At 64.3% G+C, this 57,671-nt stretch carries 51 protein-coding genes (1 of these 51 only partly in view); 27 read left to right on the top strand and 24 right to left on the bottom strand.

From position 1 onward, the window contains the following. The 3 genes from ABIB91_RS24605 to ABIB91_RS24595 all read right to left on the bottom strand — a co-directional run. Positions 1-394, bottom strand: partial view of a hormone-sensitive lipase gene (locus tag ABIB91_RS24605; RefSeq protein WP_354163409.1) — the beginning only. Its footprint begins 416 nt before the window's first position; 394 of the gene's 810 nt are visible here — the first part of the coding sequence; it begins with the start codon at positions 392-394; its stop codon lies off the left edge, out of view. Between the two features lie 223 nt (positions 395-617). Then, entirely contained in the window at positions 618-1,895 is a 1,278-nt protein-coding gene (locus ABIB91_RS24600) for an ArgE/DapE family deacylase (protein WP_354163411.1), read from the bottom strand. A 54-nt stretch (positions 1,896-1,949) separates the two neighbouring features. Further along, positions 1,950-2,675, bottom strand: a complete 726-nt coding sequence (locus tag ABIB91_RS24595) for a pyridoxamine 5'-phosphate oxidase family protein (RefSeq protein WP_219684782.1) — start codon at positions 2,673-2,675, stop codon at positions 1,950-1,952. A gap of 74 nt (positions 2,676-2,749) precedes the next feature. Between ABIB91_RS24595 and pdxR the strand changes: the two genes are divergently transcribed. Next, positions 2,750-4,222 carry a MocR-like pyridoxine biosynthesis transcription factor PdxR gene (gene pdxR, locus ABIB91_RS24590; RefSeq protein WP_354163414.1) on the top strand — a complete coding sequence of 491 codons (1,473 nt, stop codon included), beginning with the start codon at positions 2,750-2,752 and terminating at the stop codon, positions 4,220-4,222. A gap of 67 nt (positions 4,223-4,289) precedes the next feature. After that, the gene (locus tag ABIB91_RS24585; RefSeq protein WP_027517580.1) at positions 4,290-4,538 is read left to right on the top strand and encodes a DUF6719 family protein; all 249 of its coding nucleotides are present in this window, start codon (positions 4,290-4,292) and stop codon (positions 4,536-4,538) included. Positions 4,539-4,541: 3 nt separating this feature from the next. Here the strand turns inward: ABIB91_RS24585 and ABIB91_RS24580 are convergent, their stop codons facing one another. Together ABIB91_RS24580 and ABIB91_RS24575 are read right to left on the bottom strand one after the other, a co-directional pair. Then, positions 4,542-4,904: a hypothetical protein gene (locus ABIB91_RS24580; RefSeq protein ID WP_007591868.1), complete on the bottom strand. Its 363-nt coding sequence runs from the start codon at positions 4,902-4,904 to the stop codon at positions 4,542-4,544. Between the two features lie 35 nt (positions 4,905-4,939). Further along, positions 4,940-5,104, bottom strand: coding sequence for a hypothetical protein (locus ABIB91_RS24575; protein WP_007591870.1), 165 nt, complete (start codon positions 5,102-5,104; stop codon positions 4,940-4,942). A gap of 419 nt (positions 5,105-5,523) precedes the next feature. On the opposite strand from ABIB91_RS24575, the gene ABIB91_RS24570 reads away from it, so the two are divergent. Then, on the top strand, positions 5,524-5,733 hold the full coding sequence (locus ABIB91_RS24570) for a hypothetical protein (protein WP_354163418.1): 210 nt from the start codon (positions 5,524-5,526) through the stop codon (positions 5,731-5,733). Positions 5,734-5,786: 53 nt separating this feature from the next. On the opposite strand, the gene ABIB91_RS24565 is transcribed toward ABIB91_RS24570, so the two are convergent. After that, positions 5,787-6,335, bottom strand: a complete 549-nt coding sequence (locus ABIB91_RS24565) for a CreA family protein (protein WP_354163420.1) — start codon at positions 6,333-6,335, stop codon at positions 5,787-5,789. Between the two features lie 208 nt (positions 6,336-6,543). Here ABIB91_RS24565 and ABIB91_RS24560 point away from each other — a divergent pair, with 208 nt between their 5' ends. From ABIB91_RS24560 to ABIB91_RS24545, 4 genes are all read left to right on the top strand, one after another. Further along, positions 6,544-8,157, top strand: a complete 1,614-nt coding sequence (locus ABIB91_RS24560) for a L,D-transpeptidase (RefSeq protein ID WP_354163422.1) — start codon at positions 6,544-6,546, stop codon at positions 8,155-8,157. Between the two features lie 92 nt (positions 8,158-8,249). Continuing rightward, positions 8,250-8,819: a glutathione peroxidase gene (locus ABIB91_RS24555; protein ID WP_354163424.1), complete on the top strand. Its 570-nt coding sequence runs from the start codon at positions 8,250-8,252 to the stop codon at positions 8,817-8,819. 165 nt (positions 8,820-8,984) lie between these two features. After that, the gene (locus ABIB91_RS24550) at positions 8,985-10,004 is read left to right on the top strand and encodes a polysaccharide deacetylase family protein (protein ID WP_354163426.1); all 1,020 of its coding nucleotides are present in this window, start codon (positions 8,985-8,987) and stop codon (positions 10,002-10,004) included. A gap of 8 nt (positions 10,005-10,012) precedes the next feature. Further along, positions 10,013-10,564, top strand: a complete 552-nt coding sequence (locus ABIB91_RS24545) for a dihydrofolate reductase family protein (RefSeq protein ID WP_354163428.1) — start codon at positions 10,013-10,015, stop codon at positions 10,562-10,564. 11 nt (positions 10,565-10,575) lie between these two features. Here ABIB91_RS24545 and ABIB91_RS24540 read toward each other — a convergent pair whose 3' ends face one another. Both ABIB91_RS24540 and ABIB91_RS24535 read right to left on the bottom strand, forming a co-directional pair. Further along, positions 10,576-11,028, bottom strand: coding sequence for a DoxX family protein (locus ABIB91_RS24540; RefSeq protein ID WP_007591884.1), 453 nt, complete (start codon positions 11,026-11,028; stop codon positions 10,576-10,578). A 322-nt stretch (positions 11,029-11,350) separates the two neighbouring features. After that, on the bottom strand, positions 11,351-13,660 hold the full coding sequence (locus ABIB91_RS24535) for an NADP-dependent malic enzyme (RefSeq protein WP_354163430.1): 2,310 nt from the start codon (positions 13,658-13,660) through the stop codon (positions 11,351-11,353). 245 nt (positions 13,661-13,905) lie between these two features. On the opposite strand from ABIB91_RS24535, the gene ABIB91_RS24530 reads away from it, so the two are divergent. Then, complete coding sequence (locus ABIB91_RS24530) at positions 13,906-15,882, top strand: aq_1923 C-terminal domain (protein WP_354163432.1); 1,977 nt, start codon at positions 13,906-13,908, stop codon at positions 15,880-15,882. A gap of 157 nt (positions 15,883-16,039) precedes the next feature. Here ABIB91_RS24530 and aspS read toward each other — a convergent pair whose 3' ends face one another. Then, complete coding sequence (gene aspS / locus ABIB91_RS24525) at positions 16,040-17,812, bottom strand: aspartate--tRNA ligase (RefSeq protein WP_354163435.1); 1,773 nt, start codon at positions 17,810-17,812, stop codon at positions 16,040-16,042. Positions 17,813-18,006: 194 nt separating this feature from the next. Here aspS and ABIB91_RS24520 point away from each other — a divergent pair, with 194 nt between their 5' ends. The 5 genes from ABIB91_RS24520 (at position 18,007) to ABIB91_RS24500 (ending at position 23,664) form a co-directional block, all read left to right on the top strand. Then, positions 18,007-19,482, top strand: coding sequence for a protein adenylyltransferase SelO (locus ABIB91_RS24520; protein ID WP_354163437.1), 1,476 nt, complete (start codon positions 18,007-18,009; stop codon positions 19,480-19,482). Between the two features lie 169 nt (positions 19,483-19,651). Further along, a complete protein-coding gene (locus tag ABIB91_RS24515; RefSeq protein ID WP_354163439.1) occupies positions 19,652-20,503 on the top strand; it encodes a phosphodiesterase in 852 nt (283 codons plus the stop codon). A gap of 1 nt (position 20,504) precedes the next feature. Beyond that, the gene (locus tag ABIB91_RS24510; RefSeq protein WP_035992818.1) at positions 20,505-21,455 is read left to right on the top strand and encodes a carbohydrate ABC transporter permease; all 951 of its coding nucleotides are present in this window, start codon (positions 20,505-20,507) and stop codon (positions 21,453-21,455) included. Beyond that, positions 21,452-22,321 (top strand): carbohydrate ABC transporter permease, encoded by an 870-nt coding sequence (locus ABIB91_RS24505; protein WP_354163441.1) that lies wholly within the window; start codon positions 21,452-21,454, stop codon positions 22,319-22,321. The genes ABIB91_RS24510 and ABIB91_RS24505 overlap by 4 nt, the downstream gene beginning before the upstream one ends. A gap of 11 nt (positions 22,322-22,332) precedes the next feature. Next, positions 22,333-23,664, top strand: coding sequence for an ABC transporter substrate-binding protein (locus ABIB91_RS24500; RefSeq protein ID WP_354163443.1), 1,332 nt, complete (start codon positions 22,333-22,335; stop codon positions 23,662-23,664). A 96-nt stretch (positions 23,665-23,760) separates the two neighbouring features. Here ABIB91_RS24500 and ABIB91_RS24495 read toward each other — a convergent pair whose 3' ends face one another. Further along, complete coding sequence (locus ABIB91_RS24495) at positions 23,761-24,750, bottom strand: zinc-dependent alcohol dehydrogenase family protein (RefSeq protein ID WP_354163445.1); 990 nt, start codon at positions 24,748-24,750, stop codon at positions 23,761-23,763. Positions 24,751-24,853: 103 nt separating this feature from the next. Between ABIB91_RS24495 and ABIB91_RS24490 the strand changes: the two genes are divergently transcribed. Both ABIB91_RS24490 and rnd read left to right on the top strand, forming a co-directional pair. Next, positions 24,854-25,753, top strand: a complete 900-nt coding sequence (locus tag ABIB91_RS24490) for a LysR family transcriptional regulator (RefSeq protein WP_354163447.1) — start codon at positions 24,854-24,856, stop codon at positions 25,751-25,753. Positions 25,754-26,126: 373 nt separating this feature from the next. Continuing rightward, the gene (rnd, locus tag ABIB91_RS24485) at positions 26,127-27,278 is read left to right on the top strand and encodes a ribonuclease D (RefSeq protein WP_007591909.1); all 1,152 of its coding nucleotides are present in this window, start codon (positions 26,127-26,129) and stop codon (positions 27,276-27,278) included. A 188-nt stretch (positions 27,279-27,466) separates the two neighbouring features. On the opposite strand, the gene ABIB91_RS24480 is transcribed toward rnd, so the two are convergent. The 5 genes from ABIB91_RS24480 to ABIB91_RS24460 form a co-directional block, all read right to left on the bottom strand. Further along, a complete protein-coding gene (locus ABIB91_RS24480; protein ID WP_007591914.1) occupies positions 27,467-28,849 on the bottom strand; it encodes an aspartate aminotransferase family protein in 1,383 nt (460 codons plus the stop codon). A 158-nt stretch (positions 28,850-29,007) separates the two neighbouring features. After that, entirely contained in the window at positions 29,008-29,178 is a 171-nt protein-coding gene (locus ABIB91_RS24475; protein ID WP_007591915.1) for a hypothetical protein, read from the bottom strand. A gap of 30 nt (positions 29,179-29,208) precedes the next feature. Further along, the gene (locus ABIB91_RS24470; RefSeq protein WP_007591916.1) at positions 29,209-29,772 is read right to left on the bottom strand and encodes an isochorismatase family protein; all 564 of its coding nucleotides are present in this window, start codon (positions 29,770-29,772) and stop codon (positions 29,209-29,211) included. Between the two features lie 25 nt (positions 29,773-29,797). Continuing rightward, positions 29,798-30,418 carry a GNAT family N-acetyltransferase gene (locus tag ABIB91_RS24465; RefSeq protein ID WP_007591919.1) on the bottom strand — a complete coding sequence of 207 codons (621 nt, stop codon included), beginning with the start codon at positions 30,416-30,418 and terminating at the stop codon, positions 29,798-29,800. Then, entirely contained in the window at positions 30,405-31,022 is a 618-nt protein-coding gene (locus ABIB91_RS24460; RefSeq protein WP_354163452.1) for a hypothetical protein, read from the bottom strand. The genes ABIB91_RS24465 and ABIB91_RS24460 overlap by 14 nt, the downstream gene beginning before the upstream one ends. A 71-nt stretch (positions 31,023-31,093) precedes the next feature. Between ABIB91_RS24460 and ABIB91_RS24455 the strand changes: the two genes are divergently transcribed. Further along, positions 31,094-32,134, top strand: a complete 1,041-nt coding sequence (locus ABIB91_RS24455; protein ID WP_354163454.1) for a LysR family transcriptional regulator — start codon at positions 31,094-31,096, stop codon at positions 32,132-32,134. A gap of 79 nt (positions 32,135-32,213) precedes the next feature. On the opposite strand, the gene ABIB91_RS24450 is transcribed toward ABIB91_RS24455, so the two are convergent. After that, complete coding sequence (locus ABIB91_RS24450) at positions 32,214-33,368, bottom strand: autotransporter outer membrane beta-barrel domain-containing protein (RefSeq protein WP_354163456.1); 1,155 nt, start codon at positions 33,366-33,368, stop codon at positions 32,214-32,216. A 377-nt stretch (positions 33,369-33,745) separates the two neighbouring features. On the opposite strand from ABIB91_RS24450, the gene ABIB91_RS24445 reads away from it, so the two are divergent. Beyond that, complete coding sequence (locus tag ABIB91_RS24445; protein ID WP_007591938.1) at positions 33,746-33,952, top strand: cold-shock protein; 207 nt, start codon at positions 33,746-33,748, stop codon at positions 33,950-33,952. Between the two features lie 95 nt (positions 33,953-34,047). Here the strand turns inward: ABIB91_RS24445 and purN are convergent, their stop codons facing one another. After that, positions 34,048-34,701: a phosphoribosylglycinamide formyltransferase gene (purN, locus tag ABIB91_RS24440; protein WP_354163458.1), complete on the bottom strand. Its 654-nt coding sequence runs from the start codon at positions 34,699-34,701 to the stop codon at positions 34,048-34,050. Then, a complete protein-coding gene (gene purM, locus ABIB91_RS24435; RefSeq protein WP_354163460.1) occupies positions 34,701-35,774 on the bottom strand; it encodes a phosphoribosylformylglycinamidine cyclo-ligase in 1,074 nt (357 codons plus the stop codon). The genes purN and purM overlap by 1 nt, the downstream gene beginning before the upstream one ends. A gap of 155 nt (positions 35,775-35,929) precedes the next feature. Between purM and ABIB91_RS24430 the strand changes: the two genes are divergently transcribed. The 7 genes from ABIB91_RS24430 (at position 35,930) to ABIB91_RS24400 (ending at position 45,880) form a co-directional block, all read left to right on the top strand. Beyond that, positions 35,930-36,472: a CDP-alcohol phosphatidyltransferase family protein gene (locus ABIB91_RS24430; RefSeq protein WP_027517558.1), complete on the top strand. Its 543-nt coding sequence runs from the start codon at positions 35,930-35,932 to the stop codon at positions 36,470-36,472. A gap of 116 nt (positions 36,473-36,588) precedes the next feature. Beyond that, positions 36,589-37,266 (top strand): P-loop NTPase family protein, encoded by a 678-nt coding sequence (locus tag ABIB91_RS24425; protein ID WP_354163462.1) that lies wholly within the window; start codon positions 36,589-36,591, stop codon positions 37,264-37,266. 128 nt (positions 37,267-37,394) lie between these two features. Then, a complete protein-coding gene (locus ABIB91_RS24420; RefSeq protein WP_354163917.1) occupies positions 37,395-39,587 on the top strand; it encodes an RNA degradosome polyphosphate kinase in 2,193 nt (730 codons plus the stop codon). Positions 39,588-39,602: 15 nt separating this feature from the next. Next, positions 39,603-41,105 (top strand): exopolyphosphatase, encoded by a 1,503-nt coding sequence (ppx, locus tag ABIB91_RS24415; protein WP_354163464.1) that lies wholly within the window; start codon positions 39,603-39,605, stop codon positions 41,103-41,105. 261 nt (positions 41,106-41,366) lie between these two features. Beyond that, positions 41,367-42,500, top strand: coding sequence for an efflux RND transporter periplasmic adaptor subunit (locus ABIB91_RS24410; RefSeq protein WP_354163466.1), 1,134 nt, complete (start codon positions 41,367-41,369; stop codon positions 42,498-42,500). Beyond that, positions 42,501-45,569 (top strand): efflux RND transporter permease subunit, encoded by a 3,069-nt coding sequence (locus ABIB91_RS24405; protein ID WP_354163468.1) that lies wholly within the window; start codon positions 42,501-42,503, stop codon positions 45,567-45,569. Then, on the top strand, positions 45,569-45,880 hold the full coding sequence (locus ABIB91_RS24400) for a DUF3240 family protein (RefSeq protein WP_354163470.1): 312 nt from the start codon (positions 45,569-45,571) through the stop codon (positions 45,878-45,880). Before ABIB91_RS24405 ends, ABIB91_RS24400 begins: the two co-directional genes overlap by 1 nt. A gap of 6 nt (positions 45,881-45,886) precedes the next feature. On the opposite strand, the gene ABIB91_RS24395 is transcribed toward ABIB91_RS24400, so the two are convergent. Together ABIB91_RS24395 and ndk are read right to left on the bottom strand one after the other, a co-directional pair. After that, entirely contained in the window at positions 45,887-46,747 is an 861-nt protein-coding gene (locus ABIB91_RS24395; protein WP_007591952.1) for a TerC family protein, read from the bottom strand. A gap of 44 nt (positions 46,748-46,791) precedes the next feature. After that, a complete protein-coding gene (ndk, locus tag ABIB91_RS24390; RefSeq protein ID WP_007591953.1) occupies positions 46,792-47,214 on the bottom strand; it encodes a nucleoside-diphosphate kinase in 423 nt (140 codons plus the stop codon). A gap of 310 nt (positions 47,215-47,524) precedes the next feature. Between ndk and ABIB91_RS24385 the strand changes: the two genes are divergently transcribed. From ABIB91_RS24385 to ABIB91_RS24375, 3 genes are all read left to right on the top strand, one after another. Next, positions 47,525-47,782, top strand: coding sequence for a sulfur globule protein precursor (locus tag ABIB91_RS24385; protein ID WP_219683178.1), 258 nt, complete (start codon positions 47,525-47,527; stop codon positions 47,780-47,782). A 219-nt stretch (positions 47,783-48,001) separates the two neighbouring features. After that, positions 48,002-48,175, top strand: a complete 174-nt coding sequence (locus tag ABIB91_RS24380; protein ID WP_007591955.1) for a hypothetical protein — start codon at positions 48,002-48,004, stop codon at positions 48,173-48,175. Between the two features lie 71 nt (positions 48,176-48,246). Then, on the top strand, positions 48,247-50,109 hold the full coding sequence (locus ABIB91_RS24375) for an ABC-F family ATP-binding cassette domain-containing protein (RefSeq protein ID WP_354163474.1): 1,863 nt from the start codon (positions 48,247-48,249) through the stop codon (positions 50,107-50,109). Between the two features lie 156 nt (positions 50,110-50,265). Here ABIB91_RS24375 and ABIB91_RS24370 read toward each other — a convergent pair whose 3' ends face one another. The 4 genes from ABIB91_RS24370 to ABIB91_RS24355 form a co-directional block, all read right to left on the bottom strand. Continuing rightward, positions 50,266-51,720, bottom strand: a complete 1,455-nt coding sequence (locus ABIB91_RS24370; RefSeq protein ID WP_354163476.1) for an HlyD family type I secretion periplasmic adaptor subunit — start codon at positions 51,718-51,720, stop codon at positions 50,266-50,268. Continuing rightward, positions 51,707-53,839, bottom strand: a complete 2,133-nt coding sequence (locus tag ABIB91_RS24365; RefSeq protein WP_354163478.1) for a type I secretion system permease/ATPase — start codon at positions 53,837-53,839, stop codon at positions 51,707-51,709. The genes ABIB91_RS24370 and ABIB91_RS24365 overlap by 14 nt, the downstream gene beginning before the upstream one ends. Positions 53,840-53,868: 29 nt before the next feature. Next, positions 53,869-56,715 carry a beta strand repeat-containing protein gene (locus tag ABIB91_RS24360; protein WP_354163480.1) on the bottom strand — a complete coding sequence of 949 codons (2,847 nt, stop codon included), beginning with the start codon at positions 56,713-56,715 and terminating at the stop codon, positions 53,869-53,871. A 436-nt stretch (positions 56,716-57,151) separates the two neighbouring features. Beyond that, complete coding sequence (locus ABIB91_RS24355) at positions 57,152-57,646, bottom strand: hypothetical protein (protein WP_198288228.1); 495 nt, start codon at positions 57,644-57,646, stop codon at positions 57,152-57,154. Positions 57,647-57,671: the final 25 nt, after the last annotated feature.

Genomic DNA, 57,671 nt, shown 5'->3' with positions numbered 1-57,671 from the left:
GCCGGATCGGCCCCGCGACCAGCGCGGCCGCCTTGGCGATCGCTGCGGTGATTTCCGCCGTAATGTCGGAGATGCGCGCGGCCGGCGTCAGCGTGTAGCTTGGCATTGCCACCGCCCAGCCATGATGGCGCGCGCCTTCGGCGAGATCAGTCCATGTCGATTTGTCGAAGCGCATCCAGTAGCCGCCGTGGACGAACACGACGAGGCCCTTGCTGTCGCCGTCGGGCAAGACGAGGTCGAGGCGCTGGCGCGCGCGGGAGCCATAGGCGATGTCGGCGCGAAACTCCTTCAGCCCGGCGCGATAAGCCGCCGCCCGCTCCGCCCACAGCGCCGGTATCTTGTCCGAGCCCGGGATATGGGCCGAATTGGCGTAAGCGTCATCCCAATCGCGCATCGTGCTTCCTCGACGGACTCAAGGCCTTGTGGACCTGGCGCCAGTCTGCCACCGGCGCGGGCGGCATCCTAGTCTTTAGTTTAAGCTTAAAGGATTTTGGAACGCCGGTGGATTGGGCAGCCCCCGTCATTGCGAGCGCAGCGAAGCAAATCCAGTCTGCCTCCGCGGTGGCAGTCTGGATTGCTTCGTCGCAAGGGCTCCTCGCAATGACGGCGGAAGGCCCCTACCCCTTCTCCACCCCACACCAGTCCGCGATGAACAGCGCCATCGCCTTGGTCGTCTTCTTCAGCGAGTCCAGATCGACAAATTCATTGAAGCCGTGCATCTCGCCGCCACTCGCGCCGAAACACAGGCTCGGGATACCGTGATTGAGGCCGTAGAAGCGGGTGTCGGTGAGCGCGGTGAAGACGAGGTCTTCGATCTGGCCGCCATAAACGGTGCTGAAGGCCTTGCCGAACGCCGCCTCAGGCGCGGCGGCCTCGGTCAGCTCATAGCCTTCCGACAAAAAGCCCGACCATTCGACCTCCGGCGGATTGTTGGCGAGGAAGCGATGGTTGCGCGCGGCAGCAGCAACGCAGGCCATGATCTCCTTCTGGTGATCGGCGATCGACCAGCCCGGCAACACGGCAATCCGGCAATCGACGTCGCACCAGGCCGGCACGCTCGACGCCCAGTCGCCGCCCTTGATGATGCCGGGGTTGAAATTGATGGGATGGTTCAGCGTCTTGAAGTGACGATCGGCTTTCGCACGCTCGTTCCACTCGATCTCGAGTTTTTGCAGCGCCTGGATCAAATGATAGGCCGCCATGATTGCGTTCGCGCCGGAGCCGGCGAAGGCGACATGGGTCGGATGGCCCTTCACGCGCAGGCGGAACCAGATCACGCCCACCTGCGAGCGCACCATCTTGCCACCGGTCGGCTCAGGAATGAAGCAAGCATCCGCACGATAACCGCGTTGAAGCGTCGAGAGCGCGCCGACGCCGGTGCTCTCCTCCTCGATCACGGACTGGAAGTGAATCCGCGCCGTAGGCCTGAGGCCCGCGGCCTTGATCGCATCGAGCGCGGAGAGCGCTGCGATGGTGCCCGACTTCATGTCGCAGGCACCGCGACCGAACATCTTGCCGTCCTTGATGACGGGCGAGAACGGCGGGGTGTCCCACAGTTCCAGCGGCCCGGCCGGCACGACGTCGCAGTGGCCCTGGAGGATCAGCGATTTGCCCGCCTCGGTTTTGGGCCGGTACGTGCCGACCACAGTGCGCGCCTTCGAAAAATCATGCTCGATGGGCCCGAAGCCGCGCAGATCCTTGAGGTCGTCGACATTGATGTGCCAGTCGTCGACCTCGTAGCCGCGCGCGCGCAGGAGGTCGCCGATCATGTCCTGGCATGGCCCCTCCGCACCGCGCGTCGAGGGGATCGCGACGAAATCGCGTGTGGTCGCGAGCTGGGCTTCGAAGCCGGCATCGACGGCATCAAGAATCCTCTGCTGCGTTTCGGCATTCATCAGGCAACTCCGATCGGGCGTTGAGATCATCGATGGAGCGCAAGCTAACCGATTTCAGCCGTTCGGGTACTCTGCAAAATAGGCATCCCGCAATGCATCTTCGAGCAGCCGGCCCTCCGAATAGCCATTCAGCGTCGCCGGCCTGCTCACGCCGTCGAGCAGCCGCGGGCAAGGTTCTGGCGCGCCAATCACCGTGCGCACCGGGATGCGCTCGGCATAGATCGGCAATTCATAGTCCTCCTCGTCGTCGGCGACACCCTTGGCGCGGATTTTCGCAGAGGCTTCCTCGATCTCCATCGCGATGAATGAGGTCGCCTTGATCTCCTGCGTGTTGCTCGCCCGCAGGCTCGCGGTGCGATCGGGGAAGAAGCGGTCGACCATCGCGATCACCGCGCGCTCCTTCTCCTCGGGATCGGTGACGAGATAGGCGGTGCCGAACGCCATCACGGCGCGGTAGTCGGCCGAGTGATTGAACCCACATCGCGCCAGCACCAGGCTGTCGAGATGGGCGACCGTCAGGCACACACGCTCGCCCCGGGTCTGGTTGCGCAGCATGCGGCTGGCGCTCGAGCCGTGCCAATACAGCTTCGTCCCTTCGCGCCAGAAAAAGGTCGGCGTGCAATAGGGTTGGCCGTCGATCGCGTAGGAGACGTGGCAGAGCATCGAGGAATCCAGGATGCGATGAACGGTGTCGTAATCGTAGAAGCCGCGATCGTGACGGCGCTTCACCTGGTTGCGCGCAGATGTCGGATAGGAATTTTGGTTCTCGGTCTGGCTCACGGCCGCTCCTGTCGGATTGGAACACTTCCAGGGCAGTTGTAGCCGCGGATTTGGTCTGCGATAGTGCCAATTCCATGCGAAAAATTCCGACCAATTCTGTCCCCTCGCCGGCCAAGGCCGAGCTGCCGCTCGACCTCGCGGGACCGCACATCACGGCTGGCGCCTCGTCGGCGCACCGGCTGTATCAGGCACTGTGCGAGATGATCGTCGGCGGTCTGGTGAAACCCGGCGAGCCGCTGCCGCCGTCGCGCACGCTGGCCAAACAGACCGGCTTTCGCCGCAATGCCGTCGTCACCGCCTATGAGCGGCTGATCGCCGACGGTTTTGCCGACGCAACCGTCGGCTCCGGCACCTTCGTCGCCGCGCGCATCCCCGCGCGCGCGGCCGAGCCGAAGCGGCCGAAGATCAGCGTCGAAACGCCGGGGCAAGGCGCGTTTTCGCTCGGCTGCACCCATATCGACGCGCGCGCCGTGCAGCGTTTCCGCGCCTTTGTCGGCCGTCGCATGCGCGCCTTCGGCGCGGAGCATCTGCACTATGGCGATCCCCGTGGCAGCCGCGAGCTGCGTGCGGCGATCGCCGATCATCTGTTGTCGGCGCGGGGCCTGCGCTGCGATCCCGATCAGATCATGCTGACGTCAGGCACGCTGCACGCGCTGCGCATCGTGCTGAGCGCGATCCTGAAGCCCAACGACCAGGTCTGGTGCGAGGATCCAGGCTACCCCGCTGCGCGCAAAACCATCGCGCATTGCGGCTATCGCGCCGTGTCCGTTCCCGTCGACGCGCACGGCATGCGGGTCGCCAGAGGCCGCGCAGCGGCGCCGTCCGCGCGCGCAGCCTATGTGACGCCGTCGCACCAGTTTCCGCTGGGTGTGCAGATGTCGATGCCGCGGCGGCTCGAGCTGCTGGACTGGGCCAGGCAAGCCGGCGCCTTCGTGCTGGAAGACGATTACGACAGCGAATTCCGCTACGACGGCGCTCCGCTGATGTCGCTGGCCGGCATCGATCACCTCCAGCGTCTGATCTACATGGGCACGTTCGCCAAGACGTTGTTTCCAGGTCTGCGCATTGGCTATTGCGCCCTGCCCGAGCGCTTGATCGCGGATGTCACCGCCGCGCGGGCCGCCCTCGACCGCTTTCCCGGCACGCTGATGGAGGGCGCGGTGGCCGACATGCTCAATTCCGGCGCCTTCGCAGCGAACCTGAAGCGCGTGCGCAAGCTTTACCGCGAGGCGCGCGACGCGCTGGCTGGGACGCTCGAAGCCGCATCCGACGGCGTGCTGTCGGTGCCGGTCCCATCGCAGGGTCTGCACCTTGTCGCCCGGCTCGATCCCTCGGTCGATCTGCTGGTGGCGGCAGACGCCAAGCAGGCCGCCGGCGCCGAAGGCTGGCTGTTGGCCGACACTTATTCACGCTCACGTCCACTGCCCGGTTTCGTGCTGGGATTTTCCGGCCACGCGATTCCGAATCTCGTGGCATCCGCCGAGCGGCTCGCGCGGGAATCGCGAGCGGCCTTGCGTGCGCGGCGCAAGCCGGCCCGGCGGGCATGACGAACGTTCACTATGAGAATCGGCTGCCGCTCCCTACATTGCGGCATCGATGCCGGGAGCTCACACCATGCTGCTACGCCGCGCGACTTGCCTCTCGCTCCTGATCTTCATCGCACTCGCCGCGACGGCGCGCGCAGGCACGGTCGGACGCGAGCAGGACATCGTCGATCTCAAGCTCGGCCAGCGCGTGCAAGTGGACGACGGAACTTGTCCCGCCGGACAGGTCAAGGAAGTCCGCGGCGCCAAGATGACCGACAAGGGCGTCGCACGGACCAGCACCTGCGTGTCGCGGTTTGGCCCGAAATCGAAGCGATGAGCGCTACTTTGCCGGGTCGAACATGCATTGCAGGGTCGGCTTGGCGATCTTGGTGAAGGTCGGGCCGATTTCGGTCTGCTTTGCGGCCGGCACCCAGTCGGTCTCGATCGTCGGCACCCCGGTCTCGCTGATGCCGCGCAGCAGGGCCTCGCGGAGATCGCGATCCTCGACGACGGCGGCAGCATGATCGTGCAGGCAGCCGCAAACCTCTTCCGGATGCTCCCACCGCCCGAGCATCCGCGGCGCGCATTGCCTCACGAACTCGGTACGGGGATCTGGTAATCTGGAGGGAGAGCGCACCTGCGCCTGAACGGCACTGATCGTCAGAAGGGATATGAACGCCGCGGCGCAGATACGAGCAAGCATGATGGCCTTTATCGGCTGATTTTTCTTGTTGGCGATCAGAAGCGCGCGGCAACCACGATCGGCTGGGGCGCCGGGGTCATGATCGGCGAACCGCTATACTGGAAAGTGCCGATACCGGGGACATTTCCGTCCGGCGAGCCTGCGAACGAGGAGCCGGCGAGCACGAAGGCGAAAGCAAGGATGAGGCTGAGCGTGCGCATGGAGTTCTCTTCCGAATTCGGTGGCCGGCGTGCGCCGTCGTCGTTGTGAGGTTGATAACCATGGGCGGTTTCGCGCGTGATGCGCCAAAGCCGGAAAATGGTTTCATCTCCGTGAGAATTGTTTCGTCCGGTTCGGGCGACGACATATTCGACGGAAAATCTCAATCTTTTCAGATGGGTCGTGCGCCTACCCAATGTGGCCTGGCAGGTTCCGGGCGAGTTCGGATGCGCGCCGGAACGCTGGGCGCCGTCATGATCCCGCCTCACTCCCTTCACATGCGTTTTACGTTTTTCTGCTGAAGAGAAGCCGAACGAAGGCTGGGTGCTGTCGAACCGGCGGCGCTTCGACTGCGACCCAAGCTATCGAGACCGAGGACGCCCGGGTATCGCCGAGCGCGTTCATGCGAGGAACGGCCATCATGACGGCGCAAGATCGCGCAACGACGCGCGATGCAGACCAACGAACGGACCGCCGGGAGCAACGACCTGTTCGCAGCAGCGCCAATTCGCCTGGCGAAATGGCGCTGCAATCGAGCCCCGGCTTTGAGGCCACGCCGCAATCATTCGTGCGGCTGACCGGCTCGCATCTTGCAAAACCGCGCGCCAGCCGCGCTGACATCACCGAGTGAACGCAAGAGCGTCACTGTGAACGCAAACCCCTTACTGAGTGAACGCAAGAGCGTCACTGAGTGAAGAACTCTCCGCACTTCTGGACGTTCGCGTCCGCCGGGCCCCACGGCATGACGGGCACGGTCGAGGTCGAGTTCTTCGGTGAACCCTCGATCAGCCTGTCCGAATAGACCATGTAGACCAGCACGTTGCGCTTGGCGTCACAGCCGCGCACGATCTGCATTTTCTTGAAGAACAGCGACCGTCGCTGGCGGAACATGTCGTCGCCCTGCTCCATCTTGTTCTTGAACTTGATCGGGCCGATCTGACGGCAGGCGAGCGAAATGTCCGAGACCTCCTCGGCAAGGCCCAGCCAGCCCTTGAAGCCGCCCTTCTCCGGCACCGTGAAATGACACGCCACGCCCTCGACTTCAGGATCGTCGAGGCCGTAGGTCGCAAGCTTGTCGTTCGGGCTCATCCATTTGAACACGGTCGAGCGGCGGAAGATCAAATCCGGCTCGTCCGCGGCGAAGGCGGACGCTGCCGGCACGGTCAGCGCCAGAAGGAATAAAGCGAGGCCTTTCAAGCGGATGCTGGAAAGACTGGGGAAACGAGATGACATGAAGTTCTCCGGTAACAAGTCCCAGCAATGTAGGCATGAGGCGACCGATCAGGAAGACAACCGGGAGGCCAACACGGCCGCCGTTTACCGCTCCGTGAGGCTTTTTTGCTACTCTTTGGACAAAATTAGCTGATCGCAGAACCGCCGTGCTGGTGAACGCGTATCCCCTCTGAGAGACTAACATCTGATTTGGATTATGGATTCGATGATGAACAGCGTGAACGGGTCTGGTTTTTCTGCCAAGCCGGCGCGATTTTGGCAGGTCGCCATTTTGACGGCGGCCGGTGCGATCGGCACGGTGAGCCAAGCGGACGCGGCATTTTATTACTGGACGGATTATTCCGACGGGTCCTACGGGCGCCAGGAGCGCCATCCGGAAGTCCCGCGCCAGAAGCCGCAGAAGCGCGGTGCGGCCGGCAAGAAAGACCTTGTTGCCGAAAAAGAAGTGGGCACGAAACCGCAAGGTCCTCTCGTCATCGTCGTCTCGATCGACCGGCAGAAGGTCACGGTCTACGACACCAACGGCGTGTTCGCGGAATCCCCGGTGTCGACGGGCATGAAGGGCCATTCGACGCCGATGGGTGTGTTCAGCGTCATCCAGAAGCACAAATTTCACCACTCCAACATCTATAGCGGCGCGCCGATGCCGTACATGCAGCGGATCACGTGGTCGGGCGTTGCCATGCATGCCGGCGTGCTGCCGGGCTATCCGGCCTCGCATGGCTGCATCCGCATGCCGATGGCGTTCGCTGTGAAGATGTGGAACTGGACCAGGATGGGCGCGCGCGTGATCGTTTCGCCGGGCCAGATGTCGCCGCAGAACTTCTCACATCCGCTGCTTGCCTCGCTGCGCGTGCCGCTGCAACCCGCGGCCAGCCTCGAGCCGCAGACCAATGCCGGCGACAAGGCCGACAAGGTCGCCGCCAATACCGGAGCCGCCGCAGCAAACCCGGCCGAAACGAAGACCGCCAGCGCCGACGGCGTGCTCGAGTTGCGCTCGTCGGTCGGCCACACCGTCATGTCGGACGTGACCACCGGATATGCCCCGGCCCGCGAGGAGGCGGCGGCATCGGCCGACCAGACCGAGACAACGGCAAAGCCCGAGACCAAGACCGCTGAGGCGGCGGACGCGGCCAAGCCCCAGGCCGGAGACGCCGCGCAGCCCGCCAACACTGAAGCGAAGCCTGTCGAGGCCGCGGAGACGCCGAAGTCCGAAACCGCCAAGCCTGAAACGGCCAAGTCCGAACCCGCGAAGACGCCCGATGCACCGGCCGCGGCGCCAGCGCAGGCGGCCACGCCCGACGTCAAGAAGGACGAAACCCGCGTTGCCGATCCGGCGCCCGTGGCGAAACCTGAAGCGCCCAAGCGGGCGGGCCAGATCGCGGTCTTCATCAGCCGCAAGGATTCCAAGCTCTACGTGCGGCAGAACTTTGCGCCACTGTTCGACGTGCCTGTCACGATCGCCGCGAGCGATCGGCCGCTCGGCACGCATGTCTTCACCGCCGAGGTCGACAAGGCCGATTCCAATGCGCTGCATTGGTCGGTGGTGTCCTTGCCAGTGTCCGTCCGCTCTGCCGCGCGGGAAGATGACCGCCGCATGACGGGCCGCCAGCGTGGCGCGGCCGTGATTCCCGTCGCCGCAAAGCCTGTGGTCACGCCGGATAGCCCGTCCGAGGCCCTCGACCGCGTCTCGATCCCGGCCGACACGATCGCGAAGATCAACGAAATGCTGACGTCAGGCGGCTCGATCATCGTCTCCGACCAGGGCATCAACCAGGGCGAGACTGGCGAAGGCACCGATTTCATCGTCCGTCTGTACTAACGCGCTTGATCGCGGCAGATAACGCGGTGTTGACGAGGCCGCTCACAGCGGCGGGGTAACATGCGCCCCGGATCATTTCGGGGGACGCCGTCATGATGAACCGCAGGACCATGCTCATCGCCGCCTTTGCAGGCACGCTGACACCGGCGACGCGTGCACTGGCGGATGGCGGCATGAGCCGAATCTCCGCCTACGCCTTCTCTTTCCCGGCCTTATCAGGCGAAGACATCCGCCTTGCGGCCTTCACCGGCAAGCCACTGCTGGTGGTCAACACCGCTTCGCTCTGCGGTTACACGCCGCAATATGCCGGCCTGCAAGACATCTGGGGCGAGTTTCGCGAACGCGGCCTCACCGTCATTGGCGTACCCTCCAACGACTTCGGCGGACAGGAGCCCGGCGGCACCAGCGAGATCTCGGAAACCGTCCACCACCAATACGGCGTTACCTTCCCGATCGCGGCCAAGGCCGTCGTGGTAGGTGCGAAGGCGCATCCGTTCTACAAATGGGCGGCAGAGGCGCGCCCGCGAGAAGTTCCTCGCTGGAACTTCCACAAATATCTGATCGGCCGTGACGGGTATATCGCCGACGTCTTTGCATCCACGGTCGAGCCGGCCGACACGCGGGTCAAGACGGCGATCGCGAAGGCACTGGCCGACACTTGACGCCACGCGTTCCCAACCCGGTTGGGCACAATTGGGCTAGCGCGCCAAACAGCCGTTGCAATGGCGAGGGCCCACCATCTAGGCTAGGATCGTTAGGGGCAGGATGGTTTTGCCGGAGGCGAAAAGCCGCGGCGGAACAACGGGATCAATCTCGAGGACAACACCATGCGTGTGGCGGCAGGACTGATATTGGCAAGCGCGATGTCTCTGGCGATGACGGGCGCGGCATGGTCGCAGGCCCCGGCTGCAAAGCCCGCTGCCGCGACGCAGGCCGCACCGGCGGCAACACCGGCTGCGGCTGCGCCCGCTGCAGCACCCGCTCCTGCAGCAGCCGCCGCGCCGGCAGGCTTCGTCAATCCTCCCCCGCCTAAACAGGCGCCGCAGCCCGCCCGCGCCGCCTGCAACACACCGGGCGCGCTCGGGGTCGCCCGCACCGTCGAGATCGACACCACGGGTGGTCCCGGCTTCGGCTTCGAGCATTTCAAGGAGCTCGACTTCCTGCGTGACCACGAGGTGGTGCTGACCTTCGACGACGGCCCCTGGCCCAAGAACACGCCCGCGGTGCTGAAGGCGCTCGCCGACGAGTGCACCACCGGCATCTTCTTCTCGATCGGCAAGCACGCGACCTACGAGCCGGAGATCCTCAAGCAGGTCTACGCGGCTGGCCATACCGTGGGCACCCACACCTGGTCCCACGCCAACCTCAACAACAAGAAGCTCACGGAAGCGCAGCGCAAGGAGGAGATCGAGAAGGGCCTTTCCGCGGTGAAATGGGCGCTCGGCGGCATTTCGCCCTCGCCTTTCTTCCGCTTCCCGGCGCTCCAGCATCCGCCGGAGATGGTCACCTATCTCGGCAACCGCAACACGGCGATCTTCTCCTGCGACATCGACTCCTTCGACTTCAAGGCCTCGAAGCCCGAGAAGGTGATCGAGACCGTCATGAAGAAGCTCGACAGCAAGGGCAAGGGCATCATCCTGATGCACGACTTCCAGAAGCACACTGCGGAAGCGCTGCCTGAATTGCTCAAGCGCCTGAAGGCCGGCGGTTACAAGGTGGTGGCGATGCGCGCCAAGTTCCCGGCCTCGACGCTGCCGGAATACGACCAGGAGCTGCTCAAGGACGTCAAGCTGCCGACAGTGAGCAACCGGCCGGTCAACAGCGTCGTGACGACGGTTTCCGAATAGCCGCGCCATTGTCCTTTCGGATCGAAGGCTACGTCATCGTCTCCGCGGACGGCATGCTCGCCGACGCCGACCATGTCATGCCCGACAGCTTGAAGTTCGAAGGCGACAAGCTGTTCTTCGAGCAGGCGCTCGATCGCGCCGCGCTGATCGTGCACGGCCGTCACTCGCACGAGCAGCAGCCGAATTCAGCAAAGCGCAAGCGCCTGATCCTGACCCGCAAGATCAAGGCTCTGACCGTCGATCCCGAGATGCCGAACGCGACCTTGTGGAATCCGGATCACGCCAGCTTCGAGGACGCCTGCGCGTTCGCCAATGTCGCTTCCGGCACCGTCGCAATCATCGGCGGCCCCGTCGTGTTCGACATGTTTATGGATCGCTACGACACGTTCTGGCTGTCGGAAGCCCCGCATCTGCGGCTGCCCGGCGGCAAAGGCTGTTTTGTCGAAGTACCGGGGCGCACGCCTCAGGAGGTGCTGGCCTCACACGGGATGAAGCCGGGCGCGCCGTATCTGCTCGACGCCTCGCATGACGTGACTGTCACGCCGTGGCGCAGGATGTAGTGGTTTGACCGTCACACGTCCCCGTAGGCCGCCTCGGCCGGACGCGTAGCGCGGCCGTAGCCCATGATCATGAACAGCGCGCCGATGATGGACAGGTTCTTGAGCGCGTCGACCAGCATCTTGCCGTTGTCAGGGGGCACCTGGTTCCAGAAGTCGTAGAACAGGAAGGTCGCGACCGCGACATAGATGATCATCAACATCGCGAAGAAGCGCGCGCCGAAATTCAGCGCGATCATCACCCCCGCGATGATCTCGAGCACGCCAACCGCGATCGCCAGCAGCTGCGGCGTGGTCATGGCCGTCGCCGTCTCGATCTGCTTGGCGTAAGGCGCAATCATGTCGGGCACCACGACCTTGGCGGCGATGAAATCAACGGTCGCCTGCATGGCAAACAATCTTGCCGCACCCGTGTAGATGAACAGCACGGCGAACAGGATCCGCCCAAAAGTCACGAACGCTGGCATGATCGGCCTCTTTGCTCAGGCTTTTTGAAACCGGATTTTTGCGAAAGCATCGGGGGATTATGGAGAGTCGTGCGCCGGTTTACAAACGGGGAAATGGACGAATGCGAGTAATTCAAAACTAGCGCCAAGAGCTTCTTCCCCTCTCCCCTTGCGGGAGAGGGTGGCTCGCCGCGAAGCGGCGAGACGGGTGAGGGGTTTCTATCGGCACGGACAACTCTCGATATTTCGTCTCGCGCAGAGAACCCCTCATCCGGCGCTTCGCGCCACCTTCTCCCGCAGGGGGAGAAGGCACGGCACCTGCCGCGCGGCTAGAGCCCCGCCCTTACGTAAACAACGTCGGCTGCTGCCGCGACGCGCGCTCCTGCGCTTCCACCACAGCCACCGCGGTCATGTTGAGGATGCCTCGCGCCGTCACCGACGGGGTGAGGATGTGGGCCGGGCGCGCCGGGCCGATCAGGATCGGGCCGACAGGAAGCGCGTCCGCCAGCGACTTGATCATCTGGTAGGCGACGTTGGCGGTGTCGAGGCCTGGCATGATCATGATGTTGGCTTCGCCCTCGAGGTTCGAGTGCGGCAGCACCATTTTGCGCGCAGCCGCCGAGAGCGCGGTGTCGCCCTGCATCTCGCCGTCGGCCTCGAGTTCCGGATGCTTCTCCTTCAGGAGCTGGGTCGCCCGGCGCATTTTGCGCGAGGATTCCGTGTCGTAGCTGCCGAAATCCGAATGCGAGACGAAGGCGATCTTCGGCTTGATGTTGAAGCGTTGGACGTGGACCGCCGCGAGCGAGGCGATCTCGGCGAGCTCTTCGGCGCTCGGATTGGGCCGCACCTGGGTGTCGGCGATGAAGAAGGCGCCCTTGCTCGTGATCAGCAGCGCCAGCGCCGCATAGTCGCTGATCCCCGGCGTAAACCCGACGATCTCGCGGACATGGCGCAGATGGCTCATGTAGCGGCCCTCGACGCCGCAGAGCATGGCGTCCGCCTCTCCGCGCACCACCGCGAGCGCCGCGATGACGGTGTTGTTGGTGCGCACCACCGTGCGCGCCGCATCCGGCGTCACGCCGCGGCGGCCGGCGACCTCGACATAGGACTGCACGTAGGAGCGGTAGCGCGGATCGTCCTCGGGATTGACGAGGTCGAAGTCCTTGCCGGCCTTGATCGACAGGCCGAAGCGCTTGATGCGCGCCTCGACCACCGACGGGCGTCCGACCAGGATCGGCGTCGCCAGCTTTTCTTCCAGCACCACCTGGGTCGCGCGCAGCACGCGCTCATCCTCGCCTTCGGCGTAGATCACGCGCACCGGCTGGGTCTTGGCCTTGGCGAACATCGGCTTCATGACGAGGCCGGAGCGGAACGCGAAGCGCTCGAGCAGCGCGGTGTACTCATCGAAATTGGTGATGGGCCGGGTCGCAACGCCCGATTCCATCGCGGCCTTCGCCACCGCCGGCGCGATGCGCAGGATCAACCTCGGATCAAAGGGACTCGGGATCAGCGAGCCCGGGCCAAACCCTTGCGTCTCGCCGGTGTCGAAGCCTTGCGCGACCGCATCGGACGGCGCCTCGCGCGCGAGCTGCGCGATGGCCTCCACGGCGGCGTGCTTCATCTCCTCGTTGATGGCGCTGGCGCCGACATCGAGCGCGCCGCGGAAGATGAAGGGAAAGCACAGGACGTTGTTGACCTGGTTCGGATAATCGGAGCGGCCGGTGCAGATCATGGCGTCGGGACGCACCTTGCGCGCCTCCTCCGGCATGATCTCCGGCGTCGGATTCGCGAGCGCCATGATGAGCGGCTTGTCGCCCATCGCCTTGGCCATCTCGGGCTTGAGCACGCCCGGTGCGGAGAGGCCGATGAAGATGTCGGCGCCGCCGATCACGTCGGCCAGCGTGCGCTTGTCGGTCTTCTGCGCATAGACCGCCTTCCAACGGTCCATCGTGGTGTTGCGGCCTTCGTGAACAAGGCCGTCGATGTCGCAGACCCAGATATTCTTGCGCTGAGCGCCCATCGACACCAGCAGGTTCAGTGTCGCGAGCGCGGCGGCCCCTGCCCCCGATGCCACGATCTTGACGTCCGACAGGTTCTTGCCGTTCAGGCGCAGGCCGTTGGTGATCGCGGCGGCGACGATGATCGCGGTGCCATGCTGGTCGTCATGGAAGACCGGGATCTTCATGCGCTCCTTGAGCTGCGCCTCGATCTCGAAGCATTCCGGTCCGCGGATGTCCTCGAGATTGATGCCACCAAAGGTCGGCTCGAGCGCGGCCACGGTCTCGACCACGCGTTCGATGGTGTCGGCCGCGATCTCGATGTCGAACACGTCGATGCCGGCGAATTTCTTGAACAGGACCGCCTTGCCCTCCATCACCGGCTTCGAGGCCAGCGGGCCGATATTGCCGAGGCCGAGCACGGCGGTGCCGTTCGAAACCACGGCGACCAGATTGGAGCGGATCGTCAGCGTCGCCGCTTCCGCCGGGTTCTTGGCGATCTCCATGCAGGCGGCGGCGACGCCGGGCGAATAGGCCAGCGCGAGATCGCGCTGGTTGGCGAGCGGCTTGCTCGCCTGGATCTCGAGCTTTCCGGGGCGCGGCAGCCGATGATAGGCCAGCGCCGCCTGGTGGAGATCATCAGAATAGGACGACATGCGGTGTCTTGCCTCGCGTTACCGGCCTCAAACTACGTTGTCCTGACCGGCCCGCCTTCGGGTGGTATTTCCGGGTCATGGAAACGGGATGAAGCACGCCGGGCGGCCCGGTGGCAACATCCGATTGCGGCCCCATCAACAGGGCGCGCAGTCAAATATCTGATAGCGCTCACTTTCTCTGGACCGCGCGTTGCTTTGCGAATATGGCAGGTTGCGTCCTGCAACGCGAGCAACTGGAGCTGGGAATGAAGCGAATCCTGATCGGCCTGATCGTCGTGGCCGTGATGGCCGCGGGCGGATGGTTTGGCTTCAATCTCTACGTCCAGCATCGCACCACCGCCGAGGTGGAGGCCGCGTTCGAGCAAATCCGCAAGCAAGGCGGCAAGGCTAGCTACGGCAAGATCGCCTTCGATCTGCCCACGCGCACCCTGACGATCGAGGACATCGCCGTTGAGCCGGGCCAGCCGTTGCAACTGCCGGCCAGGATTGCCGGCGTCAAGGCGATCGGCGTGCGCCAGATCGACGACGTGACCTTCTCCGCCGATGCCATCGAGGTCTCGGGGATCGAATTCGCAATCGACAGTTCGGTCGACTCCTCGCAAGTCAAGACCGCCTACAAGATCCCGCAGGCCACGATACGGGATTACGCCGGGGCGATTCGTGCCCAGCCCCTGCCGGCCTCGAACGCCATCACCGAGCTGTATCGATTTGGCCTCGAACAGTTCAGCGGCGTCACGGCGTCGTCGATCGAGGTACCGACGATCACCGTCACCGTCGACGGCAAGCCCGGTACGGCCAATCCAGGCGGCGGCGATTTCGCCTATTCCGGCCTGGTGATGAAAAACCTGAGACGCGGCAAGGTCGAGGCGACCAAAGCGGATCTGTTCACCTCCACCTTCAAGCTGCCCCAGCCGGGCAAGTCCGACAAGCTCACGGTAGAAATGCCGAATTTCGTCATGAACGATTTCGATGCAGGCGGCATGCTCGCCACGCTCGATCCCGAGAAGGCGAATGACGTCAGCTATCATCAGATCTATCGACAGATTTCGTCAGGGCCTTACATCGTCACCCTCGATGGCGTGCGCCTCCAGATCGACGGCTTCGCCATCGATGATGTCGCCGTGCAGCCGTCGAAATTCCGGCTGGCCGAAATATTTGCGGCGCTGCCACGGGATCAAGCGGCCCCGCCGACTCCGGCACAGGCACGCGAGCTGCTGGAGAAGCTCGCCGGAGTCTATGAGGGTCTTCGCATCGGTAAGGGCGAAATCGGCAAGATGTCGGTCGGCACGTCGCAAGGAACGGCCACCGTTAATGCCATCCGATATCGCGACGGCGAGTTCGCGGTCGAAGGCATCGACACGCCGTCTCCGCAGGGACAGTTCAAGATGGAGCGCTTCGCGCTGAAATCCTTCAGCACGGCGAATTTGATGCGCTGGGCAGCGAGCCTCACCACTCCCGGGCGGCCGCCCTCGCCGGATCAGATGCTCGGGCTGTTCGGCGTGCTCGCAGGCGCGGAGATCAAGGGCGTGACGGCGCCGTTCAAGACCACCAAGGAGCTGGTCATGATCGACACACTGAGCCTGGACTGGGGGCAGCTCGTCGGCTCGATCCCGAGCAAGGCGCATGTGGTTGCCAAATTTGTCACGCCGGCCGATCCATCCGATCCAAAACAGCTTCCATTGATTGCCAGCGGGATCGACAAGCTCGCGGTCGACCTCGATCTCGGCGCTGCCTGGACCGAACAGTCCAACAGCTTCGTTCTGACGCCCGCGACGCTCGACATCGGAGGCATCGCAAGAGCGCAATTGCGTATCGCGCTCGGCAACGTACCACGCGAGGTGTTTTCGGCCGATCCCGCCCAGCTCATGGGCCAGGCGGCCCGGATCGAGGCGGGCACGCTCGAATTCTCATTGCGCGACAGCGGCGTCGTCGATCTCGTCGCGGCACAGTTCGCGCGCATGCAGAAGGTCAGCCGCGATACCGCACGCCAGGCGCTCGTCGAGAGCATCAAGGCTAGACGCGAGCAATTTGCTTCCGCCAATCCGGATGCGAACGCGGTCGTGGACGCGATCGCCCGCTTCGTCGAGACGCCGGGCCAGACGCTTTCCATTAAGCTGTCCCCGCGCGCGAAGGCACCGCTGATGCAATTGATGCAGCTCTTGCAAACCGACCCACAGAGCGCGCTTGCGCAGTTCAGGATCGAGGCGTCGACGGGGCTGTAGTTGGATTTCGTGTCCCGGACGCGCTGCAGCGTGTAACGCTGCTGCGCAGAGCCGGGATCCAGAAGCCTGCTGCTCGCTCAGACATGGGCCCCGGCTCAGCTGCGCACCACTGCGTGCTGCGCTGCGTCCGGGGCACGGACATCTTCCCGCGCAAACTTCACTTCTGCGGCAGATTCACCTTCACGTGCAGCTCCCGGAGCTGCTTGGGGCTGGGCTCCGACGGTGCGCCCATCAGGAGGTCCATGGCCTGCTGGTTCATCGGGAACAGCGAGATCTCGCGCAGATTGTTGGTGCCGCACAAGAGCATGACGATGCGGTCGACGCCGGCGGCCATGCCGCCATGCGGCGGCGCGCCGTACTGGAAGGCGCGGTACATGCCGCCGAAGCGATCAACGACTTCCTGCTCGCCGTACCCTGCGATCTCGAACGCCTTCACCATCGCTTCCGGCACGTGGTTGCGGATTCCGCCCGAGGCGATCTCGTAGCCGTTGCAGGTGATGTCGTACTGGAACGCCTTGATGGTCAGCGGATCCTGGCCCTTCAAGGCATCGAGACCGCCCTGCGGCATCGAGAACGGGTTGTGCGAGAAGTCGACCTTCTTGTCCTCCTCGTTGTACTCGTACATCGGGAAGTCGACGATCCAGGCCAGCTCGAACCGCTCCTTGTCGGTGAGGTTCAACTCCTCGCCGACCTTGTTGCGGGCCAACCCTGAAAACTTCCAGAACTTGTCGGGATCGCCGGCGACAAAGAAGGCGGCATCGCCTTCCTTCACGCCGATCTGCGCGCGGATCGCGGCGGTGCGCTCAGCACCGATGTTGTTGGCGAGCGGACCGGCACCCTCGCCGCCCTCGCGCCACATGATGTAGCCAAGGCCCGGCTGTCCCTCGCCCTGCGCCCATGAATTCATGCGGTCGCAGAAGGCGCGCGAGCCGCCACCCGGCGCCGGGATCGCCCACACCTGGTTCTTGGGGTCCTCCAACATCCGCGCGAACACCTTGAAGCCGGAGCCGCGGAAGTGTTCGGAGACGTCCTGCATCTCGATCGGGTTGCGCAGGTCCGGCTTGTCGCTGCCGTATTTGCGCAGCGCCTCGGCGAAAGGAATCCGGCGCCAGCCCTTGGTCACCGGCTTGCCCTTGGCAAATTCCTCGAACACGCCCGTGATGACAGGCTCCATCGCGGCGAAGACATCTTCCTGCGTGACAAAGCTCATCTCGACGTCGAGCTGATAAAACTCGCCCGGCAGGCGGTCGGCGCGCGGGTCCTCGTCGCGGAAACAGGGCGCGATCTGAAAGTAGCGATCGAAGCCCGACATCATCAGGAGCTGCTTGTACTGCTGCGGCGCCTGCGGCAGCGCGTAGAACTTGCCGGGATGGATGCGCGAGGGCACCAGGAAGTCGCGCGCGCCCTCCGGTGAGGACGCGGTCAGGATCGGCGTGTTGAACTCGAAGAAGCCCTGCCCCTCCATCCGCCTGCGCATCGACTTGATGACTTCGACGCGCGTCATGATGTTCTGATGCAGCTTCTCGCGACGCAGGTCGAGGAAGCGATACTTCAGGCGGATGTCCTCGGGATATTCCTGGTCGCCGAACACCGGCAGCGGCAGGTCGCCGGCCGGGCCCAGCACCTCGATCTCGCTGACATAGATCTCGATCTTGCCGGTCGGCAGATCGTCATTGTCGGTGCCTTCGGGGCGGCGGCGGACTTTGCCATCCATCTTGACCACGAATTCCGAACGCAGCTTCTCGGCCTGCGAGAACGCCGGCGAGTCCGGATCGACCACGCACTGGGTCAGGCCGTAATGGTCGCGCAGGTCGATGAACAGCACGCCGCCATGGTCGCGAACGCGATGGACCCAGCCCGAAAGGCGGACCGTCTCGCCGATGTTGCTCTCGCGGAGCGCGCCGCATGTATGTGACCGGTAGCGATGCATGGTCGTCCCAAATTCAATGTCGGAGGATCGAATCGAACCGCCGAAACGGCCGGTCCAAAGTTGCGGCAGGGTTTACCTCGGGAGGACGGGGGCGGCAACCAAGGGAACGGCCCGTTTTCGGCTGGAAGTGCCCATTTTTGCCCAATCTGGGCTCAAGCCTTTGCCATCAGGCGTTCCACCCCTATCTTGAGGCCATGACAGTCCATTTCCCGTTCCAGAACTCCTATTCGGCGCTGCCGGACAGCTTTTTCGCCCGGGTCGCACCGACGCCCGTGACAGCGCCCCGGCTGATCAAGCTGAACCGGCCGCTGGCGGTCCAGCTCGGGCTCGATCCTGATGTGCTGGAGACCCCTGAGGGCGCCGAAATCCTGGCGGGTAAGACAGTTCCCGCCGGGGCCGATCCCATCGCCATGGCCTATGCCGGCCACCAGTTCGGGAATTTCGTGCCGCAGCTCGGCGATGGCCGCGCCATCCTGCTCGGCGAAGTCATCGACAAGAGCGGCGTCCGCCGCGACATCCAGCTCAAGGGCTCGGGCCCCACCCCGTTCTCCCGCCGCGGCGACGGCCGTGCCGCGCTCGGGCCGGTGCTGCGCGAATACATCGTCAGCGAGGCGATGTTCGCACTGGGCATTCCGACCACGCGCTCGCTCGCGGCCGTCGTCACGGGCGAACATGTGCTGCGCGAGACGGCGCTGCCGGGCGCGGTGCTGACGCGCGTCGCCTCGAGCCATATCCGCGTCGGCACCTTCCAATTCTTCGCTGCCCGCCGCGACACCGAGGCGGTCCGCCGGCTCGCCGACCACGTCATCACCCGCCATTATCCGGAGCTGCTTGGCGCCGAGCGGCCCTATCACGCGCTGCTGTCCGGCGTCGTCGCGCGCCAGGCCGAACTGGTCGCACGCTGGCTGCTTGTCGGCTTCATCCATGGCGTGATGAACACCGACAACTCTTCCATCTCCGGCGAGACGATCGATTACGGTCCGTGCGCCTTCATGGATTCCTACAATCCGTCGCAGGTGTTTTCCTCGATCGACGAGATGGGCCGCTATGCCTACGCCAACCAGCCGCGCATCGCGCTGTGGAATCTGACGCGGCTTGCCGAATGCCTGCTGCCGCTGTTCTCCGACGATCAGGAAAAGGCGGTTGCCGAGGCCCAGGACATTCTCGGCGCCTTCTCCGAGACGTTCAGCGACACCTATCAGGCGGGCCTGCGCAAGAAGGTCGGCCTGTTCACGGAGCGCGACGGCGACGACGCGCTGATCCAGGACCTGCTGGATGCCATGGCCAAGAACCAGGCCGACTTCACCCTCACCTTCCGCAAGCTCGGTGACGCAGTTGGCGATCCGGCTGCTGACGATGCACGCGCGCAATTCACGGACCCCGCGGCGTTCGACGAGTGGGCCAGGCGCTGGCACGAGCGCACAGCGCTGGAGCCGCAGAGCGCAGCCGAACGGCAAGCCGCCATGCACGCCGTCAACCCGATTTTCATCCCGCGCAACCACCGCATCGAGGCCGTGATCCGGGCCGCGGTCAACGATGACAACTACGCGCCGTTCGAGGAGCTGGTGAAGGTCTTGGCCAAACCGTTCGAGGACCAGCCGGACTACGCCGCCTATGCCGATCCTCCGCTGCCGGACCAGCGGGTGCTGCAGACGTTTTGCGGGACGTAATGACAAACTCGGTGCGTAGGGTGGATTAGCCGAAGGCGTGCTAAGCCGAGCTTGTGGACGCCTCGCGCCACCGGAACCGCTGTCATCAAACTGAAACACTCGTACTCTAACGGCCTGTCAGGGTCGTCTTGCCGGAGGCGCCCACCCTCCAACGATCCTGACAAGTGCCATGCCTTTCAAGTTCATCCACATCACTGACACGCATCTCGCGAACCCCGGGCTGCAGCTGTATGGCCTCGACCCGCGCGCCCGACTGGACGCTGCGATTGCCGACATCAACAAGCATCACGTCGATGCCGCCTTCGCGGTCGTGACCGGCGACCTCACCCATTGGGGCGAGCCTGAATCCTACGCCAATTTCGCAGACGCAATGTCCGCGCTGAAAATCCCATACGTCGCCATGGTCGGCAACCATGACCGCCGTGTCGCCTGCCTGGACGGCTTGAGGTCCGCCCCGCGCGATCCGAACGGCTTCGTGCAGGGGACGCGCACCACCGAGCACGGTCTGTTCGTGTTTCTGGACACGCTGGACGAGACCAGCCATGCCGGCGAGATGTGCGCCAAGCGCCTCGGCTGGCTCGCGAGCACGCTCGCGGCCGCGCCGGCGGACATGCCGTTCGTGGTCTTCATGCACCATCCGCCGTTCCCGGTCGGCGTCCATGCGATGGACGAAATCTCGCTGGCACAGAGCGCCGAATTCGCCGAGGTGATCGCGCCCTACCGGTCGCGCATCCGCCACCTCTTCTTCGGCCACGTGCACCGGCCGATCTTCGGCAGCTACGGCAAGATCCCGTTCTCGACGCTTCGCGGCACCAACCACCAGGTTTGGTTCGAGCTCGACGCTGCCGCGGCCGAGCATCTCGCCAGCCACGAGCCGCCGGCCTACGGCGTGGTGCTGATCGACGGCGAGAACCTGGTCGTGCACAGCCACGACTTCCTCGACACCAGTCTGCGCTTTCCCTTCGAGCCACCGGCGGGAGTGGACGGCCGCGACTATGCGCTCAATTTCCCGGCGCGATGAGATGAGCTTCGCAGAACCCGCGGCTCTCCCGGTCGCGGCCTCGGCGCCGCCGCGCCTGCATATCCTGAATCGGTTTTCTCACCGCTTCAAAACCTCCCTGCCCGCCTATCTGCTGCTGCTGCCCTCGCTCGTCTTCCTCGCGCTGTTCACCTACGGTGCGATGGGCCGCGTCCTCGTCGACGCGCTCTATCAGCGCGCCACGCCCAGGGCGCCGGTTCGTTTCGTCGGTCTCGACAACATCGCAGCGGTGCTTGCTGACCCCGCCTTCACCGGCGCGGTCGTCAACAATCTCGTTTATGCCGTCGGCACGGCGATCCCGAGCATTGGCCTCGCGCTGCTGTTCGCGCTGGCGCTGTCGCGCACCAACGCGTTGACCAGTGCACTGCGCGCCGCGCTGTTCCTGCCGGTGCTGATCCCGATGGTCGCGGCCTCCGCGCTGTTCCTGTTCATCTTTCTGCCCAATGTCGGACTGCTCGACTATTACATCGGCCGTTTCCTGCCGGTGCTGCCGAATTGGCTCGGCGATTCCGACATCGCGCTCTATGCCATCATGGTCATCACGATCTGGAAGAACGCCGGCTATTACATGCTGTTCTTCCTGGCCGGCCTCCAGGCGGTGCCGGAAGATGTCATGGAAGCCGCCCATCTGGACGGCGCAGGGCCGTACCAGCGGCTGCGCCACATCATCCTGCCCGAGCTCAAGCCCACCTTCCTGTTCGTCACGGTCATCGCCACACTCAACGCGGTCACGCAGGTCGACCACGTCTTTGTCATGACCAAAGGCGGGCCGTCCAACGCGACCAATCTCGTGCTGTTCTACATCTACCAGCAGGCGGTCGAGCACTACGACATCGGCAAGGCCTCGGCAGCGACACTGCTGACGCTTGCGGCGCTGATGGGCCTCACCGCGCTCTCCTTCCGGACCATGGCGAACCGCGAGGGCGGGGCATGAAGCTGATCGATAAGCTCTTCAAGGACGCCCCGCTCGCCACCCGCCGCGAGATCACGCCAAAGCTCGGCTTTGCGCTGACCGTGCTGCTCGCGGTGGTCTGGCTGATCCCGTTCCTGTGGATGGGCGTGGCGACGCTGCGCCCGGCATCCGACGGCATCAATCTGATGGCCGAGCTGATGCCGAGCCTGAAGCCGACGCTCGACAACGTCAGGGACGCCTGGGAAATCGGCGATTTCCCGCGTTACACCCTCAACACTATCATGATCTGCACCGGCATCCTGTTGGTGCAGGTCGTCACGATCACGCTGGCGGGCTTTGCCTTTGCCCGGCTCGACTTCGCCGGAAAATGGCTGATTTTCTATCTCTTCCTCATGCAGCTGATGCTGGTGCCGGTGCTGCTGATCGTGCCCAATTTGAGCCTGGTGGCACAGCTCGGCCTCTATGACACCCTCACTGGCGTGATGATGCCGTTCTTCGCTTCCGCCTTCGGCACCTTCCTGATGCGGCAGGCGTTCGAGGCTATACCGACCGAGCTGGAAGACGCTGCCCTGATCGACGGCGCCAGCCTGCTCCAGCGCATCCGCCACATCTACGTGCCGCTGTCGATGCCGAGCTTCTCGGCCTTCGCCATCATCTCCGTCACGAGCCACTGGAACGACTTCCTGTGGCCTCTGATGGTGATCAACTCGCCGGACAAGCGGCCGCTCACGGTGGGACTCTCGGTGTTCACCGCGACCGCGGAAGGCACGCAGGCCTGGGGCACCATCGCCGCCGGCACGCTGATGGTGATCGCACCGCTGCTCATCACCTTCCTGATCTTCCAGAAACGCTTCATCAGCTCTTTCGTCACCTCAGGCATCAAATAGGAGATTTCTCGATGCTGTTTTCCCGCAGGATCATGCTTGGCCTTGCCATTGCAGGCACTTTGGCAAGCGCCCTCACCTTCCCGGCGCTGGCCGAAGGCCCGACCGAGATCGACCTGTTCTTCCCCGTCCCCGTCGACGGCAAGCTCGCCCGCGACATGGGCACCTTGATCAAGGAGTTCAACGAGACCCATCCCGCGATCAAGGCGACCGCCGTCTACACCGGCTCTTATGACGACACGCTGATCAAGACGCGCGCCTCGATCAAGGCCGGCAAGCCGCCGGCTGCCGTGATCATGTCGGCGAACTTCCTGCTCGATATGCAGATCGAGAACGAGCTCACCAACCTCGATCCCTTGATCGCCGCCGACGGCACCACCAAGGAGCAGTTTCTGGGCCAGTTCTTTCCGGCGCTGCAGGGCAACGCGGTGATCAACCGCTCAGTCTACGGCGTGCCATTCCATAACTCGACGCCGCTGCTCTACATCAACGCCGACAAGGCCAAGGAAGCGGGCCTCGATCCGAGCAAGCCGCCGCAGACCTGGGCTGAATTGACCGACTGGGCCAAGAAGCTCACCAAGCGCGAGGGTGACAAGGTGACCCAATGGGGCATCGCGATCCCGTGCGCCTACGATTATTGCGGCTGGATGATGGAAACGCTCACCATGACCAATGGCGGGCGCTACTACAACGAGGAGTTCGGCGGCGAGGTCTACTACGACACGCCCTCGATGCTGGGCGCGCTGACCTGGTGGAACGACCTCGTCACCAAGCACAAGGTTCACCCGCCCGGCGCGACGCCTGGCCCGGCCGTCAGCACCTCCTTCATTTCCGGCAATGCCGCGATGATGATGCTCTCGACGGGCTCGCTGACCTATGTGCGTGACAACGCCAAGTTCGCCTACAAGGTTGCCTTCATCCCGCGCAACGTCCGCAACGCCGTGCCGATCGGCGGCGCCTCGCTGATCGTTCCGGCGGGCCAGGAAGCCGACAAGCAGAAGGCCGCCTGGACGCTGATCAAGTGGATGACCTCGCCCGAGAAGAGCGGCTGGTGGAGCCGCGCCACCGGGTATTTCGCTCCCAACATGGCCGCCTACAAGACGCCTGACATGGTCGAATTCCTGAACAAGAACCCGGACGCCAAGACCGCCGTCGAACAGCTCGACGTCGCAAAACCGTGGTTTGCGACCTACAAGACCGTGCCGGTGCGCAAGACGCTGGAGGACGAGGTCATGCTGGTCCTCAACGGCAAGAAGCAGCCGAAGGAGGCCCTAGTGGCCGCCCAGAAGGCGGCCGACGAGACGCTGAAGCCGTACAATGCGGAGACGTCGCTGAAGCTGCCGTAAGGCTGGGTGCAACGTCAAACGAACGTCGGCGTCCCGTCCTGCGGGGCGCCGAATGCGTTTCGGGGAGGTGCTCTCGTTCGCATCGCCACGAGACTCTCAGATCGTCACCACGATCTTGCCGAACTGCTCGTTTGACTCCAGGAACCGATGCGCCTCGACGATCTCTTCGAAGGGAAACGTTTTGGCGATGATCGGCTGCAATGCGCCGGCGCGCAGCCCGTCGAGGATGAAGGCCTTCGCCATCGCAAGTCGCGCGGGATCGCGGATGATCTCGTGCACGAGATAGCCGCGCAGCGTCAGGCTCTTGGTCAGGACGTTGACCAGCGGAAACGGCGTCGGCTCGGGGCTCAGGCCGCCATATTCGATGAGAACGCCACCCGGCGACATCGCGGCGGTGAGCGGCTCAAATATGGGGCCGCCGACCGCGTCGAATACCACGCGAACGCCGTTTGAGCCGACAATGTCCTCCAGGCGCGACCGGATGTCCTCTTCCAACGAGGCGATGACGTCGCCGGCACCAGCATCGCGCAAGCCCTGCCGCTTGATCGAGGTTCGGGTCACCGCAATCGGGATCGCACCGATCCGGTTCGCGATCTGAATCGCCGCAAGCCCGACGCTGCTCGACGCCGCGGTGATGACTACGGCCTCCCCTCGCTCCAGCCCAGCAATATCGACCAGGGCGCCGAACGCCGTCAGATATTGCATCCATACCGCGGCCGCCGCGTTGAAGCCGAGCTCGGGCGGGTGCTTCACGACGAACTCGGCTGGAAACGTGAGGAGCTCGCCATAAGCCGGCCATCGCACCATCGACACGGGTGGCACGATGCTGACGGCCTCCCCCGGCGAAAAGCCGCTCACGCCTTCGCCCATCGCCTCGACGATGCCGGCGGCCTCGAGACCAAGGCCGGACGGAAGCGTCGCGGTCTCGATATAGGCCCCCCTCCGCAAGAGCGCTTCCGCGCGATTGAGCCCGAGCGCCTTGACCCTGATCTGCACCTCACCTCTCCCCGGAGGCGCGACGTCGACGGTCTCGATGCGCAGCACCTCGGGGCCACCATGTCTGTGGAAGCGAACGACGCGCGCCATGAACACACTCCAAAACAATTGAATTGAATGGAGCTATGGCAACCGGGCGGCACTGGATAAAGGGTTCAGAGGGGCGAACAGTCGAAACCAGGAGTTTGCAATCATGGACCGCCTGACCAGCATGGCCGTCTTCGTCAAGGCGGTCGATGTGGGTTCGTTCGCCGCCGCCGCCGATGCGCTCGAAATGTCGGGGCCAATGGTCGGCAAGCACGTTCGTTTCCTCGAGGAGCGCCTGGGCGTCCGCCTCCTCAACCGCACCACACGGCGCCAGAGCTTGACCGAGACGGGCCAAGCCTATTACGAGCGCTGCCGCACTGTGCTCGCTGAAGCCGAGGCCGCCGACGCCGTCGCTTCCGACGAATTGTCCGAGCCGCGTGGCCGGCTCCGCGTGACCATGCCCGCCCTGCTCGGCCGGCACTGCATCGCCCCCTTGCTGATGAAGCTTGCGCGACGATATCCCGATCTGGAGCTCGATCTCTCGTTCGGCGACCCGATCGCTGACATCATCGAGGGCCGCTATGATCTTGCGATCCGGACCGGCGATCTGCACGATCAATCCGACCTGAAGACGCGGCGCATCGCAAGCCAGCGCATGGTGGTGTGCGGCGCGCGCTCGTATTTGCGCGCCAACGGCAAGCCGAAATCGCTCGACGATCTTGCCCAGCATCAGGCGATCATCTATCGCCGCTCCGGACGCGTCCGGCCGTGGCTGTTTCCCCGCAAGGGCCAGCCTCCGAGCGAAATCATGCCGGCGGGAAGGCTCAGGTTCGACGATCTCGATGCGATTGCGGATGCCGCGACACAGGGGATTGGACTGGCCTGGCTGCCATACTGGCTGGTCCGCGAACGCCTACGCGCCGGTACACTCATCAATCTGTTGAGCGGTCAGCCGGGATTCCTCTACGACTGCCATGCGCTCTGGCCCCGCTCGCCCCGGATGCCGCCGAAAGTTCGCGCCGCCGTGGACGCCTTGGCGGCCGCCCTGCCGAAGCTCATGACCTGACGCCGGATGCCACGACGCTGCACGGCATGGCGCGCCCGTTAACCCCGCGTCCACCATCCGGCCCGGCCTTCCGCCGGTAACCACGAGAATTAACAGACCCTCAATTCGCCCCAGACAAGTTTAGCAATGTTTCTGAGGGGTTTTGCCGTGGATCTGTTGGTTTTCGAGTTCCTGGGACTGGCCTTGGTCGCCATGTGCGTGGTCGTGGTGGCCCTGCCTTGTACGCGCAAACCCTCCCGGCGGGTCCGCTACGAATAGGATTTTCGTCGGTAAATGCGATTCCGGCCCAAATGCAAGGCTCGAATTCGCTTCGAGCCCCTTGACATCACAGCGCTTTCGGCAGAACGGCTGATGGACTTGTCATGGGCCGTTCATGGATCTGATTACCACCACCGCTGACCTTGCGGCTGCCTGCAGCCGGTTGGCCAAGCACCCCGTCATTACCGTCGATACCGAGTTCCTGCGCGAGACCACCTATTACCCGCTGCTGTGCGTGGTGCAGATGGCCAGCGCCGAGGAAGCGATCGTCATCGACACCCTGGCGGCGGGCATCGACCTCAAGCCGTTCTTCGAGCTGATGGCCAATGAGGCTGTGCTGAAGGTGTTCCACGCCGCCCGGCAGGACATCGAGATCATCTGGCATCAGGCGGGCATCATCCCGCATCCGGTGTTCGACACCCAGGTCGCGGCCATGGTGCTCGGCTACGGCGACAGCATCGCCTACGACGCGCTGGTCGAGAAGGTCACCGGACACCGCCCGGACAAGACTCACCGCTTCACCGACTGGTCGCGCCGGCCGCTGACCAAGGAGCAGATGCACTACGCCGTGTCCGACGTCACGCATCTGCGCGACGTGTTCGCAGCCCTCGATGCCGACCTCAAGAAGCGCCGCCGCAGCGAATGGGTCTCGATCGAGATGGAGGTCCTGACCTCGCCCAAGACCTACGACTTCCACCCCGAGCGCGCCTGGGAACGGCTCAAGACGCGGGTGCGCAAGCCCAAGGACCTCGCGGTCCTGATGGAGGTCGCCGCCTGGCGCGAGCAGGAGGCGCAGAGCCGCGACGTGCCGCGAGGCCGCGTGCTGCGCGATGAGGCCGTCAGCGACATCGCGACCCACGCGCCAAACACGATCGAGAAGCTCGCGAACCTGCGCTCGGTGCCGAAGGGTTTTGAGAAATCCAAATGGGGCGCCGACATCGTCGCCGCCGTCGAGCGCGGCCTGGCGCGCGATCACGCCACGCTGCCGAAGCTGGAAAAGCCGCGCAACAATAACAATGGCGCCGCGATCGTCGAGCTGTTGAAGGTGCTGTTGCGCATGACCGCGGAGCGCCATGCGGTCGCCAGCAAGGTGATTGCGACCGTCGACGATCTCGAGGAGATCGCGGCCGACGACGAGGCCGACGTGCCGGCATTACGCGGCTGGCGCCGCGAGCTGTTCGGCGAGGCCGCACTGAAACTGAAGCGCGGCGAGCTGGCGCTGGCGGTCGAGAAAGGCCGCGTGATCGGGGTTCAGCGGGCGGAATAGGCCGCCATCTCTCCCCAGCGTCGTCCTGGCGAAAGCCAGGACCCATCACCCCAGGGAAGAGTTTGGCGAAGACTCGTCGTTCGGGACTCCTACCATCCCCATCGAGAGACCTCGCGGTATGGGTCCCGGCCTTCGCCGGGACAACAGGGTGGGTGCGGCGGAACGCTCCGCCTGCATTGACGCTTCCCTTACGCCGGCGTCAGCTTCGCCACTTCCGGCTTCATGTCATCAAGCACACCTGAAATCGCCGCGACCAGCTCGTCGATCTGAGCTTTGGTGACGATCAGCGGCGGGCAGATAGCGATGGCGTCGAGCATGTTGCGCGAGATCACGCCGCGCTCCTGCAGCATGCGGCTGGCCATGCCGCCGACGGCGCCCGGCGTTGCCGCCGCGGTCTTGCGCGCCTTATCCAGCACCAGTTCGATCGCTGCGATCATGCCGACACCGCGGACCTCGCCGACCAGCGGATGACTGGTGAGTTCACGCAGCTTGCCTTGCATGTAGCCACCGAGCTCGGCGGCGTGCGCAACCAGTCCCCGCTCCTCGATGATCTTCAAATTCTCCAGCGCAATCGCCGAGCCGACCGGATGGCCGCCCGCGGTGAAGCCGTGGCCGAGCACGCCGATCTTGTTGCTCTCATCGGCGATCGGCTCGAACATGCGATCGTTCATCATGATGGCCGACAGCGGGAAATAGCTCGAGGTGATCTGTTTGGAGACCACGATCGCGTCGGGCTTGATGCCGTAGGTTTCGCAGCCGAACATCTTACCGGTGCGACCGAAGCCGCAGATGACCTCGTCCGCGACCAACAGGATGTCGTATTTGTTCAGTACCTTCTGGATCTTGTCCCAATAGGTCGCCGGCGGCACGATGACGCCGCCCGCGCCCATCACCGGCTCGCCGAAGAACGCCGCGATCGTGTCCGGGCCTTCCTTCTGAATCAACGCATCGAGCTCCTCGGCTCGCCGCGTCGCGAAGGCTTCCTCGCTCTCCCCGGGCGCGCCGTCCTTGTAGAAATGCGGCGAGCCCGTGTGCAGGATGTTCGGGAGCGGCAAGTCGAAAGAGCGGTGGTTGTTCGGCAGGCCGGTGAGGCTGGCGGACGCAATGGTGACGCCGTGATAGGCGCGCATCCGGCTGATCACCTTCTTGCGCTGTGGCTGGCCGAGCGCATTGGAGCGATAGGCAATCAACTTCAGAACTGTGTCGTTGGCCTCCGAGCCGGAGTTGGTGAAGAACACCTTGCTCATCGGCACAGGCGCAAGTGCGACCAGCTTCTCGGCGAGATCGATCGAGGGCCCGTGCGATTTGGCGGAGAAGGTATGATAGAATGGCAGCGCCAGCATCTGCTTGTGCGCGGCGTCGACCAGCCGCTTCTCGTTGAAGCCGAGCCCGACGCTCCACAGGCCTGCCATCGCCTCGAAATAGCGCTTGCCCGACGCATCGAACACGTAGGGGCCCTCGCCGCGCTCGATCACCAGGGGACCGGCCTGCTGATGGGCGCGCGCGTTGGTGTAGGGATGGAGCTGATAGGCCACATCCCGGGCCTCTTGCGAATTGGGCAACATGGACATTTGCGGGCATCCTTGAAAGCGTCACGTCGCCGGCGCGGCCAGCGTCATCACTCGATGATCCAGCTCCTTGGCTATTGCCACCGCGCAAAACTTGCAACGTCAATTCGTCGGCAGCAAGCGCTCACCAGCGTTGCACAAAGCCGCACATCGGGCAGCTGTCACGCCGCGCCGTCGTCATTCCCATCGCCATCGGCCGCAGCGGCCTCCCGCACCTCCACCAGCGCCATCGAGAGCAGATACACCGTCGTGGGCAGACCAAGACGGCGCGCCGCCTCGGCGGCACGCGACAGGTCGCTTGCCAGCTCCTCGAGCTGATCTCCCCGTGACAATGTCCCACTCCATCCGTCGATCGCGGCCGCCTACACCGCAACGGCGCCGCTGGTTCTGATCAGTTCGGCGCTGGACTGGATTGTAGCAAAATTCCCGATCACATTCACTACTGCATGCTTGTAGGCGGCAGCATCGCCTGTCCCCGGCTGCCGGCAGGCCACCGCGTCGGCCACCACCTGGAAGCGATGGCTGCGGTGAAACCCGTCGATAGCGGTGGCCAACACAGTTTCGTCCAGGGAAAAGCCAGCGAGCACGCAACGGACATTGCGGATATTGGACATGTAGTCCACAAACCGCGACGAACTGTAGGCTGACGGCAGCGGATGCTCGAACGTCATTTCTCCCGGCCGCGGCTTCGCCTCCGCGATCCAATCGGTCAGCCTGGATGCCGGATTGAACCAGGCCGCCTGCGCGATGCGCTTCAGATGCATCACCGGCCAGAGATTGTCGCGCCACAGCGTCAGCAGTTCCACGCAGCGCGCCGTGGCGGCATCGCCGTCGAGGATGACGTGGCGACGTCCGGGGGTCAGATATTCGACCTGGAGATCCGCGCAGACCAGGATCGGCGGATCGTCTGTGACGGAAACCAGCATGGGTTTGCGCGCAGCTGCAGCAGTTTCAACGGCCAGCGAGCGCGACGTCCCGCAGCGGCGACGTCACGGCCCGTCCTGCCGAGGCGTCGAGCACGCCCGGCCGGTCCCAATCGCCCTCGGGGCGGATGATCACGTACGGATCGCTGTCCAGCGTAATGGCATCCGGGCCCGGTTCGATCTCCAGCAGCATTTCCGTGTAGGAGAAGTCGGAAAAGGTGATCTTGCGATTGTGACCGAGCGGCTTGGCCCCGAAATGAGCCCAGAAATCGACCAGCCGGTCCTGCGCCTGGCCGTAGATCTTGCGAAAGCCCTTGCGCTTCACATAGTCGACGCTCGCCTGTACCAGCTTGAATGAGACCCGCGAGCGCCGATATTGGTGCCGCACCGCAAGCCGTTCCACCTTGGCGAAATCGCCGAAGAACCGCACCCGTAGACAGCCCGCAGGCTCGTTGCCGACATAGCCGATGAAATGCGCGGCGACCATGTCGTTCCCGTCGAACTCCTCGTCGAACGGGCAATCCTGCTCGGCGAGATAGACGGCTGAGCGGATCGAGGTGACCAGCATGAGATCGCTGAGATCGCGTGCGAGGCGAATGGTGATGGCGCGGGAATCGGGCTTCGCGAGAGGAATCCTAGTACCGTGCATCTGCAAAACTCCTTGCTTGGATGATCGCGCCCGGCATGCGCATCGGCTGCCGATGCCAGGGCCGCTCGTAGCACCAGAGGTCGGGTTGGAAGCTTGGAACAGGCTCGAAGCCTGTCGCCTTCATGATATCGCGTCCGGCCACGGTTGACGGCTGCGCATAGCAATCCGCGTTGCGAAACCTTAGCTGTCTAAGATGAGCCGCGGCCTTGCCGAGACCGGCGACGCCGCGCCCCGTCGCCGCGATCGCCCAGATGTAGATGGCGGAAACGTCTTCCTTCGCGGACGCGAGATGGCACGTCTCGGGCGCGGTGAGGCAGATCTCGTCGAGCAGCAGCGCATCATGCCCGCGATCGTTGAGAAACAGGAAGGCCATGCCGCCGACGAGCTTGCCCTTCCGGCTGAAAGTCAGGATGCTCTCGGGATCGAAGGCGAAATATTTTGCAAGCTCAGTCGCCCCGATCCGAACGCCCGGCACCAGCCGGTGCGCCAGCTGCGAAAGCGCGGCGATTTCGGAAAATTCGGCACGACGGACGTCGACATCCGGACTGAGCGGCAGCGCGTCGAAATCATGCCTTGCGGCAAACGAGCCCCTTTCCATACCCATGTCACCCCTCTATCGTTCGCGGCTTTCGTGCCCCGCTATGACCAAGAGCTTAGCGGCTGGGGATCAGGCGTATGCAGCAGTTATTGCACCGGGGTGCTGCGATAATGCAGCACCGTGAAGAAGCCCTGGACATGTCCTGGGACGATTTGAAACTGTTTTTAGCTTGCGCAAAATATAAAAGTTTCCGCAACGCCGCCGAGGAGCTCGGGCTCACCTCCACCACCTTGATGCGCAGGATCGACCGGCTCGAAGAGAGCATCGACTGCAAGCTGTTCCTGCGCGACCAGAGCGGGCTCACGCTCAGCGACGAAGGCAGCGCGATGATCGCCGACGTGGCGCATATGGAGCGTCATGCCTTCAACGTGTTCCGGCGAGCCTCGCGATCGTCGAACGACATGTCAGGCACCGTGCGGGTCGCGGTGACCGAAGGTCCCGGCAATTTCTGGATCCTGCCGCGACTGATCGACTTCCAGAAGACCTATCGCAAGATCACCGTCGACCTGCGCTGCGCGATGGAACAGGCCGACGTCGCGCGGCTCGAATCCGATATTGCGATCCAGCTCGAGCCGCCGACCAATCCCGATCTGATCGTCGCCAAGCTCGGCCGGCTGCACATCTATCCCTTCGTGTCCAAGGAGTACGAAAACCTCTACGGCGTGCCGGCGAGCCTGGCCGAGCTGAAGAACCACCGCATCATCAAGCAGAGCGCTCCGCAGGTCGACGACGGCGCTTATGCCCGCGTGCTCGGACTTAAGTCGCTCGAGGGCATCGTCGGGATCAAGACCAATTCCTCGGTCGGCGTGCTCTACGCGGTGGAGCGCGGCGCCGGCATCGGATTCCTGCCGACGGTCTCGATCGCGCTCGGCGCCCCGCTCGTCGCCGTCGATCTCGGCGTCAGCCACCACGCCGATCTCTGGCTTACCTATCACAAGGAGTTCCGCGCCTCCGAGCGCCACAAGATCGTGGTCGATTGGCTGAAGAAAATCTTCGATCCCAAGGCCCACCCCTGTTTCCGCGACGAGTTCATCCACCCGAACGCGCTGGCGCCGATGATGACGGCCGCGCGCGAGGGTTTTGGATTGACGGGCTATGTCGCGGCAATGCCGACTTAAAACTCGAGCATGATCCTTTCGTAAAACCGCGTCGCAGTTTTCCGGATCCTCCTCTGGGCCGACGCGGGCAGGCTTCGCCTCACCACCGATATTCGAAGCCGACCGTGCCCTGGTGCGACGTCAGCTCGTTGCGGAACTTGCCGTCGTAATTGACGTAGAGCCGCGCCGTGTTGGTCAGGCTGAGCGAGGCCGAGGCGCCGGCATCCGTGCCGTAGCGGCTCTCGCCGATGCCGGGCACGACGATGCTCTGACTCCCGAGGCTGACTTGCACCGATCCCAGGTTCTGATGGAAATTGTCGACGAACTTGCCGTAGGCGGACAGGTCCAGGATCTTCTGGTCGAAGATGAAGTAGCGTCCAATCTCGGCTCCGATCATGACGCGCGCGCGCGAGAGCGCAGTCGAGCCGACATTGAGTGGATCGAGGCCGCCAACCTCCTGGAACGCGACGCTGGTGGCGCGGACATATTCCAGTGCACCCTTGGGCACGATGCGCATCTGATCCTTGGTCCAGTAATAGCTGATCTCGGTCAGCGCGCCGTCGACTGCGGCGCGATAACCCGCGGTCGCAAGTCCCAGGCCGGTGTCCCGGCTGGAGCGGACCTTGCCGAAGCCGTGCACCACCGCGAACGCCCAGGTCCAGGGACCCTTGTCGACCGAGCCGCTGAAGCCGAGTTGCGTCAGGTCCAGCGTCGCGGACTGAAGTGCGAGCGGCACGTCGATGTCGGTGTGGCTCTGGTCGACGGAGAAGCCGAGATTGACACCCGGCGCGAGCCGCGCGCCAAGGCCTGCGACACCGCCAAACGTCTTCCGCTTGTCGCCGACAAAGTCTCCTTGTGCATCCGTCCGGACCGAGATGCCGTAACCCTCGAACCAGGTGCGGTAGCGCGGATCTTCCGCGCCCGCCGATGCACCGCCGCCGCCGGGATTGGTCCGGAACGCCCGGTTGACGCCGCCAGAAGCCTGGCTGCCGAGCCGCTCCAGGAAATTCGAGCCGAGATTGAGCGCGCTGTTGCCGGCCGACTGGTCGTAATTGGTCGCGGTCGGCATCGGAATCGGCGTCGGTGACGGCGTGGGTGTCGGGGTCGGCGTAGGCGTAGGCGTCGGACTTTGCGCAAAGCCTGATGTCGTCGACAGTACCATGATGAGCGCAAACGCCACGGCAGCCGCGATCCAACGGACGCGGTTCAGCCTGATCGCCTGCCGTGTCTCTGAGGGCTGCGACGTGCAGCACATGGCGACAAATCCCGAAGCAAAGGGCGGCGCGCAAAAATGCAACAGGAGCGGCGCACGCGTGCCGCGATTTGTGCCGAACTGTTACTGAGGGTCAACCGGCTGGCGCGTCCAGGCAAAGGCATTGCTTCCGATTGTGGTTCCGCGGCCACAGGTCGCAAATTGCGGACGGGCGCTCCGGTCGGGCTCTTGAAATTCGCGCGCGGCTTGCTAACGGGCGATTTTCATGTTGCAATATCGGACACAATCGGAATTGGCCGCTCGACTGTGCGTTTCGCGACATTGAACTCAAGACTCGAACAGACTACCGGAGGCCCGTTTGTGGCGTGGCACGCGAAAAGCGGCCGCGTCGTTTTTGTATCTAGCGGAGGAGACTGAGGATGCCGCAAAAGGGCACCGTCAAATGGTTCAACCCGACCAAGGGCTATGGGTTCATCAAGCCGAACGGCAGTGATAAGGACGTCTTCGTCCACATCTCCGCCGTCGAGCGCGCCGGACTCTCGACCCTCAATGAAAATCAAGTGGTCGAATACGACCTCGTGGAGAACCGCGGCAAGGCATCCGCGGAGAACCTCAAGGTTTCCTGATTGCTCTCGCGGTCTGCGCAAGAGATCATGACGTTGCCCCCGGCTCTGCCGGGGGTTTTTGTTTGGGATGAAAGTATTCCGAGTGCGACGGCGCTTCACCGCACCAACGGCGCAACCAGAAAGTTCTCCGACGGCCCGCTGCCCGCGGTCTTGCACACATCGCCCTCGATCCGGACCTTGCCCGTCGCGAGCAGGCTCAGTGCTGCGGGATAGATGCGGTGCTCGACTTCGAGGATACGCTCCGACAGCGTGTCCGCCGTGTCGTGGTCGCTGACGGGAACGGCGCCCTGCATCACGATTGGACCGGCGTCGGTCTCGGGGATCACGAAGTGCACTGTCGCTCCGGACAGCTTGACGCCGGCGCGCAACGCCTGGCCGTGCGGGTCGAGACCGGGGAACGATGGCAGCAGCGAGGGATGGATGTTGAGCATCCGCCCGTACCAGGCCTTGGTGAATTCGGCCGTGAACAGGCGCATAAAGCCGCCGAGGCAAATCAGCTCGATGCCGTGCTGATCGAGCGCTGCTTGCAGCACCTTCTCGAAGCCGGCGCGGTCCTTGCCGAACGACTTGCTTTCGATCACCAGCGTCTTCACGCCGCTCGCTTTGGCCCTTTCCAACCCCTGCGCATCGGCCTTGTTCGAGATGACGAGCGAAATCTCCGCCGGAAAATCCGGCGCGGCCGCGCCCTTGATCAGCGCAGCCATGTTGGAGCCACGGCCGGAAATCAGGATGGCGACGCGGCGTTTCATCACAGCGCCAGATCGAGATGGCCGTTATAGACGACGCGATGCTCGCCCTCGGCGGGGATCACGGTACCGAGCTGTGCCACGGTCTCACCGGCGTCGGCGAAGACCTCCACGACCTCTTCGACCTTGTCCGGCTCGACGATCGCGATCATGCCGATCCCACAATTGAAGGTCCGCAGCATTTCGAGCTCGGCGATGCCGGCCTGCGCGGCCAGCCATTTGAACACCGGCAGTACCGGCAGGCGCGCCAGATCGATACCGACGCCGAGATGCTTCGGCAGCACGCGCGGAATGTTGTCGGTGAAGCCGCCTCCGGTGATGTGGGCAAGCCCCTTCACCGCGCCGGTCTCGCGGATCGCGCGCAGGCAGGATTTGACGTAGAGACGCGTCGGCGTCAGCAACGCGCCGCCGAGCGTCATGACGGGCGCAAACGGCGCCTGCGCCCCGAAGCCGAGGCCGGATTGTTCCACGATCTTGCGCACCAGCGAGAAACCATTGGAGTGCACGCCCGACGAGGCGAGCCCGATCACGGCATCGCCGGCGGCGATGTCCTTGCGCGGCAAGAGCGTGCCCCGCTCCGCGGCGCCGACGGCAAAGCCGCCGAGGTCGTAGTCGCCGTCCCTGTAGAGGCCGGGCATCTCGGCCGTCTCGCCGCCGATCAGGGCGCAGCCGGATTCGCGGCAGCCTTCGGCGACGCCGGCGACAATCGACGCGGTCGCCTCCGGATCGAGCTTGCCGCAGGCAAAATAGTCCAGGAAGAACAGCGGCTCGGCGCCCTGCACCACGAGGTCGTTGACGCTCATGGCGACGAGGTCGATGCCGATCCCGCCATGCAGGCCGGTCTCGATCGCGATCTTGACCTTGGTGCCGACGCCATCGGTCGCGGCCACCAGGATGGGATCCTTAAAACCGGCTGCCTTGAGATCGAACAGGCCGCCGAATCCCCCGATTTCGGCGTCGGCGCCGGGCCGTGCGGTGGCGCGCACCATCGGCTTGATCAGGTCGACCAAGCGGTTGCCCGCATCGATATCGACGCCTGAATCGGCGTAAGTGAGGCCGTTTTTGCGGTCGGTCATGCCCGATTTCCAGTGGGTTTGCGGCTGGTTACGTCGAATTCCGGGGACGCGCAATGGCTCGCATGGCGCGCCGCCGTATACTATGTAGAGATATCAACCGGTTCAGCCTGCAAAGGGCCGAATTCGAGGTCAGGCCGGGTGCCGGGAAGCGCCGTGTGAGTATACCGAACATCATTACTTTGGGCCGCATCATGCTGGTCCCGATCATCGTCTGGGCCATCGTGTCGAGCCAAATGGAGGTGGCGTTCGCCGTCTTCCTGATCGCCGGTATCAGCGACGCGGTCGACGGCTTCCTTGCCAAGCGCTTCAACATGACGAGCGAGCTCGGCGCCTTGCTCGACCCGCTCGCCGACAAGGCGCTGCTGGTCTCGATCTACATGGCCTTGGGCATCTGGGGCGCGATTCCGCGCTGGATCGTCATCCTGGTGGTCTCGCGCGACATCATGATCGTCGCCGCCGTGATCATATCGTGGCTGTTCGACCGCCCTGTGGAGATGAAGCCCTCGAAGGTATCCAAGCTCAACACTGTGGCCCAGGTGGCGTTCGCAGCGCTGGTGCTGGCCGCCCTCGCCTTCGGCTTCAAAGCCGGTCCTTATGATATAATCCTGATGGGCCTCGTCACGATCTTCACGCTCTCCTCCGTGTCGCTCTATCTCGTCGAATGGTTGCGGCACATGAGCACGATCGAGGCCAAGTAGCAGCACGATCGAGGCCAAATGAGTTGGGAAGCGGCCCCGCAAAGGCCAACTCCCGTTCGATTAAGTCGCATCTCTTCAAACCAAGCCGGCATATGCCGGCACGGAGCAAAGCAAGCGTGCCAGGCCGCGTTCATCCCCGACAATTGGCGTTTTCGCTTCCGCATGCGGAGAGCCTGAGCCGGGACAATTTCCTCGAAGGCCCCGTCAACGCCGCCGGTCTTGCCCTCATCGACGCCTGGCCGGAATGGCCGAACCGGATCATGTGGCTGGCCGGCCCGGAAGGAAGCGGCAAGAGCCATCTCGCCGCGATCTGGGCCGAGGCCTCAGGCGCCCGCTCGACCACGGCCAATGGGCTGACCGCCGAAGCCGTCCCGGCTGCGCTCGCCACCGGCGCGCTGGTGGTCGAGGATCCCAAGGCGAGGGAATTCGATGAGCGCGCCCTGTTCCATCTGATGAATCTGGCCCGCGAGGACGGCGCCTACGTCCTCTTCACCGGACGCGAGGCGCCCGCCTCTCTCGAGATCGAGCTCGCCGACCTGCGCTCGCGGCTCCGCGCTGTCCCCGTTATCTCGCTGCTGCCGCCTGACGACCAGCTCTTCCGCGGCCTGATCGTCAAATTCTGCGCCGACCGCCAGCTCGCCATGGACGAGAGCGTGGTCAGCTACCTCGCCACTCGCCTGGAGCGGTCCTCGGCCGCCGCCCGACGGGCTGTGGACCTGCTGGACAGCGAGGCCCTGCGCCTCGGCCGCCCCGTCACCCGGGCCCTGGCGGCCGAGCTGCTCCGGGATGTCTGACCAAGGCGGCTTGACGCGGCCGGGCCGCGGAACATCAATGTCATCGAAACGTCATCGCTCTAACACATGCTCCCGCGGGTTTTGCGCGTAAGTCGCAAATTGGGGCGAACTGGATGGATCGACTTCTGATGGATTCTGCGCAAGCTGTTGAAGTTAAAGAGAAAACCCCGGAAGCCGAAGGCCCGCCGGCGATCGCATCGAGCCCCGAGCGGTTCATCAATCGCGAGCTCTCCTGGCTGCACTTCAACCGCCGCGTCCTGGAGGAATCGGTCAATCCCAGCCACCCCATGCTGGAGCGGGTGCGATTCCTGTCGATTTCAGCGAATAACCTCGACGAGTTCTTCATGGTCCGCGTTGCCGGCATCAAGGCCCAGGTGCGCGAAGGCATTGCCGAGCGCAGCCCCGACGGTCTGACCCCGTCCGAGCAGCTCGCACTGATCAACCGGACCGTCTCGCAGCTTGCCTCCGACCAGCAGGCAATCTGGCGCGACCTGCGCGGCACGCTCGCCGACGAGGGCATCGTGCTGGTCGAGGGCAAGGAAGTCACCAAAGCGGAACGAACCTGGGTCGAGGACTACTTCCTCAGCAACGTGTTCCCGCTGCTGACACCGCTCGCGATCGACCCGGCCCACCCCTTCCCGTTCATTCCGAGCCTCGGCTTCACCATCGCGCTCCAGCTCACGCGCGCCGCCGACGGCAAGCAGATGAACGCGCTGATCCGCATGCCCGGCAAGATCGACCGCTTCATCCGCCTGCCGGCCGAGGGCAAGGTCGTCCGGCTGATCTCGCTGGAGCAGGCCACCGCGCTATTCATCAACCGCCTGTTCCCCGGCTACAATCTTCACGGCCAGGGCGCCTTCCGTGTCATCCGCGACTCCGAACTCGAAATCGAGGAAGAGGCCGAGGATCTCGTCCGCTTGTTCGAGACCGCGCTGAAGCGCCGCCGCCGCGGCTCGGTGATCCGGCTCGAGATCGATGCCAAGATGCCGGAGCAGCTGCGCAGCTTCGTACAGCACGCGCTGTCGACCGCCGACGACGAGGTGTTTTTGGTCGATGGCGTGCTCGCCATGAACGAGCTCTCGCAGCTCACCCGCCTCGACCGGCCCGATCTGGAATTCACCCCTTACGTGCCCCGCCATCCCGAGCGCGTGCGCGAGCAAGGCGGCGACATCTTCGCTGCGATCCGGCAGAAGGATCTCGTCGTTCATCACCCCTATGAATCCTTCGACGTCGTGGTGCAGTTTCTCCAGCAGGCGACGCGCGACCCCGACGTCGTCGCCATCAAGCAGACACTCTACCGCACCTCGAGCAACTCGCCGATCGTGCGCGCGCTCGTGGAAGCTGCAGAAGCCGGCAAATCCGTCACCGCGCTGATCGAGCTGAAGGCCCGCTTCGACGAGGAGGCCAACATCCGCTGGGCGCGCGACCTCGAACGCGCCGGCGTGCAGGTCGTCTACGGCTTCCTCGAACTGAAGACCCACGCGAAATTGTCGATGGTGGTGCGCCGTGAAGGCGGCAGCCTCACGACTTACGTCCACACCGGCACCGGCAATTATCATCCGGTGACCGCGCGCATCTACACCGACCTCTCCTACTTCACCTCGGACCCGACCATCGGCCGCGATGCCGCCCGCGTGTTCAACTTCATCACCGGCTATGCCGCGCCGAGCGATCTTGAAAAGATGGCGGTCTCGCCGCTGACCTTGCGCAAGCGCATCATCGAGCACATCCAGGGCGAGACCGCGCATGCGCGCCACGGCCGGCCCGGTGCGGTCTGGATGAAGATGAACGCGCTGGTCGACCCCGACATTATCGACGCGCTCTACGAGGCCTCACAGGCCGGCGTGCAGGTCGAGCTTGTGGTGCGCGGTATCTGCTGCCTGCGGCCCGGTATTCCCGGCCTGTCGGAGAACATCCGCGTCAAGTCGATCATCGGACGATTCCTCGAACACGGCCGAATTTACTGCTTCGGCATGGGCCAGGGCCTGCCGAGCGCGAAAGCGGCTGTGTATATCTCCTCGGCCGACATGATGCCGCGCAATCTCGACCGCCGCGTCGAGGTGCTGTGTCCGCTGCAAAATCCCACGGTGCATCAGCAGGTTCTCGAACAGATCATGGTCGCCAATCTCAAGGACAATGAACAGAGCTGGCAATTGTTGCCGGACGGGTCCTCAACGCGTATGAAGACCGCGAAGGGCGAGGAGCCTTTCAACGTCCACAACTACTTCATGACCAATCCGAGTCTGTCTGGCCGTGGTAAGTCGCTCAAGGAATCCTCGCCGCGCCGCCTCACGCGCCGTAATGAACGTCATCAATCCTGATCCGGGATCGTCGACGTGAAGCGGCCGCGCAAGCGCGGCTCGAGCGTCGCGGTCATCGACATCGGCTCCAACTCGGTCCGTCTCGTCGTCTACGAGGGACTGACGCGGAGCCTCATTCCCATCTTCAACGAGAAGACGCTGTGCGGGCTTGGGCGCGAGGTGCAGAGCACGGGCCTGCTTGCGCCCGACGCCGTCGACAAGGCGCTGACCTCGCTCAAGCGCTTCCGTGCGCTGTGCCGGGTGATGCAGGTCGGACGGGTGTTTGCGATTGCGACCGCCGCCTGCCGCGACGCCTCCAACGGCCCCGACTTCATCGCCAAAGCCGAGCGCATCTGCGCGGTGAAGATCGAGATCCTGTCGGGCCCGCGCGAGGCGCGGCTGTCGGCGCTTGGCGTGATCTCCGGCATCCATCATCCCGACGGTATCGTCGGTGACCTCGGCGGCGGTTCGCTCGAACTGATCGACGTGCGCAAAAACACCGTGCGCAGCGGCGTGACGCTGCCGCTCGGCGGGCTCGCGCTGCAGGACCTCGCACATAAATCCCTGAAACGCGCCGACCGCATCGTGCGCGAAGCGCTCGACGGGGTGCCGCAGCTCAAGGCCGGGAGCGGCCGCAGCTTCTACGCCGTCGGCGGTACCTGGCGCGCGCTGGCGCGCATCCACATCATCCAGAGCGGCTACCCGCTCCAGGTGATGCACGGCTATTCGATTTCGGCTGCCGAGGCGCTCGATTTTTCCCGACGTCTCCGCCGGCTTGCGGCCGCCGGCATGCTTGCAGACATCGAGATCGTCGCCGACGCCCGGCGCCCGCTCCTCACCTATGCGGCACTGGTGCTCGAGCACATCATCCGGGTGGCGAAGCCGAAGACCATCGTGTTCTCGACCTTCGGCGTGCGCGAGGGCCTGCTGCACGAGAAGCTGCCGGAGTCCGAACGCAACAAGGACGGACTGATCTGCGCGGCCGAGGAGCTGAACCAGCTGCTGTCTCGTTCGGCAAAGCACGCGCGCGAGTTGATCGCCTGGACCGACCGCCTCGCGCGCGTGGTGAAGCTGCGCGAGACCGAGGAGGACCGCCGTCTGCGCCACGCCGCGTGCCTGTTGTCCGACATCGGCTGGCGCGTGCATCCCGACCATCGCGGCGAGCAGACGCTGAGCCTCGTCGTCAACGGCAATTTCGGCGCGATCACCCACACCGAGCGCGCCTTCGTCGGCCTGTCCGTGTTCTATCGCTATGCGGGGCTCAGCGAGGAGAACCAGCCGCCGGTCGCCATGCAGGAGCTGCTGACGCCGGCGCAACTCGAACGCGCCCGCCTACTGGGCGCCGCCTTCCGCGTTGCGCATCTGATCTCGGCGGCGCGTCCGGGCGTCTTGCCCGCGACGCATTTCCGCAGCGTGGGCCGCAAGCTGTTGCTGGTGTTCGAGCACCGCCTCGGCGATCTCGTCGCGGATCGCGTCGGCAGCCGCTTCCGCGCGCTGGCCCGGCTGATTGGTCGCGCCGGGTCGATCGTGCGGCGGTAGAAAGCGGTGAGATCAGGTGCGGACGATGTGCGTTTGCACCGTCACCATCCACTTCGCGATGACGCGAGTTCATTTTAACGCAACGTCCCACTGTTTCCATTGATATCCGGAAGTTCGACGAAACCTGCTTTTGGAGAGGAAGTGCCGGCTGCGCAAAGCCAGCGATATCCCGCGCAAACAGCGGGCGGTTGATGCATATCAACCCACCAGCGTCGCGCTACAGTAAGTAACGTGCAGGACGGCATTTCGAATGGTACCGCCATGCAACCCGACTATGGGATTTTCCTGCCAAGCCCTGCTCGGACCCTGGCTGCCGGCATCCTGCTTGCGCTCGCGTTCAGCTTTTCGCCGTCGGTGTGCAAGGCGCAAGATGAACTGAAGCTGAGCGATGCGCAGGCGCGGAATCTAGGTGTGCGCGTGACCCATCCGATCGCGAGTCGGACCGATCTGACGCTGCCCTATCCCGTCCAAATCGTGATCCCGACGCCGCAATTGTGGGTCGTCAGCGCACCGGTGTCCGGCATGGTCGCCAATCTCTGGGCCGGGCGCGGCGACCGCGTTTCGGCCGGCCAGCCGCTGGTCACCTTGGAAAGTCCAAGCTTCGTCTCTCAACAGCGCGACTACCTGCACGCGATCGCACAGGAAGTTCTCGCCACCCAGCAGCTCAAGCGAAACGTCGATTTGTTCGAAGGCAAGGCTGTCCCGCAACGCGTGTTGGAAACCAGCCAGGCAGAGGCGCGTCAGGCTACTCTCGTCGTCGCCGAGCGGCGGCAGATGCTGCATCTAAGCGGGATGTCCGATGAGGCAATTTCGCGGCTGGCCCAGGAAGCGGCTATCAGCGGGACGCTCACGGTCAATGCGCCGCAGCCTGCATCAGTGGTCGATGTCACGGTATCGCCAGGACAACGGGTCGAACAATCCACGCCGCTCGTCAAGCTCGCGCGGCTCTCGCCGCTATGGGCCGAAATCGCGGTTCCTGCCGCCAATATCCGAGCGATCCGCACCGGTGCCAATGTCGAGTTTGAGAATTATTCAAAGCCCGGCAAGGTCGTACTGGTCTCCGAGACCATCGACCCCGCTACCCAAACCATTCTGGTTCGCGCGGAAGTACCCAACGACGGAGAGCTGCATCCCGGTCAGACGACCGCCGCCCGCATCGGCTTTCTCTCCGCCGGCGAAAGTGCCTGGGAGATTCCCTACAGCGGGCTGGTGCGGCGGGGCGAACAAACGTCGGTCTTTGTCGCGTTCGACGGCGGCTTTCGGCTGGTCCCGGTCAAACTGGTTGCGGAAGATCAGGACCATGTCGTCGTGTCGGGCCCCGTAACAGAGCAAGACGAGATCGCGATCGGCGGCATCTCGGCGCTTCGCGGCATTCTCTCGGGACTGGGACAGTAGATGCTCCGGCGACTTATCGCGTTCGCGCTTTCGCAGCGACTGTTCGTGATGCTGGGTGTGGTGCTGCTGGTCGCCGCCGGCATCGTCCTCCTGCCCAGCCTGCCGATCGACGCGTTTCCCGACGTCTCCCCGGTCCAGGTGAAGATCATCATGAAGGCGGCGGGCCTTACCCCCGAAGAGGTCGAGCAGCGCATCACGGTCCCTATCGAGCTTGAACTGCTTGGATTGCCTAACAAGAAAGTTCTTCGTTCAACCACGAAATATGCATTGGCCGACATTACCGTCGATTTCGAAGACGGCACTGACATCTACTGGGCGCGCAACCAGGTGTCGGAACGACTATCGAGCATCTCGCGTGATTTCCCTGACGGGGTGAGCGGCGGTCTTGCGCCGATCACGAGCCCCCTGGGCGAGATGTTCATGTTCACGATCGATAGTCCCGAACTCTCGCTCGCCGAACGCCGAGGCCTGCTCGATTGGGTGATCCGTCCCGCCCTGCGTACGGTCGCCGGTGTTGCCGACGTCAATGCGCTCGGCGGCTACGTGCGTGCCTTCGAGGTCGTGCCGCGCAATGATGCACTTGCCGCCCGCGGCATTTCGTATGACCTGTTCCGTCGGGCGATCGAAGCCAACAGTCGCAACGATGGCGCCGGACGGGTGAACCAAGGCGAGGACAGCGCCTTGGTTCGGGTTGAAGGCAGCATCCGGTCGACAGAAGACATCAAGGCCATAGTCGTTGACGCGCGCGAGGGAGTGCCGATCCTGGTCAAAGACGTCGCGAACGTCCAGGTCGGGACGCTGACCCGCTATGGCGCAGTCACGTCGGACGGGCACGGCGAAACCGTCGAGGGGCTGGTGCTCGGCTTGCGCGGTGCCAATGCGGGGCAGCTCGTCCGAGACGTACGTGCCCGACTCGCTGAGCTGCAGCCTTCGCTGCCGAAGGGCGTTTCGATAAACGTGTTTTATGACCGCAGCAGCCTGGTTAACCGCGCCGTGGGCACGGTGATCCGGGCACTCGGCGAGGCCACAGTCCTCGTCATCGTTCTTCTGCTGCTTTTCCTCGGCAACTGGCGGGCTTCGCTGGTGATCGCTCTCAGTCTGCCGCTGGCCATTCTCATAGCGCTCATCGTCATGCGCGTCGTGGGAATGTCGGCCAACCTGATGAGCCTGGGCGGACTTGCGATCGCGATCGGCATGTTGATCGACGCGCTCGTTGTCGTCGTCGAGAACATCGTCGGCAACCTCGGCAAGCACGAACCGAGCAAGGCGACTCCGCTCATCCACCTGGTCTACCGCTCGGTTTGCGAAGTCCTGGAACCCGTCGCCTCGGGCGTCCTCATCATTATGATCGTGTTCGTACCACTGCTGACCCTGCAGGGACTGGAAGGGAAGCTATTCATCCCCGTCGCACTGGCAATCATTTTCGCGCTAGCCGGCTCGTTGCTGCTGGCGCTCACCGTGATCCCGGTCGCGACCTCCTATCTGCTGAAGTCCGCGTCACATCGCGATCCCCTCTTGATTCGGGCGGCACAGCGGATCTACGCACCGGCGCTGGACTGGGCCCTGGACAACGAGCGCAAGGTGATCGCTGCAGCGCTGATCGGCCTGCTCGTAGCGGGCTTCGGCTATACAAAGCTCGGCAAGACCTTCATGCCGACGATGGACGAAGGCGACATCATCGTCAGCGTAGAGACGCTTCCTTCCGTCAACCTCGACGAGTCGCTGGCTATCAATGCAAGGCTCCAGACCGCACTTCTGGCCGTACCTGATATCGCCGGTATCGTCGCACGGACCGGGTCGGACGAACTTGGCCTCGATCCCATGGGCCCCAACCAGACCGACACGTTCCTCGTGCTTAAGCCGGCCGCCGAGAGACAGACCGACAGTCGCGAGACCCTTCTGCAGAAGCTTCGTGAGGTTCTGAACGGCTTTCCCGGTATCTCGCTCAGCTTCACCCAGCCGATCGACATGCGCGTGCAGGAGATGATCAGCGGCGTGCGCGGCGACGTCGCAGTCAAGATCTTCGGCCCCGACATCGCCAGACTGAACGAAATCGCAGCAAAGCTGTCGGGCATTCTGTCCGGCATAGATGGTGCCGAGGACGTCTACACCACGCTCAACGAAGGCACTGAATATTACACAGTCGCCGTCAATCGAATGGAGGCCGGCCGCCTCGGCCTGACGGGGGACTCCATAGCGAACTCGCTCCGCACGCAGATCGAGGGCCGAACGATCGGTACCGCGCTCGAGGGGGGACGCCGCACGCCGATCCTCATCCGCGGCAGCAAGACAACCAGGGAGGCGCCGACGCTGTTGGCGAGCCTGCCAATGACGCTCGCTTCCGGACAGCATGTGGCGCTGTCGCAGGTCGCCCGGATCCAACGAGTGGACGGCCCTGTGAAAATCGACCGCGAAGACGGCGCGCGGATGAGCGTGGTCCGCGCCAACGTCCGGGGCCGCGACATGGTGGGCTTCGTCGAGGCGGCACGCCAGAAAGCGGCCGAACTCCCGCTCCCGGAAGGCTACCGGCTGACCTGGGGCGGGCAATTCGAGAACCAGCAACGTGCCGCCGCACGTCTCTCCATTGTGGTGCCGGTTGCGATCGGTCTGATCTTCCTGCTGCTCTTCACCACATTCGGCGCCATACGGCAGGCCTTGCTGGTCCTCGTCAACATTCCCTTTGCCCTGATCGGGGGCGTCTTCGCACTGGTTCTGACGGGCGAATATCTTTCGGTGCCAGCCTCTGTCGGCTTCATCGCGCTGCTCGGCATCGCCGTTTTGAATGGCGTCGTCCTGGTCTCTTATTTCAATCAGCTGCGGGCCCGCGGCCTGAGCGAGGATCGTATCGTCGTCGAAGGAGCCATGCGCAGGCTTCGGCCAGTGCTGATGACCGCGAGCATCACGGCGTTTGGCTTGATCCCGCTGCTGTTTGCCTCCGGTCCAGGATCCGAAGTCCAGCGACCGCTCGCCGTTGTCGTGATCGGAGGGCTCCTGTCGTCCACCCTGCTCACTCTGATTCTCTTGCCGATCCTGTATCGCCGCTATGGCGGGACGTCGAAGGTGACCTGATGATCGACCAGCCGGTCTGCCTCACGCTGATCTTGTCTCGCCAACTATGCGACGAGGTGTTCGACTATCTTACGGAGCAGACCGACCTGGTTTCGGGATTCACCGCATTGCACGGCGCTGGTCACGGCGCCGAAGTCCGATTGCACACCGCGGCCGAACGCGTGAAGGGCAACGCCGATCAGGCCATCGTGCAGATCGTTCTGGCGAGGTGCGATGCTGGCCGCTTGCTCGACCGACTGCGAGTTCCGTTCGCCGGGACCAAGATCGTCTACTGGACGACGCCCGTGACGGAGTTCGGCGCGATCGACTGAAGCAACCTATTCCGCCGAGGCCTTGGCGTGGCGCTCGGAGGACTCCAGCGCGGCCGCGCTCATGCTGCGCCGGCGCCAGATGGAGCCGACGGCCAGCACGACGACGACGCCGAGAGCTGCGCACAGATATTCGCCGCCTCCGCCGCCATGGGCGAATTGCGGCGGGATGCGCAAGGCGCTGAGCACGTTGTCGAGCGAGGCGCCGAACGGACCGTCGAACAGCGTGTGCAGCCTCGGCGCGATGCCGGGATCGGTCGCGATCACCTCGCCCGCAATCCAGCCGAGCAGCGCCGCGCCGGCCCACACCAGAACCGGCAGCTTTGCGAGCAGCGCCATGATCAGCGCCGCGCCGGCGACGATCAAGGGCACGCTGATGGCAAGACCGAGCACCAGCAAGGGCGCGCTGCCATTGGCGGCCGCGGCCACCGCAATGACGTTGTCCAGGCTCATGACGATGTCGGCGACGACGACGATCTGCACGGCCTGCCACAGATGCGAAGCCGACTCCACGCCGTCCTCGTCCTCCTGTTCCGGCACCAGCAGCTTTGCCGCAATCACGATCAGCGCAAGACCGCCGACCAGCTTGAGGTACGGCAGCTCCATCAGGCTCGCGACGATGCCCGTGAAGATGATCCGCAGCACCACCGCGGCGCCGGCACCCAGGATCATGCCCCACAGCCGATGCCGCGGCTTGAGGCCGCGGCAGGCGAGCGCGATCACCAGCGCATTGTCGCCGGACAAGAGGATGTTGATCCAGATGATCTTGCCGACCGCGACCCAGAAGGTCGGTTCGGCCATCTCAACGCGGAACTGGGTGAAGAATGCCCCGATCGTAGCGGGATCGAAGATCTGCCAGAGCCAGTTCACACTACGTCCTTTCGCCGCGTCTCGTTACCTGATCGGCTGACGGATCAGCCGACGATCTCGTTGCCCGAGAAGAATTGCGCGATCTCGATCGCGGCGGTCTCCGGCGCATCCGAACCGTGCGCGGAGTTCTCACCGATCGACTTGGCGTAGAGCTTGCGGATGGTGCCGTCAGCCGCCTTGGACGGATCGGTCGCCCCCATCACGTCGCGATACTTGGAGACGGCACCCTCGCCTTCCAGCACCTGGACCACCACGGGGCCCGACGTCATGAAGTCCACGAGCTCACCGAAGAAGGGGCGCGCCTTGTGGACCGCATAGAAGGTCTCGGCCTGTTCCTTGGTCATGCGGATGCGCTTCTGCGCGACGATGCGCAGGCCCGCCTTCTCGATCACGGCGTTAACCGCACCGGTGAGGTTACGCGCTGTGGCGTCGGGCTTGATGATCGAGAAGGTGCGTTCGATGGCCATGATGTTGTCCTTGAAGAGAAAACGGTGGTTCGGAGTTGCCGGGCTTATATCGGCGCCTTCGCCATACGGCAAGCGACCGCCAAAACCGCCTCGCGGGCGCTTGGCCGCAGGCCAGGAGTCAGAATGCCAACATGGATTACGACGATTTCACCTAAATGAACCCAATCTGAAGGCCTCGTCAGGGTTTGGTTCAGCCTCGCTCGGATAACCTCAGGTCCATCGAAACCAAAGCCTCCTCCCGAGGCGGACCGTTTCGGCGGCCTTTCCATCGACGCGATAGCCCCGCGTCGGCAGTTTTGAGGAGATCACCATGTTGAGGAAACTTTCGCTCGCCGCCGTTGCCGCGGTTGCGCTTGGTGCCGCGCTGGCACCGACCTCCGCCTCTGCGCACTGGCATGGTGGCGGCTGGGGCTGGCACGGCGGCGGCGGCGGCTGGCATCACGGTTACGGCTGGGGTGGCCCGCGCTTCTATGCCCCCGTCTCCTACGGCTATGGCGGCTGCTATGTGCGCCGGCTGGTCCCGACCCCCTGGGGACCCCGCTGGCGGATGATCAACCGCTGCTACTGAGCCCGACAGCACCTTTCCAAAGGTACCTGAGCCCCCCAAGGTACCTTCCAAGCGAAGCCCCGGCGTCCCCCAGCGCCGGGGCTTTGTATTCGGAGGGGGACATTGCGCGGCTTCACACAATTTTTGCTAGAATGCCGCGCAATCGCCGCGAGTGGCGAAACCATTTGGGGGCCAAGGACTTGGTACCGTGTTGCTTCTTTGAGAACACGGAACCCTGCGATGGCTGGCCCTTTTGCCAATGACAGCGAGCAAATCGACCGGCGCACCAGCCGCTCGATCTCCGATGCCGTGGCCGAACGGCTCCAGCAGAGCCTGCGGCCCGAAGCCAGGCTGCCGACGCACCTCGAGCAACTCCTCAATGAGCTGAAGCAGCGCGAGCGCGATTCGCACTGAGTTGACACGCACCGGCTTGCGGACACGGAAAAACGGGTTGCGTTTGATCGCGGGTGCGGTGACAAGGCCGCATGCTCTCCATCACCGACCTCTCCATCCGCCTCGCCGGACGCCTTCTGATTGACCAGAGTTCCGTGCAGATCACGCCCGGATCGCGCGTCGGCATGGTCGGTCGCAACGGCACCGGCAAATCGACCCTGTTCAAGGTGATCCGCGGCGAGCTCGCCGCCGAGCACGGCACGGTGACCCTGCCGCCTCGCTGGCGCGTCGGCAGCCTCGCGCAGGAAGCGCCGAACGGCCCCGAGAGCCTGATCTCAGTCGTGCTCAAGGCCGACCTCGAACGCGACGCGCTGCTCACCGAGGCCGAGAGCGCGGCCGATCCGCACCGGATCGCCGAGATCCAGACCCGGCTGGTCGACATCGACGCGCATTCGGCACCGAGCCGTGCCGCCGCCATCCTTTCCGGCCTCGGCTTCTCCGCCGCCGACCAGCTCCGCCCCTGCGCCGAATTCTCCGGCGGCTGGCGCATGCGCGTCGCGCTTGCCGCAACGCTGTTCGCGGCGCCCGACCTGTTGCTGCTCGACGAGCCCACCAACTATCTCGACCTCGAGGGCACGCTGTGGCTCGAGGATCACCTCGCCCATTATCCGCGCACGGTGATCGTGATCAGCCACGACCGCGACCTGCTGGAAAGCTCGGTCGACCAGATCCTGCATCTGGAGCGCGGCAAGCTCACGCTTTACAAAGGCACCTACTCCTCGTTCGAAGAGCAACGCGCCATGCGCGAGATGCTCGATGCCAAAGCGGTCAAGCGCCAGGAAGCCGAACGCGCGCGCCTGCAAGCCTTTGTCGACCGCTTCAAGGCCAAAGCCTCGAAAGCCCGCCAGGCGCAGTCCCGTGTGAAAATGCTGGAACGGCTGAAGCCGATCACGGCGCTGGTCACCCAGGACGTGCGCGAGATCAGCTTTCCCGCGCCCGAGAAGATCCTGTCGCCGCCGATCATCGCCGCCGACAACGTCGTGGTCGGCTACGATCCGAACACGCCCGTGCTGAACCGCGTCACCTTGCGCGTCGACAATGACGACCGCATCGCGCTGCTCGGCTCCAATGGCAACGGCAAGTCGACGTTGGTGAAACTGCTCGCCGGGCGCCTCGCTCCATTCTCGGGCAAAGTGACCCGCGCCGACAAGCTCTCGATTGCCTATTTCGCACAGCACCAGCTCGACGAATTGAACGAGGATGCCTCGACCTACGACCACGTCCGCAAGCTGATGGGCGAGGCGCCCGAAGCGAAAGTACGCGCCCGCGCCGGCGCGATCGGCTTTTCCGGCAAGGCGGCCGACACCAAGGTTGGAAAATTGTCGGGTGGCGAGAAGGCGCGGCTCCTGCTGGGACTTGCGACCTTCTTCGGCCCCAACATGATCATCCTGGACGAGCCGACCAACCATCTCGACATCGACAGCCGCGCCGCGCTCGCGGAAGCCATCAACGAATTTCCCGGCGCCGTCATCATGGTCTCGCACGACCGCTATCTGATCGAGTCCTGCGCCGATCAACTCTGGATCGTCGCCGACCGCACCGTGACCAATTACGACGGCGACCTCGACGAATATCGCCGCCTGGTGCTGTCCGCGCGCAATGGCGAGCCCGCGCCGCGCGAACGCAGCGCGGCGAGCGAGAAGCCGCAGCGTCCGAGATCGGACAATCGCGGCTCGCTGAAGAAACGCATCGCGGAAGCCGAAACCGAGATCGCCCGCGTCAGCGAGATCATCAGCAAGATCGACACTGCGCTGGCCCTGCCCGACATCTTCAGCCGCGACCCCAAGCAGGCCGCCCAACTGTCGAAAGCACGCGCCAATGCGGCCGACGCGCTGGCACGTGCCGAGGAGCAGTGGCTCGAGGCGAGCACGCAGTTCGACGAGGCGGCGGGCTGACGCCTACGCGACCGGGCCGACATCAAAATCGCAAAAACAACCCCATGCACAGTACCGGTATTTTGCTACCTGGTGATTAGCCGTTCAATAACCTGTTCTTTGCCGCACCGACTGAGCCGGCGCGTCTCGCGAAGCTTCGTCAGCATCATGTGGGAACTAACGCTCGCGCATGATCTCGTGCCGGTAACGCTGCAGCGGCGATAGCAGGTAGCTCAGGATGGTGCGCGAACCGGTCCTGATTTCGACGGTCACCGCCATTCCCGGGGACAGGTTGACGAGGCGGTCGTCCACCTGCATCCGGGTGCGATCGAGCGAGATACGGGCGCTGTAACTCAACTCCTGCCCGCTGGGCTCGCTGCTGTCGCGTTGCGTCGCGAGCGCACGGTCGCTCCCGCGCTCCTGCGGCCGGTCGCGGATGATGGCGTCCTGCGAGACGCTCACGACCCGGCCTGCGAGAAGCCCGTAGCGGGTGAAACTGAAAGTGTCGATCTTGATGGCGGCGCCCTGCCCGGCCTCGACAAATCCGATATCGCGGTTGGAGATCATCGCCTCGATCTCGAGCCGCGTATCGGTCGGCACGATCACCAGCAGCGACTGCGCGGGCGTGACCACGCCGCCCACAGTGTGGACCGCGAGCTGCTGCACGACGCCGTCGACCGGCGACGTCAGTTGCTGAAGCCTCGTCCTCTGCTGCGCCTTGATCAGATCGCGTGCGACGCCATTGGCCTTCTGTTCGCTCTTGGCAAGCTCGTCGGAGAGACTTTTCCTGTACTCGGCCAAGGCCTGGATGCGAGTCTCCCGGATCGCGGCCACGGCCGCCTCGGCCTCCTTCAAGCGGCTGCTCTGGACGCGAAGCTCCTCCTGCTGCTCGATCTGGAGCTGGAGGGTCTCATAGTAGGTCAGCTTCGAGCCGATCTCCTTCTCCATCAGCGTCTTGCGAATCTCGACACGCTGCTGGGTGACCGGCAGCAACGCATCAAGCTTGTGAATCGTCGCCGCAATCGTCTGATGTTCGGCCTCCTTCTGCGCTTCCTGACGCGCCAGCGCCGCGAGCTTGGCCCTGTTCTCGCTGACCTGATTGGCGAGGAGCTGTCGCTGCGTCGCGACCAGCATGGGATCGGCGTCCTCTGGTACGACGAGCTCGGCGGACACCTCTTCGCCGACTGCCAATGCGGCGCGGAGGCGCGCGACGTTGAGCCGCTCGGCCATGAGATCGTCGTGCAGACGATCGCGCTCCGCGGCGTTCACGGTCGGATCGAGCTCGATCAGCAGGTCGCCCGATTTGACCGATTGGCCGTCCTGCACGTGAATGGCGCGCACCACGCCGGTCTCGAACGGCTGGACCACCTTGCTTCGCCCGCTCGACACGACCTTGCCGGTTGCGGAGGCCACGATGTCGATCGTGCCCCAGGCCGACCAGGCCATCGCCGCGCAGACAAGCAGCATCAGGACCATGGCGATGGCGCGGCCGATCGGCGATGGCGGTGTCTCCGTGATTTCCAGCGCCGCCGGCAGGAAGGCGACTTCCTCGGCGCGCCGGCCCTTTCCATTCCGGAACGGGATCACGGTCTGCTCCGGCCGCGGGGCCGGGACAGTGCTAGCCGACCTCATAAATGCCTCCCTGGAGACGATGCAGGGCGGCGTAGCGCCCGCCGGTCTTGATCAGCGCATCATGCGTGCCGTCCTCGACCAGACGGCCGCGTTCCAGGGTGAAGATGCGATCGGCGCCGCGGACGGTGGAGAGACGGTGCGCGATGATCAGGACCGTGCGGCCTTTCGCGATCTCCTTCATGTTGTCATGGATGATCCGCTCGCTTTCATAGTCGAGCGCGCTGGTGGCTTCGTCGAAGATCAGGATCCGGGGATTGCCCACCAGCGCGCGGGCGATCGCGATGCGCTGGCGCTGCCCGCCCGAGAGCGTCGAGCCGCGCTCTCCGACCACCGTATCGTAGCCCTCGGGGAGCTCCAGAATGAAATCATGCGCGCCCGCCAGCTTCGCCGCGTCGATAATGCGGTCCATCGGCAGGCTCGGATCGGCCAGCGCGATGTTGTCGCGCACCGACCGGTTGAACAGCATGTTGTCCTGGAGCACGATTCCGATCTGCCGACGGAGCCCGGCCGGGTCGGTCGTCATCAGATCCATTCCGTCGACGAGCACGCGGCCGCCTTGCGGAACGTAGAGCCGCTGCACCAGCTTCGCGAAGGTGCTCTTGCCCGAACCGGATGATCCGACGATGCCGACTGTTTGTCCGGCTGGAATGTCGAATGAGACATCGTGCAGGATCTCCGGCCCATCGGGCCGGTAGCGGAAAGACACGTGCTCGAAGCGGATGTTGCCCCGGATCGGCGGCAGCCCCGCGCGGGCGGCGGAGTAAGCCGGCTCCGCCGCGCTGTTGAGGATGTCGCCGAGCCGCGCGATCGACAGCCGCGCCTGATGAAAATCCTGCCAGACTTGCGCGAGCCGCAGCACCGGGGCTGACACCCGCCCCGCGAAGATGTTGAAGGCCACGAGCTCGCCGACGGTCAAGGCGTCACCGATCACTAGTCTGGCGCCGACATAGAGAATGGCGGCGGTGACGACCTTACTGACGAGCTGCACCAGCTGGCTTGCCGTGTTGCCGAGGCTGGTGACACCGAAGCTCGCCGAGACATAACCGGCGAGCTGCTCTTCCCAGCGACGCTGCATCTGCGGCTCGACCGCCATCGCCTTCAGCGTTTCGATACCACTGACGCTCTCGACCAGGAAAGCCTGGTTCTCGGCGCCGCGGCGGAATTTCTCGTCCAGCCTGCGGCGAAACAGCGGCGTCGCCACGGCCGAGATCGCGATGTAAAACGGGAACGACGCCAGCACGATGAAGCTCATCTGCGCCGAATAGGCGAACATCACCGCGAGGAACACCGAGGTGAAGACCATGTCGATGAGAAGCGTCAACGACGAGCTGGTGATGAAATTGCGGATGTTCTCGAGCTCACGGACCCGCGCCACGGAATCGCCGACGCGCCTGGCCTGAAACCAGGCCATCGGCAGCGCCAGCAGATGGTGAAACAGACGTGCCCCGAGCTCCACGTCGATGCGGTTGGTCGTGTGCGCAAACAGGTAATTGCGCAGGATCCCGAGCACGGTGTCGAACAGGGAGACGACGACGAGGCCGATGACGAGAACGTCGAGCGTAGACAGCGAGCGGTGTACCAGCACCTTGTCAATCACGACCTGGAAGAACAGCGGCGAGACCAGCGCAAAAAGCTGGAGGAAGAACGAAGCCGCCAGCACCTCGCCCAGCAGCCGCCGGTATTTGCCGATCGCGCCGATGAACCAGGTGATATCGAAATGCCGCCCGAGGTCTGACAGCCCGGCGCGCCGGACCATCAGGATCAAGCCGCCGTCCCAGATCGCGCACAGCTCGTCGCGTTCCATCAGCACCGGGCGCTGCGCCTCCGGGGACTGTACCAGCACCTTGTCGGCGGAGGCCTTTGCGATGACCATGAAGCCGCCGTCCCGCAGCATTGCAATCGCAGGCAGCGGAGTGTCCGACAGACGGCTCCACTGTGTGCGATAGGTTCTGGCTTTAAGTCCGAGAGACCTGGCGCAGCGGACAATGTCCGCTGCGCCGAATCTTGCCGCGCCCAGCCGGTGCCTGAGCTGCGCGCGATCGGCCGCAACACCTTGCAGATGCAGCAGCGTCAGCAACGCATCGAGCCCCGTATCGGTGGAGACCGCGTTGGTCATCATGAGCGTTCTCCGGGCGGATGCCGCCGGCTTCAGGCGTGCTGGGGCGGTGCGAGCACCTGGCTCTGCGTCGCGTGCGGATCGGGCAGCGGCATCTCGCCGTTCCCCTCACCTGCCGGGACGAAGCTGGCCGCCATGGCCTGGTTGAGCAGCATCGCGGCCGCAAACGCTCCGCCCTGGATGACGACGTTGTTGCCGGTGCCGCCGTCCAGGATGTCGAGGCCGCCGCCGCCGATCAGCACGTCATCACCGGCACCACCTGCCAGCGTGTCGTTGCCGGAACTGCCGATCAGCACGTCGTCGCCGTTGCCGCCATTGGCAACGAGCTGGATGCCGCCGTGCAAGCCGGAAGCCGTGATGACGTCATCGCCATCGAGGCCGTTGATGACGATCCTGTCACCCGCGCCGGCATCGGTGATGTTGATGTCCTGGCCAAGCCCCGACACCGTGATGATGCCGTCGTGCTCGGTCACCGTGATGACGTCGTTGCCGCCGGTTGCGTTGATGGTCACGGTATCCGCGGCGCCGTCATTGGCGCCGAGATCGAGATCGACCTGGCTCACGCCGGTGCCGGAGAGGTCGCCGACGGTAATGTTGTCGGCACCGCCGAGGGCATTGAAGTCGACATGTTCGACCCCGTTCAGGTCCATCGCAATGGCGGCGACATCTCGCGTGAACAGCACCCGGCCGCCATTGGCCGAAATGTTGATGTTCTCGCTGATATTGGCGCCGTTGAATGCCAGCGTGTCGGTGCCCTTGCCGCCTTCGACGGTGTCGCTGCCGTCGCCGGGATTCCAGACGAATGTGTCGTCGCCCGCGTCCAGATTGGCGAAATCATTGCCGCGTCCGCCGTTCACGATGTCATTGCCGGCACTGCCTGTGATGGTGTCGTTGCCGTCGCCGCCATTGATGTTGAGGCTGAACGACTGTCCGGCCTTGATGGAAGACGCATTGATGACGTCATTGCCTTGTCCGCCGTTGATGCCGAGCACATCACCGGCGTCCGCATGCGCAATCGACACCTGCGCAGCGAGGCCGTTGACCACGATCGATCCGCCGGCGGTCACGACCGATATGTTGTCGTCACCATTCGTGCCGTTCACGGTCACGCGGTCCGCCGCGCCATCGCCGCTCTGGCTGCCGGGGCCGGCGCTGAGGTCGATGGCAACCTGCGTGATTCCTGTCCCGGTCAGATCGTTGACGGTGATGTTGTCGGCGCCGCCTGCTGCCGCGATCTGCACGTGCTCGACGCCAGCGAGGTCCATGACGATAGCACCGACGTCACGGGTGAGAAGCGCACGGCTTCCGTTCGCCGAGACCGACATGTTCTCGGCCACGTTGGCGCCGTTGAACACCAGCGTATCGGTTCCCGCGCCGCCTTCGACAATGTCGCTGCCTTCACCGGGATTCCACGTGAAGATGTCGTCGCCTGCGCCAAGAAGCGCGACGTCATTGCCGCGGCCGCCGATGACCTTGTCGTTGCCATCGCCGCCGATCAGGGTGTCGGCTCCCTGGCTGCCGGTGATGGTGTCGTTGCCCGCGCCGCCGTCGATGGTCAGCCCGATCGCCGCGCCGAGCGTGGATGCATCGATGACGTCGTTGCCGCCGAGCGCCTGAACGACCAGCCGGTCGTTGCCGGCCTCTGCATTTGCGATCGTCACGAGCTCCGGCAGCCCCGTGACCGTGACCGTTGTGCCCGTGGCTGTGACCTCGATGTGCTGATTGCCGTTGCTGCCGTTGACGGTCACCGTGTCAGCTGCGCCGTCGCCTTGCGTCCCTCCCGGAACGGCTCCGAGATCGACCAGCACCTGCTTGACGCCGGTCCCGGTGAGATCGCCGACAGTGATGTTGTCGGCGCCGCCACGCGCATCGAATTCGATCTGCTCGACGCTGTTGAGATCCATCGTGATGTTGGCAACATCGCGGGTGAAGCGCACCCGGCCGCCATTGGCCGAGATGTCGATGGTCTCGTTGATGTTGGCGCCATTGAAAAGCAGCTTGTCGCTGCCCGATCCGCCTTCGACCGTGTCGCTGCCGTCACCGGGATTCCAGATGAAAGTGTCGTCGCCACTCCCGAGCTGGGCGACGTCGTTGCCGCGTCCGCCATTGACGATGTCGTCCCCGCTGCCGCCGATGATGAGGTCGTTGCCATCGCCGCCGGTAATCCTGTCGTTGCCGGCGCCGCCATCGAGCGTCAGCGAGATCAGGCTGCCGAGCCCGTTGCCCGCGGTGATGACATCGTCGCCGCCCCCACCGTGCAGGACGAGATTTTCCGTCGTGCCGATGTCGAGCGAGAACGGCACCGCGCCCGTCCCGTCGAGCCGCACGCGGGTGCCGTTCGCCGTGATCGTGAACGTCTCGGCGGCGTCGTTTCCGTTGACCTGAGCCGTATCGTTGCCCTCACCACCCTCGAACAGGTTGGTGCCGCCGCCCGGATTCCAGATCATGACATCGTCGCCGGCCTCGCCGAACAGCTGGTTGTCGCCGCTGCCGCCGTCCAGGACGTCGTTACCCGCTCCGCCGAACAGCAAATCGTTGCCGCCGCCTCCCTTGATCAAATCGTTGCCGGCCTGACCAAACAGGAGGTCGGCTCCCGAGCCGCCCGTGATCCTGTCATTGCCGTCGCCGCCGAAGATGTGCACCGCGGGCATCGGGCCGTGGCATTCGTCGACGGTGATCGTGTCGTCACCGCCTTGACCGAAGATGTCGATCGCAGTGGTGTTGTCGACGGTGGGTTCGCCACCAACCGTTTTCACGTGCCCGTTATTGACCAGGATGCGGCCGGACTTGTCGCGACTTATCACGAGGCCGTTATTCGCGCTGTCGCCGAAAATGGTGAGCTGCCCCGTAACCGGGGAAAACACAGAGGTAATGGACATCCAAATGATCCTTCCGACCTAGCCCCTCCCTTCGATGCGTAGCAGCCGCGCACATGACATTCTTGAACCGTTGCTTGAGACGCGCGTGATTATTCTGGAGATTTCCTCCAGTTTTGCTTCGGGGCAGTTTTCGAAAACGAATGCGAAGGCTCTCTCATCACGAATCGCGTGATCACGGATCACGCGTAACGCCCCCGTGATTTTCAACGCGCGCGGAAAAACGCGGCTCGAGGCAATGAAGGCGCTTTGGGCGAAGGTCGGCATCCGCGACGTCGAAACTCGCGAACAAGATCGCCAGCGAGCGCGAACGCAGAGATCACGGTTCACGCCCGCCATCGCAATCAATGGATGCAAAATCGCTTGACGATAGGGGCAAGCATGCGCGGCCGATCGCAGCGACAGCTGCAACCAGCATCAGGGCAAAAGGCCAAACCCGTTACGCCGCCGACTTCTTCTTCGGCTTCGGCTTGGTCGCCTTCGGCATGACCGGCGCCTCCGGCGTGCCCTCGATCGAGGACAGGCGGCCGGCCGTGAAGGTGTAGATGCCGGCGCGCGGACCGGTCGTCCAGGTCACGACCGCAACGCGCCTGCCGGCGGCATCACCGGAGAGGTTGACGCTCGAGGGCGCGCCGATGCCGCGCACCACATCGCACTCGGTGTGGCCGAGCGCGACGGTGCCGCCCATGGGAGCCGGCGCGGTCGTCGACGCATTCGCATCAGCCGGCCCGGGCGGCGGCGCCATGCCGGCACAAGCCCCGTCGGCGCTGACCAGATCCTCGGCCCCAACCGGCTTGTCGGGGGTTAGCGGCGGCGACTCGATCGAGATGCTTTTGATGAACAGGCGGCTGGGCGTGTTGAACCACTGGGCATCCCTGGACAACAGATCGGTCCCGCCCGAACAGCCCGCGACCAGCGGGGCTATGGCCGCCAACGCAACTATGAGCGAGCTGGGAAGC

The organism is Bradyrhizobium sp. JR4.3 (assembly GCF_040547695.1).
Classification (GTDB): Bacteria; Pseudomonadota; Alphaproteobacteria; order Rhizobiales; family Xanthobacteraceae; genus Bradyrhizobium; species Bradyrhizobium canariense.
The sequence above is the reverse complement of the archived record's forward strand: the minus strand, read 5'-3'. Positions and strand labels throughout refer to the sequence as shown.

Coding starts and splice junctions, on each gene's coding strand:
- ABIB91_RS24470 (WP_007591916.1), bottom strand. CDS start 29,772: ATGCTGGTTTCCGTCACAGACGATCCGCCGATCCTGGTCTGCGCGGAT.
- ABIB91_RS24420 (WP_354163917.1), top strand. CDS start 37,395: ATGGATTCTGCGCAAGCTGTTGAAGTTAAAGAGAAAACCCCGGAAGCC.
- ABIB91_RS24530 (WP_354163432.1), top strand. CDS start 13,906: ATGAAGCGAATCCTGATCGGCCTGATCGTCGTGGCCGTGATGGCCGCG.
- ABIB91_RS24560 (WP_354163422.1), top strand. CDS start 6,544: ATGAACAGCGTGAACGGGTCTGGTTTTTCTGCCAAGCCGGCGCGATTT.
- ABIB91_RS24450 (WP_354163456.1), bottom strand. CDS start 33,368: ATGTGCTGCACGTCGCAGCCCTCAGAGACACGGCAGGCGATCAGGCTG.
- ABIB91_RS24495 (WP_354163445.1), bottom strand. CDS start 24,750: ATGGCGCGCGTCGTTCGCTTCCACAGACATGGTGGCCCCGAGGTGCTG.
- ABIB91_RS24410 (WP_354163466.1), top strand. CDS start 41,367: ATGCAACCCGACTATGGGATTTTCCTGCCAAGCCCTGCTCGGACCCTG.
- purN (WP_354163458.1), bottom strand. CDS start 34,701: ATGAAACGCCGCGTCGCCATCCTGATTTCCGGCCGTGGCTCCAACATG.
- ABIB91_RS24500 (WP_354163443.1), top strand. CDS start 22,333: ATGCTGTTTTCCCGCAGGATCATGCTTGGCCTTGCCATTGCAGGCACT.
- ABIB91_RS24380 (WP_007591955.1), top strand. CDS start 48,002: ATGGCTGGCCCTTTTGCCAATGACAGCGAGCAAATCGACCGGCGCACC.
- ABIB91_RS24600 (WP_354163411.1), bottom strand. CDS start 1,895: ATGAATGCCGAAACGCAGCAGAGGATTCTTGATGCCGTCGATGCCGGC.
- ABIB91_RS24580 (WP_007591868.1), bottom strand. CDS start 4,904: ATGCTTGCTCGTATCTGCGCCGCGGCGTTCATATCCCTTCTGACGATC.
- ABIB91_RS24375 (WP_354163474.1), top strand. CDS start 48,247: ATGCTCTCCATCACCGACCTCTCCATCCGCCTCGCCGGACGCCTTCTG.
- ABIB91_RS24385 (WP_219683178.1), top strand. CDS start 47,525: ATGTTGAGGAAACTTTCGCTCGCCGCCGTTGCCGCGGTTGCGCTTGGT.
- rnd (WP_007591909.1), top strand. CDS start 26,127: ATGGATCTGATTACCACCACCGCTGACCTTGCGGCTGCCTGCAGCCGG.
- pdxR (WP_354163414.1), top strand. CDS start 2,750: ATGCGAAAAATTCCGACCAATTCTGTCCCCTCGCCGGCCAAGGCCGAG.
- ABIB91_RS24555 (WP_354163424.1), top strand. CDS start 8,250: ATGATGAACCGCAGGACCATGCTCATCGCCGCCTTTGCAGGCACGCTG.
- ABIB91_RS24405 (WP_354163468.1), top strand. CDS start 42,501: ATGCTCCGGCGACTTATCGCGTTCGCGCTTTCGCAGCGACTGTTCGTG.
- ABIB91_RS24515 (WP_354163439.1), top strand. CDS start 19,652: ATGCCTTTCAAGTTCATCCACATCACTGACACGCATCTCGCGAACCCC.
- ndk (WP_007591953.1), bottom strand. CDS start 47,214: ATGGCCATCGAACGCACCTTCTCGATCATCAAGCCCGACGCCACAGCG.
- ABIB91_RS24550 (WP_354163426.1), top strand. CDS start 8,985: ATGCGTGTGGCGGCAGGACTGATATTGGCAAGCGCGATGTCTCTGGCG.
- ABIB91_RS24505 (WP_354163441.1), top strand. CDS start 21,452: ATGAAGCTGATCGATAAGCTCTTCAAGGACGCCCCGCTCGCCACCCGC.
- ABIB91_RS24510 (WP_035992818.1), top strand. CDS start 20,505: ATGAGCTTCGCAGAACCCGCGGCTCTCCCGGTCGCGGCCTCGGCGCCG.
- ABIB91_RS24365 (WP_354163478.1), bottom strand. CDS start 53,839: ATGATGACCAACGCGGTCTCCACCGATACGGGGCTCGATGCGTTGCTG.
- ABIB91_RS24490 (WP_354163447.1), top strand. CDS start 24,854: ATGGACCGCCTGACCAGCATGGCCGTCTTCGTCAAGGCGGTCGATGTG.
- ABIB91_RS24370 (WP_354163476.1), bottom strand. CDS start 51,720: ATGAGGTCGGCTAGCACTGTCCCGGCCCCGCGGCCGGAGCAGACCGTG.
- aspS (WP_354163435.1), bottom strand. CDS start 17,812: ATGCATCGCTACCGGTCACATACATGCGGCGCGCTCCGCGAGAGCAAC.
- ABIB91_RS24565 (WP_354163420.1), bottom strand. CDS start 6,335: ATGTCATCTCGTTTCCCCAGTCTTTCCAGCATCCGCTTGAAAGGCCTC.
- ABIB91_RS24575 (WP_007591870.1), bottom strand. CDS start 5,104: ATGCGCACGCTCAGCCTCATCCTTGCTTTCGCCTTCGTGCTCGCCGGC.
- ABIB91_RS24585 (WP_027517580.1), top strand. CDS start 4,290: ATGCTGCTACGCCGCGCGACTTGCCTCTCGCTCCTGATCTTCATCGCA.
- ABIB91_RS24455 (WP_354163454.1), top strand. CDS start 31,094: ATGCAGCAGTTATTGCACCGGGGTGCTGCGATAATGCAGCACCGTGAA.
- ABIB91_RS24480 (WP_007591914.1), bottom strand. CDS start 28,849: ATGTCCATGTTGCCCAATTCGCAAGAGGCCCGGGATGTGGCCTATCAG.
- ABIB91_RS24535 (WP_354163430.1), bottom strand. CDS start 13,660: ATGTCGTCCTATTCTGATGATCTCCACCAGGCGGCGCTGGCCTATCAT.
- ABIB91_RS24465 (WP_007591919.1), bottom strand. CDS start 30,418: ATGCACGGTACTAGGATTCCTCTCGCGAAGCCCGATTCCCGCGCCATC.
- ABIB91_RS24400 (WP_354163470.1), top strand. CDS start 45,569: ATGATCGACCAGCCGGTCTGCCTCACGCTGATCTTGTCTCGCCAACTA.
- purM (WP_354163460.1), bottom strand. CDS start 35,774: ATGACCGACCGCAAAAACGGCCTCACTTACGCCGATTCAGGCGTCGAT.
- ABIB91_RS24360 (WP_354163480.1), bottom strand. CDS start 56,715: ATGTCCATTACCTCTGTGTTTTCCCCGGTTACGGGGCAGCTCACCATT.
- ABIB91_RS24520 (WP_354163437.1), top strand. CDS start 18,007: ATGACAGTCCATTTCCCGTTCCAGAACTCCTATTCGGCGCTGCCGGAC.
- ABIB91_RS24460 (WP_354163452.1), bottom strand. CDS start 31,022: ATGGGTATGGAAAGGGGCTCGTTTGCCGCAAGGCATGATTTCGACGCG.
- ABIB91_RS24445 (WP_007591938.1), top strand. CDS start 33,746: ATGCCGCAAAAGGGCACCGTCAAATGGTTCAACCCGACCAAGGGCTAT.
- ABIB91_RS24540 (WP_007591884.1), bottom strand. CDS start 11,028: ATGCCAGCGTTCGTGACTTTTGGGCGGATCCTGTTCGCCGTGCTGTTC.
- ABIB91_RS24570 (WP_354163418.1), top strand. CDS start 5,524: ATGACGGCGCAAGATCGCGCAACGACGCGCGATGCAGACCAACGAACG.